Below are 57,671 nucleotides of genomic sequence, written 5' to 3' on the forward strand. Positions count from 1 at the left end.
ACCCTTGGCGCACTCTCCGTGCCGAGCACCGCGACCGAGGGTGAGCTGCCCGGGGAGGCGGCCGCGGTCGCCGCGTTCCGCAAGGCCGCGGAAGCACGTACGGCCGAGCCGGCGCCCGGCCCGTCCACCGGCCGTGACCCGTCCGGTGACGTCGGCCTGGTCCGCATCGGCCGCCCGGAGCGCTCCGCCGGCCGCCGTGCGCGCTTCCGGCCGAGCCGTCCGGTACGCCTCGGGCTGGCCGCCGCGCTGCTGTTCGGCTCGGCCGGCGGCGCCGCCGCGCTGGCCGCGACCGGGGTGATCCCGGGACCGTTCGACGACTCGGAACCCGGCCCCGCCGTCACGGTCCCGGCCGCCGTCACCCCCGACCGTGCCGAGGGCTCCACCACCCCGGACGGCGCCGCCACCGGCGGCCCCGGCACCTCCCCGACCGGCGCCGGTGCGACCGGCGGCCCCGGCGGTGGTACGGGCCGGAAGGGCTCCTCCGCCGGCCCGGTTCCCGGCGTCACCGGGCCGTCCGGCGCCGGCGTGAGCGGCCGGCAGGGCGTGACCGCCGCCTGCCGCGATCTCCGGGACGGCAAGAACCTCGGTGCCGGCCGCACCCGCAAACTGGAGGAGGCGGCGGGCGGCGCCGACCGGGTGCCGGCGTACTGCCAGGACGTCCTGCGGTCCGCGGGCGAGAGCACCGGCTCCCCGAACGGCCAGGACACCGGGAACGCCACCGGGAACGGCGGCGGCCAGGGCAACGGCAACGCGGGCGGCAACGGCAACGGTGGCGGCCAGGGGGAGCAGGGCGACCAGAACGGCGGCGGTGACGACAACGGCCCCATACGTGAGGGCCACGGCGTCCGCCGGCAGGACGTGACCGCCGTGACGCCCTCCCCGGCATCGTTCGCCCCGCCCGCGAGCCCCTCCGCCCAGGCCCCCTCCGCACCGGGGGCGCCCGGCACCGGCGTCCCGTCGCCGGAACCGACGTACAGCGCCCTCTGACCCTTCCGGCCCGCTGCCCGCCGGTTCCGACCGCGCCCCCGCCGCGGTGATACCCCCCACCGTATAAGTCCCTGACCTGCGGGGACGTGTCTTCGAGCGGATTCCCCAGATTTTTTTCCGGCAGGGTGTGACGTTTTCCGCCCCGCCCACGCAGTACTGAGTGAGCCGACTGGTCATCGGCCCTCGCACAGAGCCGGGGTTCCCCCCGTACCTACGGCTCGTGCACATGGCGCGGGCGGGACACGTTCCCCCGGTCCCGCCCGCGCCCCACACCGTCCCGCTGCCGCCGCTCATGTCTCTCCCACCCCGCGCCGGCCCCCGCCCCTGGTTCCGATGCCCGCCCCGGCGTGACCGGGTCCGGATCCCGGGGCATGGTGGTGGGGTGGCACGGTGGTGAGCGGCCCCGGCCGAGGGCACCGCACGGAGGGAGCCGGACGATGGCGACGACGGCACACGCATCGGAGTCGGGACTGCCCGTCGAGCCGGTGTACGGCCCACGGGCCCTCGCGGACTGGGACCCGGCGGCGAAACTGGGCGAGCCGGGCGCGTACCCCTACACCCGGGGCGTCTACCCGACGATGTACACGGGCCGCCCCTGGACGATGCGCCAGTACGCCGGGTTCGGCACCGCCGCGGAGTCCAACGCCCGCTACCGGCAGCTGATCGCGAACGGCACGACCGGCCTGTCCGTGGCCTTCGACCTGCCCACCCAGATGGGCCACGACTCCGACGCCCCGATCGCGCACGGCGAGGTCGGCAAGGTGGGCGTGGCGATCGACTCGCTCGACGACATGCTGGTGCTGTTCGGCGGCATCCCGCTGGACCGCGTCTCCACGTCGATGACGATCAACGCCCCCGCCGCCCTGCTGCTCCTGCTCTACCAACTGGCCGCCGAGGAGCAGGGCGTGAGCGCCGGCCGGCTCACCGGCACCGTCCAGAACGACGTGCTCAAGGAGTACATCGCGCGCGGGACGTACATCTTCCCGCCCCAGCCGTCGCTGCGCCTGACGGCCGACATCTTCCGGTACTGCGGCGCGGAGATGCCGCGCTGGAACACCATCTCCATCTCCGGTTACCACATGGCGGAGGCGGGTGCCTCCCCGGCGCAGGAGATCGCCTTCACCCTCGCCGACGGCATCGAGTACGTCCGTACGGCGCTCGCCGCCGGGATGGACGTGGACGACCTCGCGCCACGGCTGTCGTTCTTCTTCGTCGCCCGTACGACGCTGCTCGAAGAGGTCGCCAAGTTCCGGGCCGCGCGGCGCATCTGGGCGCGGGTGATGCGGGAGGAGTTCGGCGCGAAGGACCCCAGGTCGTGGATGCTGCGCTTCCACACCCAGACGGCGGGCGTCCAGCTGACGGCGCAGCAGCCGGAGGTGAACCTGGTCCGGGTGGCCGTACAGGCGCTGGCCGCCGTGCTGGGCGGCACCCAGTCGCTGCACACCAACTCCTTCGACGAGGCGATCGCGCTGCCCACCGACAAGAGCGCCCGCCTCGCCCTGCGCACCCAGCAGGTCCTCGCCCACGAGACGGACGTGACGGCGACGGTGGACCCGTTCGCGGGGTCGTACGCGGTGGAGTCCCTGACGGACGGTGTGGAGGCGGCCGCGCTGGAACTGATGGGCAGGGTCGAGGACATGGGCGGCGCGGTCGCCGCGATCGAACGCGGCTTCCAGAAGGCCGAGATCGAGCGCAGCGCGTACCGGGTCGCCCAGCAGACGGACTCCGGGGAGCGGGTCGTCGTCGGCGTCAACCGCTTCCGTCTCGACGAGGAGGAGCCCTACGAGCCGCTGCGCGTCGACCCGGCCATCGAGACCCGGCAGGCCGAACGCCTCGCCGCGCTGCGCGCCCGCCGTGACGCCGCCGCGGTCCGCTCCGCCCTGGGCGCCCTGCGCAAGGCGGCCGAGGGCCGGGACAACGTCCTGTACCCCATGAAGGAGGCGCTGCGCGCCCGCGCGACGGTCGGCGAGGTGTGCGGCGCGCTCCGCGAGGTGTGGGGATCGTACGAACCGGGCGACGCCTTCTGAGCGGGGCGACGCCGTCCGGACCGGGTCGGTCGTGCGCTGTCGGCCGGTCGGTGGAATTCGATACGGAATGTCGTACCCCCGTGCGACACTCCTTGCCATGTTCGGTGTCGTCGATCTCCCCACCTATCTGGCAGGGCTCGTCCTGATCGTGCTCCTGCCGGGGCCCAACTCGCTCTACGTCCTGTCCGTGGCCGCCCGCCGCGGGGTGCGCGCGGGATACACCGCCGCGGCCGGGGTCTGGTGCGGGGACACCGTGCTGATGACGCTGTCCGCCGCCGGGGTGGCCTCGCTGCTCAAGGCCAACGCCGTGCTGTTCGGGATCGTCAAGTACGCGGGAGCCGGGTATCTGACCTGGCTGGCGGTGGGCATGCTGCGGGCCGCCTGGGGGATGTGGCGGGCGCGGCGGGAGCAGCGGGCCGCCGCCGGGGACGAGCCGGCCGCGGCGGCTCCGGCCCAGGAGCGGCCCTTCCGCAGGGCGCTGGTCGTCAGCCTCTTCAACCCCAAGGCGATCCTGTTCTTCATCGCCTTCTTCGTGCAGTTCGTCGACCCGGCCTACGCCTACCCGGCGCTGTCCTTCGTCGTCCTCGGCGCCTTCGCCCAGCTGGCCAGCTTCCTCTACCTCAGCGCCCTGATATTCGGGGGCACCCGCCTCGCCGCCGCGTTCCGCCGCCGCAGACGCCTCGCGGCGACGGCCACCTCGGCGGCGGGCGCGCTGTTCCTCGGCTTCGCGGTGAAACTGTCCCTGGCCAGCACATAAGCTCGGAAGATCGCTTGGTCAAGTAAGCCTTCTCTGCCGCTACCGGGCGTGACGCGGAGCTCCCGGCGCCTGCCCTGTTACGGGTCATACCGGCACAGTCCGCGGGGTGCCGATCTTCGCCGTGGAGAGAAAGAAGGCGTGCGTTGCGCGCCGGTTCGGCGGCTGTTCACCCCTGCCGGTCCGAAAAGATGTTCACGGAACACCTGCTCGATCCGTGAGGATCTTGTCGTCCGACAAGACGGCGGGGCGACAGCCCCGCGGGCGAAAGGTCTCCTGGCATGAGCAAGAAGTCCTGGGCCGCAGTGCTGACGGGTGCGACGGTCGTCGCGACTCTCTCGATGGGGGCGGGAACGGCGTCGGCCGCCGCGGACGCCTCCTACATCTGGCAGAACGGCAAGAGCGGCAGGTGTCTGTCCATCGGGAGCGGCGGCAGCACGGCCGACGGTGCCAATGCCGTCATCTACGACTGCAACGGAGGGGCCGAGCAGTACTGGACCTACTACACGTCGGGTGAGCTCGTGAACGCCAAGAGCGGCAAGTGCCTCTCTCTCGCGAGCGGCGGTGGCACGGCCAACGGCACCGAGGCCATCCAGTGGACCTGCAACGGAGGGGCCGAGCAGGCCTGGAGCTACTCCGGCGCCGGGGAGTTCGTCAACCTCAAGTCCGGCACGTGCCTGTCCACCGACGGCGGCGGCGGAACGGCGAACAACACCAAGGTCATCATCTGGAGCTGCAACGGCGGCTTGGAGCAGAACTGGTACTGAGCACACCGGCACCGACGGGCCGGTGAGAGCGCGGGGGTGGCGGGGCCGGGACCGGCCGCCGGCGCCCCCGCGCGGGCGTGGACGCCACCCTTGGCCGTTCCGTCACCCCTCGTTCATCTGGCGGCCGGGGGAGGTTCGATTTCAGGCGTCGAACGTCTTTTACCGTCACGGGACCCGTCCTTGAGAGAGCCCAGGTGTTCGCGTGACCAACCGCCCCCCGAAACTGTCCGTGATCGTCCCTTGTTTCAACATTGAGGCATACATATCGGACACCGTGACGAGTCTTGTCAACAACACCCGGGACGACTTCGAGTTCGTCTTCGTCGAGGACCGGTCGACCAAGGACAAGACGTACGAGGCGCTGCTGGAACTGACCAGGCGGCTGAAGAACGGCCGGGTGATCCGGCACGAGCAGAACGGCGGTCTGGCCACCGCGCGCAACACCGGGATCGATGCCGCGGAGGGTACCTACCTCACCTTCCTCGACGGTGACGACTGGCTCGCCCCCGGCTATCTCGCCGATCTGGTCGGCTGCATCGAGCGGTTCGACGTGGACTTCGTACGGACCGACCACGTCCAGGTCACCGGCGTCGAGCGCAGCCTCCAGCGGGCCCCGGAGGGCCGCAGGCACACCCCGCTCGACCCGCGCAGCTCGATCCTCCCGGTCGACGACACGACGATGGTCGACTACCCGTACGCCTGGGCGGGCGTCTACCACCGGCGGCTCCTCGACCGCGGGATGCTGCGCTTCCACGACGGACTGCGCACCGCGGAGGACCGCCCCTGGATCTGGGACCTGCACCGCCGGGCGGAGTCCTATGTGACCGCCAGCCTGCGCGGGGTCTTCTACCGCCGGGGTGTGGCCAGCTCGCTGACCCAGATCGGCGACGTCCGTCAGCTGGACTTCTTCCGCTCCTTCGACCTCGTGCTCAAGGAACTCGCCACCGACCCCGAGGCCGGCACCCTGCGCAAGAAGGCACTGCGCAACTACTGCGTCGTCATAGCCCACCAGCTCCTGGACCGCGGCCGCTTCGAGCGCAGTGTCGCGGGGCGGCTGCGGCAGCTCGCCGCGGAGGCGCTCGGGCGGATGACCGAGGAAGAACTCAACGAGGCGCTCATCGGCATGGGCGAGGAACGCGTCCACACCCTGCGGCGCATCCGCGGCGGAATGAAGGGAGTCGCGGCATGAGCGGCACCACCGGTACGACCCAGATCTTCTTCTCGGCCACCCAGTACGCGGCCGCCACCGTCACCGCCGCCCTGCGCGCCGGTCTCTTCGGTCCCCGCTCCGAGCACCGCCGCATCCTGGTCGTCAGCAACACCGCCGCCGTACCCGAGGTCGGCACCCCGCTGGACCGGATGCCCGGCTTCGAGAAGCTGCGCCCGGAGTTCGACGAGGTGCGCTCCTGGAACGAGTTCATCTCCCCGCACCACCCGGCCGGCTGGTCCCCCAGGGCCCAGGACGCGCTGCTGTGGGAGAAGGCCGTACGGCTCGCCTGGGATCTCGGCGACGACGAGATCGAGATCGCCTGCGAGTCCATCCAGGCCAATCCCTCCCGCGCGGTCGCGGAGATCTTCGCCGACAGCCCGATCCACGTCTACGCGGACGGCCTCATGAGCTACGGCCCGACCCGCAACCGCATCCCGCACGGGATGAGCAGCCGTATCGCGCGCGTCCTGCACCTCGATCTGATACCCGGGCTGCGCCCGATGCTCCTGTCCGAGTACGGCGTCCCGTCCGAACCCGTCCCGAAAGACGCCATCGTCGAGGTCCTCGCGCAGATCGGTGCGGAGGGCGCGGGCATCGTCGCCGACCGGACACCCGGCGAGAACCGCCCCACCGCCGTGCTCCTCGGCCAGTACCTCTCCGCGATCGACTTGATCACCCAGGAAGAGGAGGAGGCGCTGCATGTCCGTATGCTGCGCGCCGCCGCCCGGGCCGGGCACCGCAGCGTGCTGTTCAAGGCCCACCCCAGCGCGCCCCCCGTCTACGGCAGGACGCTGACGCAGGCGGCGGAGGAACTGGGGGTGCGGCTGACCGTCCTGAGCGAACCCGTGCTCGCGGAGACCGTGTTCGCCGTCCTGAAGCCGGACCTGGTCATCGGCTGCTTCTCCACCGCCCTGATGACCGCCGCCGCGTTCTACGGCATCCCCGTCGCCCGGGTCGGCACGGACCTGCTCCTCGATCGCATCACACCGTACGAGAACAGCAACCGCGTGCCCCTCACGATCATCGACGCGGCCCTCCCCGACGCGGAGCACGGCAGCGTCGGTACGCCGCTCGAACTCGACGCCCTGGCCGACCGGCTGGCACCGCTGATCCGTACCGTCGGCTACTGCATGCAGTCCCGCAAGCACCCCGGACTGCACCACGAGGCGAGCGCCTGGCTCACCGCCCATCTCCACCGGCATCCGCACTACTTCAAGCGGCGCCGGCTGACCACGCTGCGGCTGCCCGGCGGCAGCACGGTCCGTGCCGAGGCACTGCGCCGCAACCCGACGGTCCGCCGGGTCGTCCGCCGTATCCGCGCCGCCCAGTCCTGACCGGCCGGCGCATCCCGGACCGGCCGCCCCCGCCGCACCGTCGGATCCGCCGCACCGTCGGATCCGTCGGGGCGGCCGGTCCCGTCATTTCGCCGGCCGGGCCGCCGGCAGGACCAGCGCACGCTTGAGCCGGGGCCCGAACGGCTTCTCCACGAAGCGGTGCATCAGCCAGGCCAGGGCCAGCAGACCCGTCACGGACAGCGCCAGCGTCGGGTAGGCGCCGAGACCGAACCCGCGGTGCAGCACCCGGATGGCGAACCAGCCCAGGTGCTCGTGGATCAGGTAGAACGGATACGTCAGCGCGCCCGCGATCGTCAGCCAGCGCCAGTTCGCCCAGCGGGTCCAGCCCAGCGCCACCACCGCCACGCTCGCGAAGGACAGGAAGACGATCGCCTGGATGACATGCGGGTCGCGGTGGAAGTCGCCCTGCATCCCCGGGTGCCACAGCGCGGTCACCGAGTAGCGCTGCCCCAGCAGGAACGACATGCCCACGATCCCCCACAGCAGCAGATCGCTGCCGTGGCGGTGGATCAGGTACAGGGCGAGACCGCCGATGAAGTACGGCGCGTGATCGCGCATCACCACTTCGTCGGTGATCGGAAGACCGGCGACCCGGGCGAGGGGACCCGCCAGCGTCCACAGGATGCAGAAGATCACCACACGGCGGTAGGTGACGCCCCGCCAGATGACGAAGAGGGCGAAGAGCACGTAGAAGCGCATCTCCACCCACAGTGTCCAGCACACCCCGAGCACCCGGGGCGAGCCCATGGGCTGCTGGAGCATCGTGAAGTTCAGCAGGAACTCGTCGGAGCGCAGCGGGTGCACGACCACCGGCAGCAGAAGGGAGGCGGCGCCCACGATCAGCAGCGCCGCCCAGTACGCCGGGTACAGGCGCGCGACGCGGGAGCGGAAGAAGTCGCCCAGTGACCGGCCCCAGCTGCTCATGCAGATCACGAAGCCGCTGATCACGAAGAAGAACTGGACGCCGAGGCAGCCGTAGGTCGCCGCTCGGGACAGCGTGGGGAAGACCTGGCTGGGGGACTGGTGCCAGGACGCGCCGATCTCGCCGTTCTTTCCGGCGAAGTGGTAGAGGCAGACCATCAGGGCCGCCAGCAGCCGCAGCCCGTCCAGGGTGCGCAGCCGGTCCGCCGCGCGCGGGCGGGGGGCGGAACCTCCCGGGAGCGCCGTGCGCCCCTTGGCCCCCGGGGCCCGGTCCGTGGGTGCCAGGGTCAGGTCAGCCGCATTCATCGAGGCTCTTTCTGGGCGTGTGTGCAGGGGAGGTGCGGAAGAGGCGACGCTACGGACCGCCGGCAGATCACAGGGAATCCGGCACCGACCCACAGGTGTCGCGCATATGGCGCATGGATGAACAAGCGACCGAGGGCCGGGCGTCATGGGGGGAAACACCGCACGCCCCCGTTCCGCCAGGGAACGGGGGCGTGAACAGCGGGGGCCGTCAGCGCCGGGACAGCGCCCTGGCGCGGCGTGCGAGCCGGCGCACGGTGGCGTTGCGCGGGATGAACGCCAGCTGCGCGGGCACGGCACCGGGCAGGGCCAGCGAGGTCAGCCGGCGGCGCTTGAAGTACCGCCAGGTGGCGTGGTTGAGATGCCGTGCGAGATAGCGCTCGGCGTCGCCGCGCAGATGCGGGTAGATCCTGGACTGCATGGCGAAGCCGACCGCCTTGAGCAGCTCGGCGAGTTCCTCCACCCGCTGCGGGGTCGGCATCGACCAGCCCGTCACCGCGTCCCGGTCGGCCAGGTCGGGCAGCAGCGCGTCGACGATGGTGACCGGGACGCGGTTGCTGTTCTGGTACGGGGTGAGACGGGCCAGCAGGCCGTGCGTCCCGGTGGTGGCGACGGGGATGCCGTACAGACCCGCCGCCGTGAACAGGGCGGTGGAGAAACAGCCGACGACCAGGGCGGGCCGCAGCCGCTGGAACGCCACCTCGGCGAGCACCGGCCGCTCCAGCAGGGTCAGTTCGACACCGAGCCGCGCCGCCTCGTCCTCCAGCGCCCGTGACCAGCGGGCGGGCGCCACCGGATGCGGTTTGAACACCAGGCGCCGGTGTCCGAGCGCCGCGGTGCCCCGCACCATACGCAGATGCAGTTCCTCCTCCTCGGCGTCGCTGAGGATGTCCAGCGCCGAGAGGTACTGACCTAGCAGCAGCGCGGGCCGCTCCGTACCGTCGGCCGTGCCCGTGCCGTCGGCTGTGCCCGTGCCGTCGGCTGTGCCGGAGCCGGAGCCGTCGGCTGTGCCGCTGCCCGGCAACTCGGCTTCTGCTTCGGCGAGTTCGCCGAGCACCTTGCGGAACGCCTCGGCCGGCACCAGCTCCGGCGCCACGCCGAACTCGGTGAGCAGCAGGGGGGTGAGCCCGGGGACCAGATCGAGGTGCAGCAGCCGGTCGATACGGGTACCGACCAGCGGATCGATCTTGTCGCGGGTGGGGCCATAGCTTATGAGGCCGTCCGCGTAGACGTCGACGGGTGCGCCGGTGAACATCTGACACAGCGCCAGCGCCGGATTGACCTGGACGGACTCCACGGTGAGCCGGATCGCGTCGTCACCGAGGTTCCACAGCAGCCGCAGATACCGCTCCCACATCGGGACGTCGTCGCCGCGGGGGCTCCAGCCGCTCGGGTGGAAGGGGCTGATGGTGTCGTTCCAGGACAGCACCCCGTCGAAGCGCTCGGCGACGCGGCCGAAACCGGGCATCGTGTCGAGGGACGGTGACGTCTCGGGGCTTGCCGCGTTGTTGGTGACGAGCAGCAGCCGCCGGTCGGCCGGCGCGAAGAGACCGGCGTCGAGCGCGGCGCACAGTGTCGCGGCGCCGTAGAGGGTGGACGCGCAGAAGACGTGGGTGGTGCGGGGCATCAGGCGACCGCCGTCCTGGCGTTCACCGGCCTGCGCTTGAGACGGCGCAGCCGGCTCGCCCGCTGGGGGTCCATCGAGTCCATGACCTCTGCCAGCACGTCCTGCGGCAGTCGTTTCAGGGCGGCCGCGCTGAATGCGCGCAATTGTCGGGCCACGGCGGGTTCGAACCTCTCGATCGATCCGAGGTGGTGGGCCATGATGGCACAGTAGGTGCGCACTGCTTTCGGCAGCAGCCTGTCGGCTTCGGGGTCCTGCGCCGTTTCGTCGATGACCTGGTCGAAGGCGCGAATGAAATCGAGCTGCCGCACATCGCCGATCTGGGTGAGCGACGAGCTGACGCCGCGCCGGTAGTACACGCCGAGCAGGCCCACCGCGGCGAAGGAATCCGCCTCCCGGTGCAGTTTCCAGATCCACGGCCGGTCCTCCGCCGTGCGCAGTCCGTGGGTGAAATGCAGCAGCCCGCGCTCGATCAGCCTGCGGTGGTAGACACCGGCCCAGGCGTACGGGTAGTCCACCGAGGTGGACCGGTCGGCGGGCAGGATCGAGTCCCGCGGCCTGAGCACCACTCCCCGGCGGCCCTGCGGCACCCGGTTGACGGTGCGGGCCCTGGCGGTGCACTGCACATGGTCGGTGCGCACGAAGTCGCAGCCCAAGTCCTCGATGGCGGCAAGGAGTCTGGGGTAGTAGCCGGGGGCGAGCCAGTCGTCCCCGTCGAGGAACGTCAGATACTCGCCGCGGGCCCGGTCGATGCCGGAGTTGCGCGCGGTCGCCAGTCCTCCGTTCCGCTCGTGCCGGACGAGCACGGCGCCGGGCAGCTCGCGCTCGGCCCGCGCGAGGATTTCCGGCGTCTCATCGTGCGAACAGTCGTCGACGAGAATGAATTCGAAGTCCTCACGTGTGTTCGCGCGCAGGCTCTTCAGCGTGTCTGGCGCATATTGCTGGACGTTGTAGAAGGGCACGATGACGGAGAGCTTGACCACGTGACAGACGCTAGAGGGCGGCCCGGGATCCGTGCTGACCGATGGGTGGATACCGGGTGAACCACACGTGTCGAAGCTGTGAACCAGATTTCTTTCCTGTGTTCCCCGGGCCCGATTCGCCGTACGGCGATGTGTTGTTAACCTTTTGTTGAGTTCGGGTTGGGCCCGACCTAGAAATTGCTTCCTACGGTCTTCGACGTGCCAGCAAGTGCAACGAGGACCCAACGGACAGCCGTACTCGCCGATTCCGACACCCGGTGGAAATGGGGCGCGCTCACAGCGAAGCGTGTCGTTCCCGCCGATTCGGACATGCGGCTCGACGGCTATCTGCTCCGCGGACGCGCCACACCGACCGCCCGTCAGCTCCAGGAGGTCGGCGTCCACGCGGACTCGCTCCGCGAGGTCACCGCCGTCGAATTCCTGCGGACGATGAGCGAGGAGACGTACGACGTCGTCGTCCTCTCCCTGGTCGGCGGGGGAGTGCAGGCCATGCTGCACGGGCTGCGGCACACCTGGGCGAGCGCCGCCGAACGGCCCGTCGTCGTCACCGGGTACGTCGGCGTCGTCTACGAGAAGCTCGCCGACGGACTGCTGCTGCGCCACGGCGCCGACCTCGTGCTCGCCAACTCCCGCCAGGACGCGGAGCGTTTCCGCGCCGTGTACGAGGGGGTCGGCGCCGACGCGTCCGCGGTGACCGAGGTCGCCCTGCCGTTCCTCGGCGGCGCTCCCTACGTTGGCCCGAACGACCCCTTCACGGTGGTGTTCGCCGCCCAGCCCTCCGTACCGGAGAGCCGCAAGGACCGCACCTACCTGCTGGAGCGGCTGATCCGCCACGCCCGCACCCACCCCGACCGCGAGGTGCTGCTCAAACTGCGCTCCAAGCCGGGCGAACACACCACCCACATCGAGGAACTGCCCTACCAGAAACTGGTGCAGAACCTCGACGCACCCGCCAACTTCCGCCTGGTCTACGGGCACATGGGCGAGGTCCTCGACCGCACCGACCTCCTGGTGACCGTCAGCTCCACCGCCGCCCTCGAGTCGCTGCACCGCCGGATCCCCACCGCCGTGCTCACCGACCTCGGGGTGCGTGAGGGGCTCGGCAACCACCACTTCATCGGCTCGGGCTGCCTCACCTCCTGGGACCGCCTCGACGCGGGACACCTGCCCGAACCCGACCCGGAGTGGGTCGCCCGGCAGGGCGTCGCCGCCGACGGCGAGTACGCCACCGTCTACGACACGGCGCGCGAGCGGATCACCAAACTGCTCGCCCGCCCCGGCGGACTGCCGCCCCTGAACCCCTACTACACCCCCGCGACCGCGCCCGGATACCTGCCGGGCATCCTCGCCCGCCACCACCTCGGCCCCGACGGCGCCCCGCTGCCCGGCGCGCCCGCCGCCGACCGGCAGCCGGGACCGGTCCGCCAGATCGTCCGCCGCGCGGCCCGCGGTGCCTACCGGCACGGCGTCCAGCGCGTCGCGCCGGTGATCCGGCGGATGGGCGAGCTGTGACAGCCGTGCTCCCCCGGCGGGGAGACGACGGAACCGAAGGAGCAGAGCCGATGTCCGACTCCCGTGCCGGCCAAGGCGCTTCGCAGCGCCGGGTGCTCGCCGTGATCCCCGCCCGCGGCGGATCCAAGGGCGTGCCCCTGAAGAACATCGCCCCGGTCGGCGGCGTACCGCTGGTCGCCCGCGCGGTCCGCGAGTGCCTCGCCGCCCGGCATGTCACCGACGTCGTGGTCTCCACCGACGACCAGGCCATCGCCGCCGCCGCCCGGCACGCGGGCGCCGAGGTCGTGATACGCCCCGCCGCCATCGCCGGCGACACCGCCACCTCCGAGTCGGCCGTCCTGCACGCCATGGACGCCCACGAGGAGCGGCACGGGGCCACCGTGGACGTCGTCCTGCTCGTCCAGGCCACCAGCCCCTTCCTGGTCCGCGAGGAGATCGACGGCGTCGCCGCCGCGGTCGCGGAGCAGGGCGCCGACACCGCCGTCACCGTGGCCCCCTTCCACGGCTTCGTCTGGCGCGACGCCGCCGACACCCCGGCGAGCGTCGACCCGCAGGCCGTCACCGCCGTGGGCGAGGCGGTCGCCGCCGCCAACTCCGCGGTGATCGAGGGCGGTTACGGCGTCAACCACGACAAGTCCTCCCGCCCGCGCCGCCAGGACCGCCCCCAGGACCTCCTGGAGACCGGCGCCGCCTACGCCATGGACGCGGCCGGCTTCCGCAAGCACCTGCACCGCTTCTTCGGCCGTACGGAACTCGTCCGCACCGACCCCGCCCGGGTCCTGGAGATCGACGACCCGCACGACCTCGCCCGCGCCCGCGCCCTCGCCCCGCTCTTCGACGCCGGCCGGCCCGATTCCCTCCCGACCGCCGACGACATCGACGCGGTCGTCCTCGACTTCGACGGCACCCAGACCGACGACCGGGTGCTGATCGACTCCGACGGACGGGAGTTCGTCTCCGTGCACCGCGGGGACGGCCTCGGCATCGCCGCCCTGCGCCGCAGCGGCCTGACGATGCTGATCCTGTCCACGGAACAGAACCCGGTGGTCGCCGCCCGGGCCCGGAAACTCAGGATCCCGGTCCTGCACGGCATCGACCGCAAGGACCTCGCGCTCAAGCAGTGGTGCGAGGAGCAGGGCATCGCGCCCGAGCGCGTGCTCTACGTCGGCAACGACGTCAACGACCTCCCGTGCTTCGCCCTCGTGGGCTGGCCCGTGGCGGTCGCGAACGCCCACGACGTCGTCCGCAGCGCCGCCCGCGCGGTCACCACCGTGCCCGGCGGCGACGGCGCGATCCGGGAGATCGCGGGCTGGCTCCTCGGCCCGTCCCTCGACGCTCCCCGCACGTCCGCCCCTTCCGAGAACCCCGCCCAGCCCACCCAGTGAGGACCCTCTTTTCATGAGCACCAACTCCCGTCTGCGCACCTTCGGTTCCCGCGAGGTCGGCCCCGGCAGGCCCGTCTACGTCTGCGGCGAGATCGGCATCAACCACAACGGCGACCTGGAGAACGCGTTCAAGCTCATCGACGTGGCCGCCGAAGCCGGCTGCGACGCCGTCAAGTTCCAGAAGCGCACCCCGGAGATCTGCACCCCCCGCGACCAGTGGGACATCGAGCGGGACACCCCGTGGGGCCGCATGACCTACATCGACTACCGCCACCGCGTGGAGTTCGGCGAGGACGAGTACCACCGGATCGACGAGCACTGCAAGGAGCGGGGCATCGACTGGTTCGCCTCCCCGTGGGACACCGAGGCCGTCGCCTTCCTGGAGAAGTTCGACGTCCCCGCCCACAAGGTGGCCTCCGCCTCCCTCACCGACGACGAGCTGCTGCGCGCCCTGCGCGCCACCGGCCGCTCCGTCATCCTCTCCACCGGCATGTCCACCCCGAAGCAGATCCGGCACGCCGTCGAGGTCCTCGGCTCCGACAACATCCTGATGTGCCACGCCACCTCCACCTACCCGGCGAAGGCCGAGGAGCTCAACCTCCGCGCGATCAACACGCTGGAGAAGGAGTTCCCGAACGTCCCGATCGGCTACTCCGGCCACGAGACCGGCCTCCAGACCACCCTTGCCGCGGTCGCGCTCGGCGCGGTCTTCGTCGAGCGTCACATCACCCTCGACCGCGCCATGTGGGGCTCCGACCAGGCCGCCTCCGTGGAACCGCAGGGCCTGCAGCGCCTGGTGCGCGACATCCGCACCATCGAGGCGTCCCTGGGCGACGGCGTCAAGAAGGTCTACGACTCCGAGCTCGGCCCCATGAAGAAGCTGCGCCGCGTCACCGGCGTGGTCGCCGAGGCGGAGATCGCCGCAGCGGCGGGCGAGCCGGTCTCGGTTTGAGACCGGACCACTCCGGATTACGGGACGGTCTGACGAGGATGAGCACCCGCGCCGGCACCACGGCCGGCAGCACGGCCGGTTTCACCCCGCACACTCTCGCCTTCGTCGAGAGCCCGGTACAGCTCCTGAACGTGCTGGAATGGGCCCACGCGCACGCCATGGGGACCGCGGGGGCCGCGGAGACCGCGGAAAGCACGGGTGCCGCAGTGCCGCCCGGCACGTCCGGTGCGCCCGGCACGTCCTCCGGCACCTCTGGTGCGTCCGGGGAGTCCTGTGCGTCCCGTGTGTCCCGTGCGCCGGAGGACGGCTCGGGAACGGGCGGGGCGGCAGAGGCGCCCGGGGTGCCTGAGGCAGGCCGGGTGTCTGGTGCCGCCGAGACTTCCGGTGCGGGGCTCACCCTCGTCGTCCTGTCCCCCACCGACCCCATGACCCGGGGCCAGCTGCGCCGGATGGCCGAGCTGGCCCGGGACGAGGGGTACGAGGTCCGCTGGGAGGAGGCGCGGGGCGGTCCCGCCGCCCCCTTCCACACCGTCGGTGGTCTGACGCCGCTGCTGAGGCGGGTCGGCCGGGTGGTGATGGGGGACCCGTTCTCCCGCTACGTCCAGCTGCTGCTCACCATCACGCGGGCGCGTGAGCTGGTGGTCGTCGACGACGGCACCGCCACGATGGAGTTCGTCGCACAGCTCGCCCGGGGCGAACGCCTGGTGCGCTGGCACCGCAAGGGCGGCCGCCCCGGCCCCCGCGACCTGCTGTTCGCCCCGGTGTCGTCCTCGGCGCGGCGCCGGCTGACGCCCGGCCGGCGGCGCCGGGTGGAGATCTTCTCCTCCATGCCCATCGACAGCGTCCCGGCGGGTGTGACCGTCACCGCGAACGACTTCGCCTGGACCCGCGCCCGGTTCGGCCCGCCCCGCATCACCAAGGGCGCCGACATGGTGGGCACCTCCCTGGTGGAGACCGGCGTCGTCGACGGCGACCGCTATCTCGACGCCGTACGGGGCCTGGCCAGGGCGCACGGCGCGACCCGCTACTTCGCGCACCGGCGGGAGAGCGCCGAGAAGCTGCACCGGCTGGCGGTCGAGACCGGCCTCGAGGTCGTCCGCCCCGATCTCCCGCTGGAGCTCATCGCCCGGCGCGGGCCGATCGGCAGGACGGTCCTCAGCTTCCCGTCGACCGTCGTGCACACCCTGCCGCTGGCGCTCGCCGGAACCGGCGTACGGGTCGCGGTGTGCGACATCGACCCCGCCTGGCTGACGGAGAACGCCTCGCCCCGGGCCCATGGCTTCCTCTCGGACGTCACGGGAACCGCCCGGGACGTGCACCGGCTCCCGGCGGTGGCCACGGCGTAGGAACCCCGGCCCCCGGAGGGGCTCTTCGGCGATCAGCGTCCGCGGGCGAGCACGAAGCCCCGCGGGCGCTTCTCGTCGCCCCAGGGCTCCCGGTGTACCCGGGCCAGGACGTGGAACCCGGTGTCCGCGAGCAGAGCGCCGATGGTCTCGGGGGTGCGCCAGTGGTAGTCGAGCGAGATGGCGTGGCCGTAGCGCTCGTCGAGGTGGACATGGCGTTCGCCGGAGTCCTCGGGCACCGTCTGGAAGGCCAGCAGCACATACCCGCCCGGGACCAGGACGCGGTGGAACTCCGCGAACGCCGACGGCAGATGGCGGTCGGGGACGTGGATGGTCGAGTAGAGGGCGAGGACGCCGCCGAGCGTCCCGTCCGGCAGGTCGAGGGCGGTCATCGAACCCACGTGGAACCGCAGCTCCGGATGCGCCTCGCGGGCCGTCGCCACCATCTGCGGCGAGACGTCCACGCCGAACACCGGGAGACCGAGACCGGCCAGGCGGGCGGTGACGTACCCGGGGCCGCTGCCGATGTCGGCGACGGGGGCGTCGGAGTGCTCCCGCACCAGCTCCGCGAAGGTGCCGAGGAGGGCGCGTTCGAGGTGGGCGGTCGGTCCGGCGGTGCTGTCGGGATGCTCGGCGGTGTAGTCGCGCGCGATGGTGTCGTAGGCGGCGCGGGTGGTGTCGAGGAACCGGGGATCTTCGGCGGAGGATGCCTGTCCGGCGGGGGTCGCGGCGGTCCGGGGCCCGGTGACCGCCGAGGCCGCGTCCCGCGCCGCCACGGGGGCCGTACCCGGAGCCGCCCCGGGCGTCCCGGTGGTGTCGGGCGCCGTCCTGAGGGTGCCCGCGGTCCCGGGCACCCCTGCTGTTCCGGCCGTGCCGGTCGTGCGCGCCGTGCCCGCTCTCCCGGCCGCGCCGTCGGTGCCGCCGCCGAGGGGCTCGGCCGTCCCGGGGGCCCCGGCCTGCGCGGCGGGCGTCGTGGCCGACGAGCCCGTGACGGTCGCTGTGGCCCGCGCGGCGGCCGTGATGCCGACGGAGGCGGCGGAGGCCGTGTCGCCGGCGGTGGTGGCCGGGTCGGCGGCGGGGGCCGCGTCGGTGGTGGCGGTCGTGTCGGGCACGTTCGTCGCGTGGGTCACGGGCCCGCACGCTACCCGGACGGCCGAACCGCCGTCCGCGGTTTTGCCGCACCGCGCCCGCAGCCGCCCCCGCCCCTCCCCGGCGTGGCGCGATCCCGGCTGGTGGACGGCTCGAGCGGGCCTTCAGTGCCGCGTGGTATCCCAGGAGAACGACGGAGCAGAAGTACAGAAGAGCAGCACAGAGCGACGAAGAGCAGCGAAGAGCACAGCGAGACGGGTGCCGGAGTGTGGCGGAAGTCACTCACCGTGGATTCCATGATCGACTCGGCCTGGGAGGCGCGAGTTTACCCATCTCATCCGGCAGCCATGCCTGGGACGGCCAGTTTTTCTTCCCCTGAGGGGCTGAAGTTTTGCTGATCACGGGTCAGCCGGCCGCCTTGGCGTCCTACCCTTCAGAGGGTGAACCAATTGATGTCCCGAGAGTCCGAGGCCGAATCGCCCGGGGACGCAGCGCCCCTCCCCGGCATCCTGAGCGAAGAACTGTTCGCCGAGCTCGTCGCGTTCCGGCGCGACCTGCACATGCATCCCGAACTCGGCAACCAGGAGTTCCGCACGACGGCCGTCATCAAGGCGCGCCTCGAGAAGGCGGGCCTCCGCCCGCGCGTACTCGGCATCGGCACCGGTCTCGTCTGTGACATCGGAGACATCGGGGACACCGGGGCGGACGGGAGCGCCGCGTCCGGCACCCCCGTCCTGGCCCTGCGGGCGGACATCGACGCGCTGCCGATCCCCGACGCGAAGAGCGAGTGCCCCTACCGCTCCACCGTGCCCGACCGGGCCCACGCCTGCGGCCACGACGTGCACACCACGGTCGTCCTGGGCGCCGGTCTGGTGCTCGCGCGGCTGCACCGCGAGGGACGGCTGCCGCGGCCGGTGCGCCTGGTGTTCCAGCCCGCCGAGGAGGTGCTGCCCGGCGGTGCCGTGGACGCCATCGCGGCCGGCGTGCTGGAAGGGGTGGGCGGCATCCTCGCGGTGCACTGCGACCCCCGCGTCGACGCCGGGCGGATCGGTCTGCGGCAGGGCCCCATCACCTCCGCCTGCGACCGCCTGGAGGTCGCGCTCGACGGACCCGGCGGCCACACCGCCCGCCCGCACCTCACCACCGACCTGGTCACTGCCGCCGCCCGGGTGGTCACCGACGTGCCCGCCGTGGTCGGCCGCCGCGTCGACACCCGCGCCGGTCTCGCCGTCACCTGGGGCCGTATCGAGTCCGGCCACGCGCCCAACGTCATCCCGCAGCACGCCGAACTGTCCGGAACCGTACGGTGCCTGGACATCGAGGCGTGGCGCACGGCGCCGGACATCGTGGTCGCCGCCATCGACGAGGTGGCCAACCTGCACGGCGCCAAGTCCGAGATCAACTACGTCCGCGGGGTGCCGCCGGTGGTCAACGCCCCCGGTATGACCGAGCTGCTCCGGGACGCCCAGACCCTGCGGCGCGGCGCGGCCACCGTGGAGGACACCGAGCAGAGCCTCGGCGGCGAGGACTTCTCCTGGTACCTGGAGCAGGTCCCCGGCGCCCTCGCCCGCCTCGGCGTCCGCACCCCGGGCGAGCGCACCGTCCGCGACCTCCACCAGGGCGACTTCGACGCCGACGAATCGGCGATCACGGTCGGCGTGGAGCTCTTCACGGCGGCGGCGCTGATGTACGCGGCGGACGCCTGACACCGGTGCGTCGGCAGGGGACGCGGAGGTGCCCGATCCGCACCTCCGTGTCCCCTTGTGTCATCCCCTCGTAACCGGGTTGCGCCGCCTGTAACCGGAGGTCGGCACGAATCGGTAACGGCCGGGCGGAACCCCGTTCCCCTCCCCTTCTACGCGCGTTACTGTGCGCCGAAATCGCCTTCAGCGGCGGCCAGTTGGGGACGCGGTCCGGTGACGGTGCCGTGGGGACGAAGGGGTACTTGCTGTGCGTCTGATCTCTCGGAGGAACTCTCGCAGGACGGGGTTCTCCCGCGCCGCGGTGACCGTGGCCGTCGTCGCCCTCGCGGCCGCCGGATGCGGCAAGTCCAGCAGCGAGTCCGCACCCGCCCCGTCCAAGGACGGCAAGTACGCCGGCAAGGGCATAGGCCTGGCCTACGACATCGGCGGCAAGGGTGACCAGTCCTTCAACGACGCCGCCTACCAGGGCTTCCAGAAGGCCGAGAAGGAGTTCAAGATCGGCGGCCGGGACGTCGAGCCGCAGGACAACGAGTCCGACGCCGACAAGATCCAGCGCCTGGAGACCCTGGCCAAGTCGGGCTACAACCCGATCATCGGCGTCGGCTACTCCTACGCCCCCGCCGTCAAGGCCGTCGCGGCGAAGTACCCGAAGATCACCTTCGGCATGATCGACGACTCCACGATCAAGGCGGACAACGTCGCCGACATGGTCTTCGCGGCCGAGCAGTCGTCGTACCTCGCCGGTGTCGCCGCCGCCTCCGCCACCAAGAAGGACCACATCGGCTTCATCGGCGGCGTGGACATCCCCCTCATCCACACCTTCGAGGCGGGCTTCGACCAGGGCGCCAAGTCGGTCGACCCGAAGATCAAGATCGAGTCGCAGTATCTGACCCAGACCGCGGCCGAGGGCGGCTTCGCCAGCCCCGACAAGGGCAAGGCCGCCGCCCAGGGCCAGCTGGACGCCGGCGCCGACGTGATCTACCACGCGGCGGGCCTCTCCGGCCAGGGTGTCATCCAGGCCGCCGCGGCCGCCAAGGCGTGGGCGATCGGTGTCGACTCCGACCAGTACCAGCAGTCCGCGCTGGCCGCTTACAAGGACCACATTCTCGGTTCCGCCCTGAAGAACGTCGGCGGCGCGGTCTACGACCTCGTCAAGTCCGTCGTCGACGGCAAGCCGGAGAGCGGACTCGTCGAGGGCACCCTCAAGACGGGCGGCGTGGGCTTCGCCGACACCAACCCGAAGTACCAGGCCATGAAGGACGTGGTGGCCGCGGTCGAGAAGGCCAAGCAGGACATCATCACCGGCAAGGTCACGGTCGCCGCCAAGTAGGACACGCCCGACGGGCGACGCCCGGCCGACCGCCACGACGGCGCCGACCACGAGGCGGCGGCCGGCCGACGGACAGGACGGCGTCGCCGGTGAGGTCGCGGTCGCCGATGCGCGGGACCTCGCGGACGGCGAGGTCACAGCCGTCGGCCCGGGGGAGGAGGCTCCGCCCGGGCCGGTCGGGCAGGGTTCTCCCCGCCGTGCCCCTTGCCTCGCGCGAGGGGCACGGCGCGTTCCGTACTCTGGGAGTCGCTGCGGCCACAGCTCGGTAACGGACCGGACAGATGGGTTTTTCCCGCTCGTCTACGCGCGTTACGCTGCGGCGGAATCAGCGCCTGGTAAGGGCGCATGCACAAAGGAGCAACTTCCATGCACCGGGTGTCCCGAATCGCGGTTGCGGGCATCGCAACCGCCGCCCTTGCCGTCACCGTTTCCGCATGTGGCAGCTCGTCCAGCGAGTCCACCGGCGGAAGCGGGAAGTCCAAGGGCATTGGTCTCGCGTACGACGTCGGCGGCAGGGGCGACCAGTCGTTCAACGACTCCGCCTATGCCGGTTTCCAGAAGGCGGAGAAGGACTTCGGCGTCAGCGGCCGTGATGTCGAGCCGCAGGACAACGAGTCCGACGCCGACAAGGTGCAGCGTCTGGAGACGCTCGCCAAGTCCGGCTACAACCCGGTGATCGGCGTGGGCTTCGCCTACGCGCCGGCCGTCAAGGAAGCCGCGGCGAAGTTCCCCAAGGTCACCTTCGGCATCATCGACGACAACACCATCAAGGCCGGCAACGTCGCCGACATGGTGTTCCACGAGGAGCAGTCCTCCTACCTCGCGGGTGTCGCCGCCGCCCTCACCACCAAGACCAACACGGTCGGCTTCATCGGCGGTGTGGACGTCCCGCTGATCCACAAGTTCCAGGCCGGCTTCGAGCAGGGCGTCAAGGACACCAAGAAGAACGTCACCGTCAAGTCGCAGTACCTGACCCAGACCGCGGCCGAGGGCGGCTTCTCCAGCCCCGACAAGGGCGAGACCGCCGCCGAGGGCATGATCGGCGACAAGGCGGACGTGGTCTACGCGGCCGCGGGCCTTTCCGGCCAGGGCGTCATCAAGGCCGCCGCCGCGCACAAGGTGTGGGCGATCGGCGTCGACTCCGACCAGTACAACCAGGCGGCGCTGGCGAAGTACAAGAGCTCCATCCTCACCTCGGCCCTGAAGAACGTCGAGGGCGCGGTGTACGACCTCGCCAAGTCCGTCATCAAGGACAAGAAGCCGCTGAGCGGTGAGGTCCGCGGCTCGCTGGAGAACGGCGGCGTCGGTCTGGCCGACTCCAACCCGACCTTCAAGAACAACGCGGAGCTGCAGGCCGCGCTGACGAAGGCCGAGGCCGGCATCAAGAGCGGTTCCATCACCGTCAAGTCCTCCTGACCTCCGCACCGGAGCACAGGGCGGCACGCTCGGCACAAGGTCACGGGGCGGCCGGAGGCCCATCCGGTCCGCCCCCGGCCGGAACGGCGCTGTGGCAGCGGCGTCATGGAGACGGAACGGGGTGTGGGGAGGATTCTCTCCCCGCGCCCCGTCTGCGCGGCAGAATGCTCGGGACGGATCGAGACTGAAAACGATCGATCCGGACCGGGTTTATTTAAAGCAGGGGCGCTACGCGCGTAGAGTGGCCCCTTTCCCCAGGAGAGTGCGCCATCGACGCGTCCAGCAGCCCTCCGCTCACCGCCGGATCGACCGTCGCGGTGGAGCTGACGGGAATCACCAAGAGGTTCCCGGGTGTCGTCGCCAACAGCGACATCCACCTCTCTGTCCGAAAAGGCACCGTGCACGCCCTGGTCGGTGAGAACGGCGCCGGCAAGTCGACCCTGATGAAGATCCTCTACGGCATGCAGAAGCCGGACGAGGGCACCATCGCCGTGGACGGCCAGGAGGTCGTCTTCCACAGCCCCGCCGACGCCATCGCCCGCGGCATCGGCATGGTGCACCAGCACTTCATGCTGGCCGACAACCTCACCGTCCTCGAGAACGTCGTCCTCGGCAGCGAGAAGCTCCACGGCATCGGCGCCGGCGCCCGCAGGAAGATCAAGGAGATCTCCGACCGCTACGGCCTCGGCGTCCGGCCCGACCTGCTGGTCGAGCACCTCGGGGTCGCCGCCCGGCAGCGCGTCGAGATCCTCAAGGTCCTCTTCCGCGGCGCCCGCACCCTCATCCTCGACGAGCCGACCGCGGTGCTGGTCCCGCAGGAGGTCGACGCCCTCTTCGACAACCTGCGCGAGCTGAAGGCCGAGGGCCTCGCCGTCATCTTCATCTCCCACAAGCTGGGCGAGGTGCTGTCGGTCGCCGACGACATCACCGTCATCCGGCGCGGCACCACCGTCGGCACCGCCGTACCCGCCGAGACCACCCCGCGCCAGCTCGCCGAGATGATGGTCGGCAGCGAGCTGCCGACCCCGGAGACCGCCGAGTCGACCGTCACCGACCGGGCCGTCGTCGAGGTCAGGAACCTCACCGTGTACGCCGCGGGCGCCTCCCTCGGCGAAGCGGCGGAGCCCGAGCTCGCCACCACGCGGGGCGGCAGCACCACCGCGGGCAGCGTCCTCACCGAGACCGCCCTCACCGAGACCGTCGTCGTCACCGACGGCCCCAAGCGGGTCCTGGACGACGTGACCTTCACCATCCACGCCGGTGAGGTCATGGGCATCGCCGGCGTCGAGGGCAACGGCCAGACCGAACTCGTCGAGGCGCTGATCGGCCTCAAGGGCGCCGACTCCGGGCAGATCCTCTTCCAGGGCGAGGAGATCACCTCCTGGGCCACCCGCAAGCGCCGCGAGAAGGGCATCGCCTACATCCCCGAGGACCGCCACCGGCACGGCCTGCTGCTGGAGTCCCCGCTCTGGGAGAACCGCATCCTCGGCCATGTCACCGAGCGCCCCAACGCCAAGGGTTTCTGGCTCGACCCGAAGGGAGCCCAGGACGACACCCGGCGCATCGTCGAGGAGTACGACGTACGCACCCCCGGCATCGACGTCACCGCGGGCTCCCTGTCCGGCGGCAACCAGCAGAAGCTGATCGTCGGCCGCGAGATGAGCCACGACCCGAAGTTCCTGATCGCCTCCCACCCCACCCGCGGTGTGGACGTCGGCGCCCAGGCCGCCATCTGGGACCACATCCGCGCCGCCCGCCGCGAGGGCCTGGCGGTGCTGCTGATCTCCGCCGACCTCGACGAGCTGATCGGCCTGTCGGACACCCTGCGCGTCATCTTCGACGGCAGGCTCGTGGCCGACGCCGACCCGGCCACCGTCACCCCCGAGGAGCTCGGCTCCGCCATGACCGGCGCCGCGACCGGCCACCTGGAGCACACCGAAGACGGCGCCGAAGCAGGCGACGAAGCCGCCACCGAGGACGAGGACCGATGAAGAAGTTCGACAAGGAGCGGGTGCTCCTCGCGGTGGCCGGACCGGTCATCGCGATGGTCCTGGCGATCGCGCTCACCTCGATCGTGCTGCTGGCCTCCGACCGCAGCCCCATCGAGCCGTACCGGCTGATGCTCCAGCAGCTGTCGTACTCCGACGTCCAGGTGCTGATCATCAACCAGGCGTCGCTGTACTACATCGCCGCCATCGCGGTCGCCCTCGGCTTCCGCATGAACCTGTTCAACATCGGCGTCGACGGCCAGTACCGCCTCGCCGCCGTGATGACCGCCGTGGTCGGCGCCAACGTCAGCCTGCCCGCCGCGCTCCAGGTGCCGCTGCTCCTGCTGGTCGCCATGCTCACCGGCGCCTTCTGGGCCGGTATCGCGGGCGTCCTGAAGGTCACCCGGGGCGTCAGCGAGGTCGTCGCGACCATCATGCTGAACGCCATCGCCACCAGCGTCATCGGCTACGTCACCCTCGCCGACGTGTGGGGCGTACGGGTCGGCGACAACATGACCACCGGCACCATGCACAAGTCCGGCTGGATCCCCGGCATCAGCATGGGCTCCGGCGCGGGCGAGATCTACGGCCTGGTCTTCCTCGCGGTGCTGCTCGGCGTCCTGTACTGGGTCGTCCTCAACCGCACCCGCTTCGGCTTCGACCTGCGCGCCACCGGCGCCTCCGAGACCGCCGCCGCGGCCTCCGGCGTCGACGCCAAACGCATGGTGCTGGTGTCCATGCTGATCTCCGGCGCGGTCGCCGGCCTCGCCGGCCTGCCGCTGCTGCTCGGCGACACCCACACCTACAGCCTGAGCTTCCCGGCCGGCCTCGGCTTCACCGCCATCGGCATCGCCCTGCTCGGCCGCAACAACCCCGGCGGCATCGCCCTGGCCGCGCTGCTGTGGGCCTTCCTCGAGAAGGCGTCCCCGGCCCTCGACTTCGCGTCTCCGACCCCGTACGAGAAGGAGATCGCCACGATCATGGAGGGCCTGATCGTGTTCGCGGTCGTCATCTCCTACGAGGCCGTACGGCAGTGGGGCCTGCGCCGCCAGCAGAGCCGCGTCGGCGCCGAACTCGCCGCGGCCGCCCAGAACAACTCCCAGACGAAGGAGGTGGCGGCCTGATGTCCACCGCGACCGTGGCCGAGCCCAAGGCCCAGCAGCCCGCCCGGGGCAGCCGCCGGCTCTCGCTCCCCGTGCTCCTGCTGGTCATCGCGGGCGTACTGGTCCTGACCTCGATCGTCCGCCTGATCACCGGCGCGGACGGCATCACCTCCACCGGACAGATGTCCACCGCGCTGCGGCTGGCCGTGCCCATCGGCCTCGCCGGCCTCGGCGGCCTGTGGTCCGAGCGTTCCGGCGTCGTCAACATCGGCCTCGAGGGCATGATGATCCTCGGCACCTGGTTCGGCGCCTGGGCCGGCTACCAGTGGGGCCCGTGGACCGGCGTCGTCTTCGGCATCGTCGGCGGTGCGCTGGGCGCGCTGCTGCACGCCGTCGCCACCGTCACGTTCAACGTCAACCACATCGTCTCCGGTGTGGCGCTGAACATCCTCGCCCTCGGCACCACCCGCTACCTGTCGAAGTTCACCTTCGCCGACGCCCCGCAGGGCTCCGCCAAGCAGTCCCCGCCGATCGACTCGCTGGGCACCTTCGACATCCCCGGCCTGTCGACCTGGCTGACCGACCTCAACGACAAGCACTGGTTCCTGATCTCCGACCTCGCCGGCCTGATCGGCGGTCTGGTCACCGACCTGTCGCCGCTCACCGTCATCGCCGTCGCCCTGGTACCCGCCACCTGGTGGGTGCTGTGGCGGACCTCCTTCGGCCTGAGGCTGCGCTCCTGCGGCGAGAACCCGGTCGCCGCGGAGTCCCTCGGCGTCAACGTCTACAAGTACAAGTACATCGCCGTGGTGATCTCCGGCGGCTTCGCGGGCCTCGGCGGCGCGTTCCTGTCGATCGTCGCGTCCAACGTCTACCTCGACGGCCAGACCGCGGGCCGCGGCTACATCGGCCTCGCCGCGATGATCTTCGGCAACTGGATGCCGGGCGGCCTCGCCCTCGGCGCGGGCCTGTTCGGCTACACCGACAGCCTCAACCTGCGCGGCGGCACGGTCAACGTGCACGCGCTGATCCTGCTGCTGGCCATCCTGCTGGTGTTCGGCGCGGCCTACCTCGCGTGGCGCAAGAAGTACGTCCCCGCCGTGACGACCGCCGTGGTCGCCGTCGGCATGTTCCTCTGGTACTCGTTCACCAACGAGGTCCCGCGCCAGGTCGTCTCCGCCACCCCGTACCTCGTCACCCTGCTGGTGCTGTCGCTGTCCGCGCAGTCCCTCAGGATGCCGAAGGCGGACGGCCTGCCGTACCGGAAGGGACAGGGCAAGTGACCGCCGCGGCCGGCGCCGACCGGGACGGCCGGGACGGCCGGGAGGGCTGGGACGCCCTGCGCGCCGTGGCCCGCGAGGCCATGTCCCACGCCTACGCGCCGTACTCCGGCTATCCGGTCGGGGCCGCCGCACTGGTCGACGACGGCCGCACGGTCTCCGGCTGCAACGTCGAGAACGCCTCCTACGGCCTCGGCCTGTGCGCCGAGTGCGGGCTCGTCTCGGAGCTTCAGCGCACCGGCGGCGGCCGGCTGACGCACTTCACCTGCGTCGACGGCGACGGCCGCAGCCTCGTACCGTGCGGGCGCTGCCGCCAGCTGCTCTACGAGTTCGGCGGCCCCGGCCTGCTGCTCGACACGCCGGCGGGCATCCTCCCGCTCTCCGAGATGCTGCCCCAGGCCTTCGGCCCGGACCACCTCACCAAGTGACCCCCGTGACTCCCGCGCGGCCCCTCCGAGACACCCCGCCCCGGAGGGGCCGCACCCTTCGCACCCCCCAAAGGACCCCCCTCATGGCCATGGACGCCATCTCCGTCATCCGCACCAAGCGGGACCGCGGTGAGCTGACCGACGCGCAGATCGACTGGGTCATCGACGCCTACACCCGCGGCGAGGTCGCCGACGAGCAGATGTCCGCGCTCGCCATGGCCGTCCTGCTCAACGGCATGAACCGCCGCGAGATCGCCCGCTGGACGGCGGCCATGATCGCCTCCGGCGAGCGCATGGACTTCGCGTCCCTGTCCCGCCCCACGGCCGACAAGCACTCCACGGGCGGTGTCGGCGACAAGATCACCCTCCCGCTCGCCCCGCTCGTCGCGGCCTGCGGCGCGGCCGTCCCCCAGCTGTCCGGCCGCGGCCTCGGCCACACCGGCGGCACGCTGGACAAGCTGGAGTCGATCCCCGGCTGGCGCGCCCTGCTCTCCAACGAGGAGATGCTGCACGTCCTCGACACCACCGGCGCGGTGATCTGCGCGGCCGGCGACGGCCTCGCCCCCGCCGACAAGAAGCTCTACGCGCTGCGCGACGTCACCGGCACCGTCGAGGCGATCCCGCTGATCGCGTCGTCCATCATGTCGAAGAAGATCGCCGAGGGCACCGGCTCCCTGGTCCTCGACGTGAAGACCGGCACCGGCGCCTTCATGAAGACGATCGAGGACGCCCGTGAGCTGGCCGCCACGATGGTCGGCCTCGGCACCGACCACGGCGTACGGACGGTCGCCCTGCTCACCGACATGTCCACGCCCCTCGGCCTCACCGCCGGAAACGCCCTGGAGGTCCGCGAGTCCGTCGAGGTCCTCGCGGGCGGCGGCCCGGCCGACGTCGTCGAACTCACCCTCGCCCTGGCCCGCGAGATGCTCGACGCGGCCGGTCTGAAGGACGCCGACCCGGCGAAGGCGCTGGCCGACGGCTCGGCGATGGACGTCTGGCGCCGCATGATCGCCGCCCAGGGCGGCGACCCCGACGCCGGGCTCCCCGTGGCCCGTGAACAGCACGTCGTCACCGCCCCCGCCTCCGGCGTCCTCACCCGCCTCGACGCCTACGGCATCGGCGTCGCCGCCTGGCGCCTCGGCGCGGGCCGCGCCCGCAAGGAGGACCCGGTGCAGGCGGGCGCCGGCGTCGAACTCCACGCCAAGCCCGGCGACCCGGTGACCGCCGGTCAGCCCCTCCTCACCCTCCACACCGACACCCCGGACCGCTTCGCCTACGCCCTCGCGTCCATCGAGGGCTCCTACGACATCGCGGCCCCGGGAACGGCGTTCACCGCGTCGCCGGTGGTGCTGGAGAGAATCGCCTGATCAACCCCCTGACCAGGGGAAAACTCTTTCGGGTGAACGGGATCGGTGGACCTCCGCCGATTCCGTTCGGCATGCTGGGATCGGTGACGCACCGATTGGAGACCGCCATGAGCGCACTCACCGTGAGCCAGGACCCCGAGCAGAGCTGGGACGACCTCGTCCGGTTCTGGGAGGAGATGGAATGGCCCGAGGGCAGCAAGGTGGAGATCATCGAGGGGATCATCACCGTGTCACCTGCGCCCGCCTACCGCCACAACCTGATCGCGGCCCGCATCCAGCGCCGTCTGTACTCCGTCATCCCCCAGGACTGGGAGATCTTCCAGACCCTGGCCATCGCCGTACCGTCCCGCCTCGGCATGCTGATCCCGGACCTGGTGGTGGCCCCGGCGCATGAGGACTCCGAGGCGGAAACCCACATTCCGGCAGCCCTGGCCGAACTGGTCGTCGAGGTCACCTCCAAGTCCAACGCCCGCCACGACCGCGTCAGCAAGCCTGCGGCCTACGCCAGTGCGGGTGTCCCGCTGTACCTCCTGGTCGATCGCTGGGCCCCCGACGGCCCCACCGCGATCCTCTACGGTGACCCGCAGGGCGACGTCTACCGCCCCCTCGTCACCGCCAAGTTCGGTGAGCCGATCAAACTCCCGGCCCCCTTCGACCTGGTCATCGACACGAGCGAGTTCCCAGCCGCATAGCACCGCCGGCCACCCCCGATGAGTAGTGCCTCCTCCTGCGGTCTACCGCAGGTGGATGCCAGGACACCCGCTGTGCTCGTGCTGCGACGGCACCTCGCCGTGGACGAGGGGGCCGGGCTCTGTGACGAGGTGCGGGCACTGCTCGCACGCGGCGGCACCGGGGTCGTCATGGTGGAGGCCGCCGGACTCGGGCAGGCCCGGCTGCGGCACGTCGACGTGCTGGCGCGCATGGAGCTGGCCGCTCGGCGGGGCGGGGGGCGGATACGGCTCCGGAACCCCGGTGGGGACCTACGCGCGCTGCTCGGTCTCGTCGGGCTGCGGATCGAGGTGGAGGGGGAGGCCGAACAGGGGGAACCAGCGCGCGGTGTCCAGGAAGAAGTGGAACCCGGTGAGCCGGCCCCCTGATATCTCCAGCACCTGGATCGACCACGGCGCGAAGCCGCCCTCCTCCGGGTCCGGCTTGTACTGGGCGAAGCCCGGCAGACCGTTCACCTCGACCGGCAGCAGGCGTGAGCCCGCGCAGGCGGAGCCCAGGGTGGTCATGAAGCCCGTGATGTCGGCGTGCCCGGTCAGCCACAGGTCGAACGGCGGCATCGTCATCACCGCGTCCTCGTGCAGCAGCGCCGTCAGCGCGGTCATGTCGTAGCCCTCGAAGGCCGCCACATAGCGCTCCAGGAGCTTCTGCTGCTCCTCGTCGAGAGGGTCGGAGACGGCGGCGAGCTCCGCCCGGTCCGAGCGCTCGGAGAGCGTCGCACGGGCCCGCTGGAGCGCGCTGTTGACCGACGCGACCGACGTGCCCAGCAGCTCGGCGACCTCGCTCGCCCGCCACGCCAGCACCTCCCGCAGGATCAGCACCGCCCGCTGCTTCGGCGGCAGCGTCTGCAACGCCGCCATGAACGCCAGCCGCACCGACTCCTTGGCGACCGCCGCCTCCGCCGGGTCCTCCCGCGCCGGAAGCATCCGGGCGTCCGGCATCGGCTCCAGCCAGGTGCTGTCCGGACGCGGCGCGAGGGCGGCCCGCGCCAGCGGGGTGGACTCGCCGAGGTCCACCGGCCGCGCCCGCTTGCTGCCCGCCGTGAGCATGTCCAGGCAGACGTTGGTCGCGATCCGGTACAGCCAGGACCGCAGACTGGAGCGGCCCTCGAACCTGTCGTAGCCCTTCCACGCGCGGATCAGGGTGTCCTGCACCGCGTCCTCCGCCTCGAAGGCGGAACCGAGCATCCGGTAGCAGTACCCGGTCAGCTCGGTCCGGTGCTTCTCCAGCGCGGCCTCCAGGCCGTTGTCCGTCCCCGTCGTCGTGCTCGTCGTCGCGGTGCCGTCGCCCATCGTCCACTCACCCCGTGCACCCGTTCCCTGCGGCGCCTGTGCGCGCCCGTCCCAGCCCTTCGGAAGCTACCCCAGCCCACTGACAATGGCCTGCGCAGCCGGAGAAGACACAGGTCAGGGACGGTAGGCCAGAGGTGCCACACGAAGACGCCGCCCCGCCGGTGAGGGCGGGGCGGCGGGAGAGAGGCGTCGCGGGGCTGCCGGAGCGTCAGCGGGCGGCTGCCGTCGCCGGTACCGGCCGGGGCCGGGCGGCCAGGCGGGCGGCCCGGGTGCCGAGGGCGGTGATGGCCACCACGCCCAGCACCGCGAAGACGCCCATGCCCACCGTGCCGGACCAGCCCGACGCGTGGAACGCGATCGCGCCCACCGTGCTGCCGGCGCTGGAACCGATGTAGTACGACGACGTGTACAGCGCCGAGGCCTGCGCGCGGCCCGTCTTGGCCGTCTTGCCGACCGCCGCGTTCGCCACCGCGTGACCCCCGAAGAAGCCCGCCGTGATCAGGACCAGGCCCAGCAGGATGAGGGGGAGCGGACCGGCGAGGGACACCAGCAGACCGGTGGCGGTCGTACCGGCCATCAGGTACAGCGTCCCCCGGCGGCCCAGCCGCCCCACCAGACGGCCGGACGCCGACGCCGACGCCGTACCGACCAGGTACACCAGGAAGATCGAGCCCACGAACCCCTGCGGCAGGGAGTACGGCGCCGCGGTCAGCCGGTAGCCGATCACCGTGTAGACGCCGCCGAAGACCGTCATGAACAGCGCGCCGATCACGTACAGGCGGCGCAGCAGCGGGTTGGAGAGGTGCTCGCGGACCGAGCGCGCCAGGACGCGCGGCCGCAGCGAGCCCGCCGTGAAGTGCTGCGGCTCCGGCAGCAGCAGCCGGAAGGCCACCGCGCACGCCACCGCGACCACCCCGATCACACCGACACCGGCCCGCCAGCCCCACAGCTGCGCGACCCAGCCGGTGATGACCCGGCCGCTCATCCCGCCGACACTGTTGCCCGCGATGAACAGGCCGATCGCGGAGAGCAGCGCCTTGGGCCGGACCTCCTCCGCGAGGTACGCCGTCGCCGAGGCCGGAAGCCCGGCCAGCGCCGCGCCCTGGACGACCCGCAGCGCCACCAGCGTGCCCAGCGAGGGCGCGAACGGCACCAGCAGACCGACCGCCACCGCGACCGACATCGCGGCCGTCATCACCGTACGGCGGCCGAAGCGCTCGGACAGCGCGCTCATGGGGAGCACGAACAGCGCCAGGCCGCCCGTGGCGCCCGCGACGGTCCAGCTCGCGTCACCCGGCGCGACCGCGAACTCCTTGGAGATCAGCGGCAGCAGCGCCTGTGTGGAGTAGAGGAGCGCGAAGGTCGCGACACCCGCGAGGAAGAGCGCGAGACTCATCCGGCGGTAGCCGGGGCCACCGGGGGCCATACGGGAATCGGTGGTGCCGGGGGCGGTGGTGTCGGAGGCAGGGACGGCCGGGTCCGGGTCCGCGTCCACGTGGGTGGGCGCCCCGGTTCGGGCGGAGGACATGTCTCGAAGCTATGTACGCACCGTGTCATCCGTCCAATGCACGAATTCGCGATAATCGTTCCCATGGCGCATCAGCACAGCCCACAGCCTCGGCTGTCACCGGGTAGTAACGTACGAGACACCTCAAACAGGGCCGGTCGGCCCGCTACGGTGGGCCACTCCGGTACGGCCGACCGGCCCGGTGAGACCGACCGGCCGGAGTCGGTGGACCTGGTGCGGGTGCTCGCCCCGCGGCTCGCCCACTTCGCCGCCGTCGCCCGCACGGAGCACGTCACCCGTGCCGCGCAGGAGACCGGCGTCCCGCAGTCGACGCTGTCCCGGGCGATGGTCCGCCTGGAACAGGACCTGGGCGTCGACCTGTTCGCCCGCCGTGGCCGCACGGTGTCCCTCACCCCCGCCGGCCGTACGTTCCTCACCTCCGTCGAACGTGCCCTCGGCGAGATCGGCCGCGCCGCCGAGGAGGTCCGCGCGGACGCCGACCCGGCCGGCGGCAAGGTCGCGTTCGGCTTTCTGCACACCATGGGGGCCGAGACCGTGCCGGGCCTGCTGCACACCTTCCGCGCCGAGCACCCCCGCGTCCGCTTCACCCTCGTCCAGACCTACGGCGAGGCCATGATCGAGGGGCTGCGCGCGGGCGACCTCGACCTGTGCCTGACCTCTCCGGTCCCGGAGGCCCCCGACCTGTTCACCCGCCGCCTGGACGAGCAGAAACTGCGGCTGGTCGTCCCCGTGGACCACCGGCTCGCGGGCCGCCGCCGGATCCGGCTCGCCGAGGCCGCCGACGAGATCTTCGTGACCCTGGAACCCCGCTACGGGCTGCGCCGCATCACCGACGGCCTCTGCGCGGAGGCGGGGTTCCGGCCGCGGGTGGCCTTCGAGGGGGAGGAGGCGGAGACCCTGCGGGGCCTGGTGGCGGCGGGGCTCGGCGTGGCGCTGCTGCCGCCGCCTCCGGTGCCGCGGCCGGGGGTGGTGGAGCTCACGGTCACGGCACCGCGCGCGGTACGGGAGATCGGGGTGGCCTGGCTGGAGGGCCAGCCGGACACCGGGCCGGTGGCGGCGTTCAAGAGGTTCCTGCTGTCGAAGCGCGGCAGCCTGCTGCCCGACTGACGGACGCCGGACCGCCGGCCCACGCCGGACGGGCTGACGACGGACGGGCCGACGACGGACGGGCCGACGACGGACCGGCCCACGACGGACCGGCCCACGACGGACCGGCCCACGACGGACCGGCCCACGACGGACCGGCCCACGACGGACCGGCCCACGACGGACCGGACGACCCCGTCACCGGACGATCAGCGGTACAGCTTCTCCCCGAACCCCACCGCCAGCGGCATCCTCAGTCCCAGCGGCGGCGGCGCGGCGAGCGCGTCCTGCACCGGGCGGGACAGAGATCGGCCGAAGAGCGCCCCCATGACGAAGTCCGTGGCGAGGGAGACCACTTCGGCCCGGTACTGGTTCAACCCGTGTCCGTCGGAGTGCACTTCGAACCGGCACACCTCACGGTTCGCCTTCTTCGTCCGCTCCGCGAGCCGGAACGACAGCTCGGGATCGGTCCGTTCGTCGTTCGTGCCGTGCACGATCAGCACACGGCGCCCCACGAGCTGCCGCACCGGCTCCGGCGGCGCCGCCATGTCGTCCTCGGGCAGCCAAGGAGCCATCGCCACCACGGAGTTCACCGCGTCATGGCCACCCGCCCGCAGCGCGGCCCGGCCGCCCATGCCGAAGCCGACCAGACAGACCGGGACGTCGCCGTACCTGCGGAGCACCTCGTCGGCGGCCCACTCCGCGTCACGGGCGAGATGGGCCTCGCCGCCGTTCCAGCCCCGGTACCGGTAGTGCACGACATGGGTGGCCAGCCCCTCGTCGCGCCCCGCCCGGGCCAGCCGGCGCCCCAGCGCCCGTACCAATGAGACCGCCGTCACGGGAGCCGGTCTGCGCACGGAGGCCTCGTCACCGCCGGGCAGCAGCAGCACCACACCGCTCACCGCCGTCGGATCGTGACCGAGCGCCCTCCCCAGCCGGGCCGTCCGGACCGGCATCGCTTGCTGTGCCATGGCAGAACAGTGTCAGAAGCAGCGGTGTACGCCACCCTTCGCGGCGATCACCGTTACATATCGGCCGAGGTGTACAGGAGCATTCTACGCGCGTAGGAGTTAGAGTGCGGAGATGACGAGCCAGACTGCCAGGACGCCGAACACCCCGACGCCGGAACAGATCCGGCGGGCCCCGAAGGTTCTGCTGCACGACCACCTCGACGGCGGGCTGCGTCCCGGCACCGTCGTCGAACTCGCCCGCGCCGCCGGATACTCCCAACTCCCCGAGACCGACCCGGAGAAGCTGGGCATCTGGTTCCACGAGGCCGCCGACTCCGGCTCGCTGGAGCGGTACCTGGAGACCTTCTCCCACACCGTCGCCGTGATGCAGACCCGGGACGCCCTGGTCCGGGTGGCCCGTGAGTGCGCGGAGGACCTCGCCGGGGACGGTGTCGTCTACGCCGAGGTGCGCTACGCCCCCGAGCAGCACCTCGCCGGCGGGCTGACCCTGGAGGAGGTCGTCGAGGCCGTCAACGAGGGCTTCCGGGAAGGCGAGTCGCTGGCCCGCGCCGCCGGGCACCGGATCCGCGTCGGCGCCCTGCTCACCGCGATGCGGCACGCCGCCCGGTCGCTGGAGATCGCCGAACTCGCCAACCGTTACCGCGACTCGGGCGTCGTGGGCTTCGACATCGCGGGCGCGGAGGCCGGCCACCCGCCGACCCGGCACCTCGACGCCTTCGAGTATCTGAAGCGCGAGAACAACCACTTCACCATCCACGCCGGTGAGGCGTTCGGACTGCCGTCCATCTGGCAGGCCCTCCAGTGGTGCGGCGCCGACCGGCTCGGGCACGGGGTGCGCATCATCGACGACATCGAGGTCGCCGAGGACGGCTCGGTGCGGCTCGGACGCCTGGCGTCGTACGTCCGGGACAAGCGGATCCCGCTGGAGCTGTGCCCGAGCTCCAACCTCCAGACCGGCGCGGCCACGTCGTACGCCGACCACCCCATCGGGCTGCTGCGCAAGCTGTACTTCCGTGCCACGGTGAACACCGACAACCGGCTGATGTCCCACACCAGCATGAGCAACGAGTTCGAGCACCTCGTCGGCGCGTTCGGCTACACGCTCGACGACATGCAGTGGTTCTCCGTCAATGCGATGAAATCAGCATTCATTCCTTTCGACGAAAGGCTTGCCATGATCAATGACGTGATCAAGCCCGGGTACGCCGAACTGAAATCCGAATGGCTGTTCCGTTCGACCGCTCCCACCAGTGGTTATGCGGGCGAGGAAGGCTGATCGGGATGCACCGGCGGAATGCGGCGTTCACCGTTTCGCCGCATTTCGTTGTTTGCGGACGACGGTCCTCCCTGTTTACGGTCGAGAACCGCTCGTATCCCCGTGACCCGTATCCCCGTGATCGGTCATGATCAGCCAAGGACGCACATTTCGATGAATTCGAAGAAGCACTCCGCCGTCAAGGCCCTCGGTGTCGCCGCCCTCGGTGCCGCCTTCGCCGCCGCCGGCGCGGGCGCCGCGAACGCCGCACCGGCGGTGGGCGTACCGGACCCCGGCCAGGCCGTCAGCACCGCCAGGACGCTCCCGGCGGCGAACCTCGCCCAGATGGTGCCGGGCGCGGGCAACGCGGTGGCGCAGGGGCAGACCGCGGTCGCCGCGTCGCTCAGCGCCCTCCAGCCGATGCTCCAGCAGCTGCTGACGCAGGGCGGCGCCGGGCCCACGGCACCGGTCGCCGCGCTGCTCGGCGGTCTGCCGACGCAGGGACTCCCCACGCACGGGCTGCCCGTGAACGGCCTCCCCCTGACCTGAGCCCCCGGCTCCGCCACACCGTTCCCACCGCATGGCGTCGGGGGCGCGCCCCGGACCGGAGCGCGCCCCCGACGGCCGCTTCCCGCGCGGCACGGCGCGGTGGACGGTGGCGCATCACCACGTGCGGGTCCTGTCCTCCGACGGGAACAGGATCCACAGCGCGATGTAGAGCAGGAACTGCGGACCCGGCAGCAGACAGGACAGGACGAAGAGGACCCGCATCGTCGTCGCGGAGGTGCCGAAGCGCCGTGCCAGCGCGGCACACACTCCGCCGATCATGCGGCCTTCGGTGGGGCGGGCGAGGGCGGTCATGTCCGGCTCCTTCATGAGCGTCGGTGGGAGGCTGCCCGGTCGGCCGCCCCCTCTGACCTCAACGCTAGGCTCCGCGCCCGCCGGAGACCTCGCCCCACGGTGCGATCCCGACCCTGGGAATCGTCGGGGTGCGACCCTGAGGAACGGCCTCCTCGGCGGGCGGCCGCGCCTCCGCGCGCCGTACCCGCTCACGCTCCCGCCGGCGCCGCAGCCGGGAACGGGCGGCCGGTACGACGGCGAGGTGGACCAGGGCCACTCCCACGGTGTTGAGCAGCAGGGCGTCGACGTCCGTGACCCGCCCGGGCACGCCGGTCTGGAGCAGGGCGATGCCGAGCGAGAGCAGGGTGCCCGCGGCGACGGTCCGGACCAGGGAGGTGAGGGGGGAGACGTCGAGCCGCCCGTGCACCAGCGGGATCAGCACGCCCAGCGGGGCGAGCAGCCCGAGCCCCTCACCGATCAGCCGGGCGGCGTCGGGCCAGCCCAGGGCCAGGTCGGCGCGGACGGTGGCGAAGGGTCTCAGATTGGCGGGCGTCACCCACGGGACGTCCAGGGGCCGCAGCGAGACCCAGGCGACGAAGGCGAGGTACGCGACGAGGAGGACACCCCCCGTCACACGCATACGGATCGCGGTACTGCCGCCGATGGAGCCTTGACGCTGCACGCACCCCAAGACGCACCGTCCGGCACGATCGGTTCCGCCGCCACCACCCCGTGTCAAACCTCCCGACCGTCCCGAACACCCGCGCGGCCCCGGTGCCCCGGAGGGCGGGGCAGGGACATCCCGGCGCCGAGCAGCCCCTTCACGCCCACCACCACACCCCCGAAGCACCACGCCACCGGGCCGGTGCACACCGCACCGGTGGCCGCGCCCTCCGGGCCGCGCCGGCTGTCCCCGCTCGGGAGCGCCGCGCGTCCGGAACCCGGCCGCCGTCCGCTCCGAGACGCAGTGACGGCGCTCACGGGCCTCACGGGCCCGGCCGTGGCGAACGCCCCGGGGAAGGCCGTTGCACCCTCCAGGGCGAGGTGCGGTGCGCCGGGCGCCGGGCCGCACCGCCGGACGCCCCGGCTCCGGCCGCCGCAATCCCCCTGCCCGCCGCACGCTCCTGACCCCGGTCACGAGCCGCCCCGCTCCGCCGGCCGCCGGCCGGACGTGCCGGATCAGTCGGCCGTGACCTCCGTCGACGGTGGCGTCGTCGTTCCCGGGGCGGAGCGGACGTCGTCCGTGCAGGCGTAGCGGCGCAGCGGGCCGGTGCCGGGGCCGCCGAGGACCACCGAGCCGTCGCCCTCGGCCGCCGCCGAGTCGGAGAGCGTGCACACGATCTGGGCGAGGGCGTACGAGGTGAGGTCGCCCGGGGCGGTGCTCAGCCGCAGGGTGTCCTCGGGGTCGTGGCCCTGCGGCCCGGCCACGGTCATACCGCCGCGCACGTCGGTGGTGTATCCGGCCGCCCGTTCGCTCGTGGACGGCGACTGCGCGAGCTGGTCCAGCAGCCCCTGGGCGACGATCACCCGTCGTTCCGCGTCCGCGGAGCCGTCCGGTACCCGTACCGTCCGGTCGACGGCGACCAGGGACGAGCCGCACAGCAGGAACGCCTGCACCGGCACCCCGTGCGACGTCTGCGTGGTGAGGTCCGGCTCGGACAGCGAGCAGGGCACCCGGGACGGGGCGGGCCCGAAGTCCGTGGGCACCTGGGTGGCGCGTATCCCGCAGCCGGTGAGTCCGGTGAGCGCCAGCGCGGCCGTACCGAGCGCGCCGAGGGCCCGCAGCTTGCGTATGTTCATCATGGTCCGTCCGTCACACGTCCTTCTCGGACGGTCCGCCGTCCCCCGGTCCGTCCGGTCCGTCCGGCTCGTCCGCCGGATCCGACGTGTCGTTGGGCAGCCGCAGGGTGAACACCGCTCCGCCGCCGGGGGAGTTGGCGGCGGTGATCGAGCCGCCGTGGATGTGGGCGTTCTCCATGGCGATGGACAGGCCGAGGCCGCTGCCCTCCGAACGCGGCCGGGACGCGCTCGCCTTGTAGAAGCGGTCGAAGACGTGCGGCAGGACGTCCTCGGGGATGCCGGGTCCGTGGTCGCGCACCGCGATGACGATGTCGCCGTCCTCCTCGCGCACCGACACCCGCACCGGCGAGCCGCCGTGCTTGAGGGCGTTGCCGATGAGGTTGGCGAGGATGACGTCCAGCCGGCGCGGGTCGAGCCGGGCGTGCAGCCCGCGCTCCGCGTCGAGTTCGACGGCGTCGAGCCAGGCGCGGGCGTCGATGCAGGCGGTGATCTGGTCGGCGAGTTCGACGTCGTCCAGCACCAGACGGGCCGTACCGGCGTCGAAGCGGGTGACCTCCATCAGGTTCTCGACGAGGTCGTTCAGCCGCCGGGTCTCGCTGACCACCAGCCGTACGGCGGGCTCGATCATCGGGTCGATGCTGCCCGCCTCGGAGTCCAGCTCCTCCTCCAGCACCTCCGTCACGGCGGTGATGGCGGTGAGCGGGGTGCGCAGCTCGTGCGACATGTCGGCGACGAAGCGGCGCGAGGCGTTGTCCCGGGCGGCCATCTCCTCGACCCGCTGCTCCAGTGCCTCGGCCGCGTTGTTGAACGTGCGGGACAGATCGGCGAGTTCGTCGGTGCCGGACACCCGCAGACGGGTGTCGAGCCGGCCCTCGCCGAGCCGCCGGGCGGCGACCCCGAGGCGGTGCACCGGCTTCAGTACGGTCGTGGCGGCGGCCTGGGCGAGCAGCGCGGAGCCGATGAGGGCGAGGGCGGTGGCGATACCGAGCGACCAGGCCAGGGAGTTGAGGTCCTTGGCCTCCGGCTCCAGGGACTTCACCATGTAACCGGTCGGCCCGCCGCCGATCACCCGCGTCCCGGCGACCAGGTAGGGGTTGCCGTGCTCGACGACCCGCTGCCAGTAGAGGTGGTAGGGCGAGGAGTTGGAGGCCGTCACCTGCTGCGTCCGGTTGACCGCCGTGCGCAGCGCGCCGGGCACGTCCTCCAGCGAGAAGCCGTTCAGCCCGCCGGAGTTGCCGTAGACGACCGCGCCGCCGGACTCCCGGGCCACGAGCAGCACGCTGAAGCGCTGGCTGCTGCTGGCCATCTGCCCCGCCGTGTGCTGGAGTTCGTCCTGCGTGGGACGTGCGGGCAGCGCACCGGCCCGGTTCTGCATCTCCTGCTGGAAGTCGCGCAGCACGGCGTCCTGGGCGCGGGTCAGCACCGCCTCGCGGTTGAGCCAGTACGCGATGCCGGACGCGGACACCGCGGCGGTCAGCGCGACCAGCCCGAAGACGACGACCAGCCGCAGCCGCAGACTGGTGAACCGCAGCCTGGAGAAGACCCCCCTGCGCCCCGCCGCCAGACGGCGGAGCCCCCGTCGCGCGTCGGTCACTGAGGCGCGTCCAGGCGGTAGCCGACCCCGCGGACGGTACGGATGAGGCTGGGCGACGACGGCACGTCCTCCACCTTGGCGCGCAGCCGCTGCACACACGCGTCGACGAGCCGGGAGTCGCCGAGGTAGTCGTGCTCCCACACCAGCCGCAGCAACTGCTGCCGCGACAGTGCCTGTCCGGGCCGCCGGCTGAGCTCCAGCAGCAGCCGCAGCTCGGTCGGGGTGAGCTGGAGGTCCTCGCCGTTCTTCGTCACCGTCATGGCGGCGCGGTCGATCACGACGTTGCCGAACGTCGCCGAGTCGCTGGCCTCCCGCTCGCCGCGCCGCAGCACCGCACGGATCCGCGCGTCCAGCACCCGGCCCTGCACGGGCTTGACGACGTAGTCGTCGGCGCCGGACTCCAGGCCCACGACCACGTCGATGTCGTCGCTGCGCGCGGTGAGCAGGATGATTGGCAGCTGGTCCGTGCGCCGGATGCGGCGGCACACCTCGAATCCGTCGATGCCGGGCAGCATCACATCGAGGACGATCAGATCGGGCCGCTGCTCGCGCAGCAGCTTCAGACCGTCCTCACCGGTGGCAGCGGTGGCCACCCGGTGTCCCTGGCGGGTGAGAGAGAGCTCCAGGGCCGTGCGGATGGCGTCGTCGTCCTCGATCAGCAACAGGGAAGGCACGGGGCTCATTCTGGCCCATGGAGGGCCTGCCGTACGACCCGCGAGGCCGACCCCCTCGTACCGCCACCACCCGTGCACCCTGCGTGACTCCCCTGCGAGGACACGGGCCCCGGGGCCCTGTGACAGGTCTGTGACAGTCGGCGGACACGGCCATGAAGGTCCGGCGGCAAGCTTTTCGGCACAGGCAAGGCAGTTCGGCCGAACGGGCCGGACGGACCGAACACCGGAAGTCCACCACGGGGGGCGCGAGATGAACACGCTGCACAGCACCAGCACCAGCGCAGTCGTCACGCGTCTGCACGACATGCCCCGGGGTGGCGAGAAGTCCGGTGCCGCTGGGGGTCCCTCCCTCGGGGGAGGGCGGGGGTGCGCTCGCGGCACCGGGCGTCAGCACACCGCGTACATGGCGGTGGTTGACGCACGCACGGGGGAGAACAACGGGGGAAGCGCGTACGGGGAGGCAACGGAGGAGCGTCGCTCGCTGACGGAGGCGGAGTTCACCGCCTACGTCCAGGAGCGCCGCGCCTCCCTGTACGCCACCGCCTACCACCTGACCGGCGACCGTTTCGAGGCCGAGGACCTGTTGCAGAGCGCGCTGTTCTCGACGTACCGGGCCTGGGAGCGGATCACCGACAAGGCGGCGGTCGGCGGCTATCTGCGCCGCACCATGACGAACCTGCACATCAGCGCGTGGCGCCGCCGCAAGCTGAACGAATACCCGACCGAGGAACTGCCGGAGACGGCCGGTGACACGGACGCGATGCGCGGCACCGAACTGCGCACGGTCCTGTGGCAGGCGCTCGCCCGGCTCCCCGAACTCCAGCGCACCATGCTGGTCCTGCGGTACTACGAGGGCCGCACGGACCCGGAGATCTCGGAGATCCTCGGCATCAGCGTCGGCACGGTGAAGTCGAGCATCTGGCGGTCGCTCCGCCGGCTGCGTGAGGACGAGGTCCTCAGCTTCGGCCGTGACGAGGAACACGCCTTCGGGGAACTGGTCGCGTAGCGGCCGGCTGCCCGGAGGTCACGGGGGGCGACGGGGGCAGGTACGGGGGCACGGGGGTGCTCACGGGGGAGCGAGGGTCCGAGGCCACGGGGGAAACGGGGGACCGAGGACCACGACCACGGGGGGAACGGGGGAAAAGCGGGGGACAACGGGGAAACAGCGGCGGGACTGGAAGGCCGGGGGGTCCATCCAGTCCCGCTTCTTCGCGTCTTCGTACCTTCGTGGTGTCTTCGTGTCTTCGTGCGGCGGGTCGGGCCCGGGAGTCAGTCGTCGACGCCGACCACGGCCTCGGCGTCGATGCCGGCGCCGAGGCCGGCACGCGGCGCGACGGCGGCGGTCGCGAGCCGTGCCAGGGCCTCGTCGCGGTCGCAGGCGTAGGCGCCGAGCGCGGTCTGGCGGGCGATGATCGACCGTTCGGCCCGCATGAGCCGCCATCCCCGCCGCAGCAGGAAGGGCACGGACTTCCGGCCCTCCTTCAGGTCCCGCAGGAACCGCCGCCGGAAGGTCTGCACGGGTCCCCGGCTGAGACACAGCGCGTCGGCGAGCAGGCCGAGTTCACGGCAGCGCCCCACGATCTCGGCGGCGAAGATGCCCTCGGCGATGAACAGCGGCGTACGCCCGATGTCGACGACCTCCTCGCCGGTCCGGGCGCTCAGCGAGATGTCGTACACCGGTACCGCGGTCCGCCCCGTGCGGCACAGCTCACCGACGGCGGCGACGGCGGCGTCCGCGTCCCATGACAGCGGGTGGTCCCAGTCGATGTCGGAGCTCCCGGCCACCTGGGGCAGCGTGGGGTCGTCGGCTTCCTTGTAGAAGTCGTCGAGCCGCAGTACCGGAAGACCGGAGCGGGCGGAGAGGAGGGACTTGCCGGAGCCGGAGGGCCCGCAGAGCAGTACGACACGCGCCGGTATGAACGGTAGGGAACTCACGGAATAACAGTCTGAGGCATACACCCGTCTCCGCACGACCCTGCCGCCCCCGTTCCCGGCGTGCTTCGCGCCACGTCACATGACGTGACGACATTTCACGCGATCGGGTGGCCGGCCTTTGAAGCAGGCCGGGAAAGTGCACTACGCTGCGTGTCCAGCCGATCACATCGCGCACCGAAGGCGGTCCAGCCCATGGCACGACACACGTCCTCCCGGAAGCCGGGGACGACGGCCCGGCGAGCCCTGATCGCCCTGGCGACGGCGGGCGCGGCCCTGGGTGCCGGGGCGGCGACGGCCTCGGCGGCCCCGCTCCCCCTGGTGGACGGCGCGGACGTCCCGACCGCCGCCAGTTCCCTGACCGGCTCGCTCCCCTACCTCGTCGCCCCCCTGACCGGCCTGAAGCTGAACCCCCTGGCCGGTACCGGCACCGACCCCCTGGACAACGGGATCGCCACCCAGATCGCCGACTTCCGCCCCCTGGACTCCCGGGCCCTGACCCGGCCGCTCGCGGAGGCGGAGTCACTCGGGGGCATCCCGGTGGTGGGGCAGGTGCTGGGGGTACTGGGAGGCTGAACGGTTCATTCCCGAGGTGCCGGTGAACCGGAAGCGGGCTCCGGCGTCCGCCGCTCCCGCGGTCGGCGACCAAGGAGGGCTCGCCCCTGCGACCCGGCCTCTTCGAGACACGAGGACCCGTCCCCGGCGGAACGACGAAAACCGCCGCCCGGTCCGGTCCCGGCCCCCGACGGAACCGCGTCGGCTCCCCGACCGTGGCGCTTGCGGAGGATCTCGCGGGGCCGGGTGTCCGCCGGGCCGCGTTCGAGGACGTTGCCGCGGGCCGCGTTCCGGGCCGCTCAGCCCACCGCCAGCAGGATCGCCAGCAGTACCGCGCCCGCCGTCACCGGTGCCAGGACCTCGTAGGCCCACCGCACGGTGACCTCGCCCTGGGCCGACTCCGCGGTCTCCCGGCGTTCCAGCAGCTCGCGGAGGTCGTCGATGATCTGGTCGGACTCCGCCCGGGTCGGGCCCTCGGCGGCCGTACCGCCGTAGGCCCCGAACGCGCCGCCGCCCCCGAACGCTCCGAACCCGCCCAGCCCCCCGCGCGGCCTGTGGCCCCTGGCGATGTCCGCGGCCTCCGCCGCCGCCCGTTCCGCCCGGCGCGACGCCCGTTTGCGGCCCCGCAGCGACACGGGCACCGCCCACAGCTGGAACGTGGCGCCCTCCTTGGTGACGGCCTCGTTCGTGTAGCCGGAGCGCAGCGACGCCAGCTGTCCCCACGGCAGGGTCGCCGTCCGGAACGGGTTGCGCACCCGCAGCGTGTCGTCGCCCGCGAAGACGGCCGGGCGCAGGGTGAACGCGATGACCAGCGGTACGACCAGGATCAGCCCGGCCAGCGCGAGCCACGGGGTGCGGCCGTGCCCCTGGAAGAGCGCGTCGACGCCGAGCCACAGCACCAGCGCGAGCACCAGGACCCCGCCGGCCATGCCCCACGGCGACCGGTAGGCGCGGTCCTTGTACGCGGGCGTGGGGGGCTTCGGCGCGGGTGACTGGTCGTCCGGGGTCGTCATGGTCCCGATTCTGCCCGACGGCGGTACCCGTTCCGGCAGCGGCGCAGGTCGGCAGGGCGGTGCCGCCGGGCTCCCGGCGGCCGTCCGGAGCCCGCCCCGGGGGTATACAAGCCGCTACGCGCGTAGATATGCTCGTCTGGTGACCATGCCCACTACTGCACCAGATGCACCCCCCGCATCCGACGCGCCCCGCACGCCCGCGGTGCCCGCCGCGCTCGCCGACGTCACGGCGTCCGACGGCACACTGCGCCGCTTCCTCCACGGGCTGCCCGGCGTCGACGCGGTCGGCCTGGAGGCGCGCGCCGCCTCCCTCGGCACCCGCTCGATCAAGACCACCGCGAAGGCGTACGCCATCGACCTCGCCATCTCGATGGTCGACCTGACGACGCTGGAAGGCGCGGACACCCCGGGCAAGGTCCGGGCGCTCGGCGCCAAGGCGGTCCACCCGGACCCGACGGACCGGGAGACGCCCTCCACGGCGGCCGTGTGCGTCTACCCCGACATGGTGGCCGTGGCGAAGCGGGCCGTCGCGGGTTCCGCGGTCAAGGTCGCCTCGGTCGCCACCGCGTTCCCGGCCGGGCGGGCCGCGCTCGAGGTCAAGCTGGCCGACGTGCGGGAGGCGGTGGCGGCGGGCGCGGACGAGATCGACATGGTCATCGACCGGGGGGCGTTCCTCGCCGGTCACTACATGAAGGTCCACGACGAGATCGCCGCCGTGAAGGAGACCTGCGGGTCGTCCGCGCGGCTGAAGGTGATCTTCGAGACGGGTGAGCTGTCGACGTACGACAACATCCGGCGGGCGAGCTGGCTCGGCATGCTGGCGGGCGCCGACTTCATCAAGACGTCGACCGGCAAGGTCGCGGTGAACGCGACGCCCGCGAACACGCTGCTGATGCTGGAGGCCGTGCGGGACTTCCGCGCGCAGACGGGGGTGCAGGTGGGGGTGAAGCCGGCCGGCGGCATCCGCAGCACCAAGGACGCCGTCAAGTTCCTCGTGCTGGTCAACGAGACCGCGGGCGAGGACTGGCTGGACAACCACTGGTTCCGCTTCGGTGCCTCCTCGCTGCTCAACGATCTGCTGATGCAGCGTCAGAAGCTGGCCACCGGCCGCTACTCCGGCCCCGACTACGTGACGGTGGACTGATCCCCCATGGCCTTTGAATACGCACCCGCGCCCGAGTCCCGCTCCGTCGTCGACATCGCCGCGTCCTACGGCCTCTTCATCGACGGCGAGTTCGCCGAGGCGGCCGACGGCAAGGTCTTCAAGACCGTGAGCCCCGGCACCGAGGAGGTGCTGTCCGAGGTCGCCCAGGCGGGCGAGGCGGACGTCGACCGCGCCGTGCGGGCGGCCCGCCGGGCATTCACCGGCTGGTCGGCGCTGCCGGGCTCCGAGCGCGCGAAGTACCTGTTCCGCATCGCGCGGATCGTCCAGGAGCGCAGCCGCGAACTGGCCGTGCTGGAGACGCTGGACAACGGCAAGCCGATCAGGGAGACGCGCGACGTCGATCTCCCGCTGGTCGCCGCGCACTTCTTCTACCACGCCGGCTGGGCGGACAAGCTGGAGCACGCGGGCTTCGGCGCCGACCCGCGCCCGCGCGGTGTGGCCGCCCAGGTCATCCCCTGGAACTTCCCGCTCCTGATGCTGGCGTGGAAGATCGCCCCGGCCCTCGCGACCGGCAACACGGTGGTCCTCAAGCCCGCCGAGACGACCCCCCTCTCCGCCCTCTTCTTCGCGGACATCTGCCGCCAGGCGGGCCTGCCGAAGGGTGTCGTCAACATCCTTCCCGGCTACGGCGACGCGGGCGCCGCGCTGATCGGGCACGCGGACGTCGACACGGTCGCGTTCACCGGTTCCACGGGCGTCGGCAGGACGATCGCCCGGTCGGTGGCGGGCACGGGCAAGAAGCTGCTGCTCGAACTGGGCGGCAAGGGCGCGAACATCGTGTTCGACGACGCGCCGGTCGACCAGGCGGTCGAGGGCATCGTCAACGGCATCTTCTTCAACCAGGGCCAGGTGTGCTGCGCGGGCAGCCGGCTGCTGGTGCAGGAGTCGATCGAGGAGGAGCTGCTGGCCGCCCTCAAGCGCCGCCTGTCCACCCTCCGCCTCGGCGACCCGCTCGACAAGAACACCGACATCGGCGCGATCAACTCGGCGGCCCAGCTGGCCCGTATCGCCGCGATGGTGGAGCGGGGCGAGGCGGAGGGCGCGGAACGCTGGTCGGCGCCCTGCGAACTCCCCTCCGCCGGATACTGGTTCGCCCCGACGCTCTTCACGAACGTCACGCAGGCGCACACCGTCGCGCACGACGAGATCTTCGGCCCGGTGCTGTCGGTCCTCACCTTCCGCACCCCGGACGAGGCGGTCGCCAAGGCCAACAACACGCCGTACGGCCTGTCGGCGGGCGTCTGGACGGAGAAGGGCTCCCGCATCCTGGCGGTGGCGAACAAGCTCCGCGCGGGCGTGATCTGGTCCAACACGTTCAACAAGTTCGACCCGGCGTCGCCCTTCGGCGGTTACAAGGAGTCGGGCTACGGCCGCGAGGGCGGCCGCCACGGCCTGGAGGCGTACCTCGATGTCTGACAAGACCGAGAAGGCGGAGAAGACCGGGACGACCGGGAAGCTCGAACCGGTGGAGCGGCTGTCCGTCTTCAAGACCTACAAGCTGTACGTCGGCGGGAAGTTCCCGCGTTCCGAGAGCGGCCGGGTGTACGAGGTGACGGACACGAAGGGCAACTGGCTGGCGAACGCGCCTCTTTCGTCCCGTAAGGACGCCCGGGACGCGGTCGTCGCGGCCCGCAAGGCGTTCGGCGGCTGGTCCGGCGCCACGGCGTACAACCGGGGCCAGATCCTCTACCGCGTCGCCGAGATGCTGGAGGGCCGCCGGGAGCAGTTCGTCCGCGAAGTGCGTGATGCGGAGGGCCTGTCGAAGTCCGAGGCTGCGGCCCAGGTCGACGCGGCGATCGACCGCTGGGTCTGGTACGCGGGCTGGACGGACAAGATCACGCAGATCCTCGGCGCCGCGAACCCGGTGGCGGGCCCGTACTTCAACCTCTCCACCCCGGAACCGACCGGCGTGGTGGCGGTCCTGGCCCCTCAGAACTCCTCGTTCCTGGGCCTGGTCTCCGTCGTCGCCCCGGTGATCGCCACCGGCAGCACGGCCGTCGTGATCGCGAGCGAGAGGTCCCCGCTCCCCGCCCTCTCCCTGGGCGAGGTCCTGGCCACCTCCGACCTCCCCTCCGGAGTGGTCAACCTCCTCTCCGGCCGCACCGCCGAACTGGCCACCCCCCTGGCCGCCCACCAGGACGTCAACGCGATCGACGTGACCGGCGCGGACGAGTCCCTGGCGACGGAACTGGAGATCGCGGCGGCGGACAACCTGAAGCGGGTCTTCCGTCCACAGCCTGTGGACAACTGGTCCCCGGTTCCCGACCTGGCCCGCCTGAAGGCGTTCCTGGAGACCAAGACGGTCTGGCACCCCACAGGCTCCCTGGGCGCCTCGGGCTCGTCGTACTGACCCGCCCACAACCGCACGAGAGCCGCGGCCCCCTCCCTCCGCGCCCGGAGGGGGCCGCGGCTCCCGCCTCCTCACAACAGCCCTTGCCGACCAAGGACGTTGAGCCACGACGGCCCATCACGGGCCGGCCGTCCTTCACGACGGCGCCGACCACCGCACTGTCGCCCGGCACGCGTCGGACCTGATCGAGCACAACGTCCACGACGTCGTCCGAGACGTCGCGTCCCGGCCCGCAGACCCGCCGGTCGCGAAAAAATTCCCGCGACGTCCACAGCCCGGGGGCTCATCGGCGGGAGCGGGAGCCGGAGTGAGCGCCGGAGTGAGCGCTTTCTCCGATGTGGCCTACGCGTTGCCAAGGGGCTACTTCGGGATGAAGCGTGGTGGGGGCGGTCAGGTTTGTCCGGTCGCGGGCGCCGGGTCGTCAGTAGATTACTGCTGCCGTCTCCAACGTCGTACCTGCGGTTTTTACTCTTCTAAGGGGCGGCGGGGGTGGGGACATGGACCGGTTAGGCGGGGCGGCGAGACCTGTCGCGGCGATGGGCATGAGATGCCAGGTGGACATCGACGGGCAGGGGAGGTTCGGCTGGCGGCTCGTCGCGCCCAACGGGCGGTCCGTCGCCGTGTCGCTGACCTTGTACGACACCCATGCCCGGTGCCGTGCCGCGTTCCTGCGGCTGTGTGCGCACCATGCCGAGACGGGCGGCGGCGTGCAGCACAGCAGTGACGGCGGCGGCTGGGTGTGGGCCGTGTGGGACGCCTCGGGCCGGCATCAGGCGGGTGCCGCGCGCACGTACGAGCGGCACGCGACGTGCCGGGCCTCCTATGACCGGTTCCGTGCGCTGCTTCCCGAACTGGGTTCCGCCGGGCCGGAACTGTGGGGCGATTAGCCCGCAAGCAGCAGCAACTCCAGCTCGGGTGAGCCGAGTTGTGGGTGAGGTGTGCGCTCGGTGCGGTGCCGGAAGTCGTCCGTAGGGCACCCCTCGTTCACGCTTCGGGATGTGCACGTCAACGTCGGGCCCGCAGCGTCGGTCAGGTGTTCACCTCCACGAGACGGACCCTGGCCGCGCAGGGCGGCGACCCGGCCGACGACGTGCCCAGACGGCTGTACGCGGACCCCGGGATCCCGGACCGTGTCTTCCGTGCCGTCGCCCGCGGCGGCGGCGGGCTCGTGCTCGCCGTCATGCTGCTGGTCGGCGGCTTTCTGCTGGTCAGGGCCTGGCAGGCGCTGGACCGGGCGGGCTGGTCGTTTTTGACCACGGCCGGCTGGGAGCCCGACGCCGGGCACTTCGGGATCGCCGCGGTCCTGGTCGGCACCGTGCTCATCGCGCTGGTCGCGGTCGGTGTCGCCGTGCCGCTGGCGACCGGCGCCGCCCTCTACATCTCCGAGTACGCGCCGCCCCGGCTGCGGCGGACGCTGATCAGCGTCGTCGACCTCATGGCCGCCGTGCCGTCCGTGGTCTACGGGCTGTGGGGGGTGTTCTTCCTGGAGGGCAAGGTGCTGCCCACCGCCCGCTTCATCGCCGCCTACTTCGGCTGGATCCCCCTCTTCCGCGTCGACGGCGCCGACCCGCACGACCCGCTCGCGCCCGAGACCGTCTACACCTCGTCCACCTTCATCGCCGGCCTCGTCGTCGCCATGATGGTCGCGCCGATCATCTGCTCGATCATGCGCGAGGTCTTCTCCCAAGCACCGGCCGGGGAACGGGAGGGCGCCTACGCGCTCGGCGCCACCCGCTGGGGCATGATCCGCAGCGTCGTCCTGCCCTTCGGCAAGGGCGGCATGATCGGCGGGACCATGCTCGGCCTCGGCCGCGCGCTCGGCGAGACCATCGCCGTCTACATGGTCATCTCGCAGGTCTTCACCGTGCAGTGGCACGTCCTCCAGTCCGGCACCAGCTCCGTCTCCTCCCTCATCGCCCTGCGCTACGGCGAGGCCACCGAGTTCGGCATGTCCGCGCTGATGGCAGCCGGGTTCGCCCTGTTCGTGATGACCCTCGTCGTCAACTTCGCCGCCTCCTCCATCGTCGCCCGCAGCCGTTCCGGCGCGGCCAGCGAGGCATGAGGGCGTCCCCTCCCATGACCCCGATCCCGTCAGCTCCGCCTACGGCGCCCCGCCGCGCCCCGAGGAGACAGCGCGCATGACCCTCGCGCCCCGGTTCCCCGACGCCTCACCGGCCGCTCCAGCCCCGGCCGACCCCGCGCCGCCGCGCACCGCGCTGCCCCTCCGGCGCCCCGCCGGGCCAGGCGGGGAACGGCGGCGCGCCCTGCGGCAACTGCGCGCGAGCGATGTCCACGCCGTCGTCGGCGCCGCCCTCGCCGCGCTCGCCCTGACCTGGGTGATCTTCACCCGGCTGCTGCCCTTCGACGGCGCGGTCGGCTTCACCGTCGTGGCCTACGTGCTGTTCCTCGTGCTCTACGCCCTGGTCGTCTCCCTCGACGAGGACGGACCGGCGGTCGCCGACCGGATCGCGGCGGCCGTGGTCGCCTCGCTCGGTCTGCTGATGGTCGCGGTGCTGGTGTTCGTCGTGGTGTTCGCGCTGTGGGAGGGCCGCAAGGCACTCCCGCACCTGAACTTCTTCACCCAGGACATGCGGCTGGCCGGACCGCTGGAGCCGCTGAGCGCCGGCGGCATCCTGCACGCGATCACCGGCACCCTCATACAGATCACCATCGCGCTCGTCGTCACCGTGCCCGCCGGAATGGTCTGCGCGGTCTTCCTCAACGAGGTCCCCGGCCGCTTCGCCCGCTTCGTGCGGACCGTCGTCGAGGCGATGACCGCGCTGCCGTCCATCGTGGCGGGCCTGTTCATCTACGCGACCGTCATCCTCGGCCTCGGCGCCGACCGCTCCGGCTTCGCCGCCGCGCTCGCCCTGTCGGTGATGATGCTGCCGATCATCATCCGTGCCGCCGACGTCGTCATCCGGCTGGTGCCCGGCATCCTGCGCGAGGCGTCGTACGCCATGGGCACCTCCCGCTGGCGCACCGTCTGGCACGTGGTGCTGCCCACCGCCCGCTCCGGGCTGACCACCGCGGTCATCCTCGGCACCGCGCGCGGCATCGGCGAGACCTCGCCGGTCCTGCTCACCGCGGGCTTCACCGCCGAGCTGAACGCCGACCCGACCTCCGGCCCGATGGTCTCCCTGCCGCTGGCCACCTTCGAGTTCGTCAAGTCGCCCGAACCCGCCATGATCGCCCGCGGTTTCGGTACCGCGGCCACGCTGATGGGGCTGGTGCTGCTGCTGTTCGTCGCCGCCCGGATCGTCGGCGGACGTGGGCCCGGCCATCTGACCCGACGTCAGGAACACCGCCGGGTGACCGCCTCGCACCGGGACGCCCGGCGCTTCGCCGCCCGGGCCAGCCGCCGGCCCGCCGACCGGCCCGCCCCGTCCCGGCCCACCGCCCCGCCCCCGCAGCCGCCCTCCGCCTGACCCGCCCCCACGCTCGACACCCGTACGTATACAAGGAGTTCCCCGTGAGACCCGCAACCGCCTTCCGCCTGGGGGCGACGGTCCTGGCGCTGCTCACCGCGCTGCTCGCCGTCCATCCGCCCGCCGCCCGCGCGGTGTCGTACACGAAGATCACCGGCTCCGGGTCGACCTGGAGCTCCAACGCGCTCGACCAGTGGCGCCGCAACATCTCCGCGAACATCGGACTGACCGTCAACTTCACCGCCAACGGCTCCTCACAGGGCCGCGAGCAGTTCAAGAACGGCGTCGTCGACTTCGCGGTCTCCGAGATCCCCTACGGCCTCACCGAGCAGGGCGTCACCGACGCGCCGCCGTCCCGCGGCTACGCCTACATGCCGATCGTGGCCGGCGGCACGGCGTTCATGTACAACCTCAAGATCAGCGGCAAGCAGGTCACCAATCTGCGGCTGTCCGGCGACTCCCTCGCCAAGATCTTCACCGGCAGGGTGACCATGTGGAACGCGGCGGAGATCCGCGCCGACAACCCCGGTCTCACCCTCCCGGCCCGCCGTATCGTCCCGGTGGTGCGCTCCGACGGCTCGGGCACGACCGCGCAGTTCACCACCTGGCTCGCCAAGGAGCAGGGCGCGCTGTGGAAGGACTACTGCAACCGCACCGGGCGCGGCAGCGCCTGCGGCATGACCTCCTACTACCCGGTGCTCGGCGGGTCCTCGATGATCGCCAAGTCCGGCTCGCTGGGCGTGTCCGGCTTCGTACGGCAGCCGCAGGCCGAGGGCGCGATCACCTACGTCGAGTACTCCTACGCCATCAAGACCGGCTTCCCGGTGGCCAAGATGCTCAACAGGTCCGGCTACTACGTGGAGCCCACCGCCTCCAGCGTCGCCGTCGCCCTGACCGGCGCGCAGATCAACCAGGACAAGAACTCGTCGAGCTATCTGACCCAGATCCTCGACGGCGTCTACGGCAACGGCGACCGCCGGACCTACCCGCTCTCCAGCTACAGCTACATGATCCTGCCGACCTCCGTCGGCGGCGACAAGAACCCGATGACCACCGCCAAGGGCCTCTCCCTCGGCACGTTCGCCCGCTACTTCCTGTGCGACGGCCAGCAACAGGCCGAGGAACTCGGCTACTCACCGCTGCCGAAGAACCTGGTGCAGGCCGGGTTCGACCAGATCAAACGGGTCCCGGGCGCGCCCACCGCCGCGATCGACATCAACAACTGCCGCAATCCCACCTTCTCCGGCGGCGTCAACACCCTCATCAAGAACGCTCCTTATCCCAAGTCCTGCGACAAGCAGGGCTCCACGCAGTGCTCCGACGGCACCGCGGGCGCGCAGCAGAACACCCCGGTCAAGCCGGCGGCCCAGGGCGGCTCGTCCTCCACCTCGTCGTCCGGCGGCGGTTCGGGCGGTGCGGGGAGCAACGGAGGCTCGGGCAGCGGCACATCGGCCGGCTCGTCGGGCACGTCCGGGTCCTCGGGCGGCACCGGCGGCACCGGTGACGGCACACCGGGCGCACAGGACTCCGGCGGCGGTACGGGTGGCCAGAGCATCGACCCGGACACCGGTGAGGCCGTCGGGGACGGCAGCGGCAGCGGGGACACCTCCGTCGCCGCGAACCCGGTGAACGTCGGCTACGGCTCCTCGTTCGGACTGCGCGGCGCCCTCATGGCGCTGTCCGCCCTGCTGCTGCTCGGTGTGGTCGTCGGGCCGCCGCTCGCCGCCCGCGCCCTGGCGGCCCGCACCCGGCGCCGGGACGGTGCGGCATGAGGACCACCGGCAGAGACGTACCGCGCAGATCCCCGCGGGGATCCCGCACCCCGGGCCTCCGCACCACCGGCCCCGGGGCCGCACGCCTCCGTACCTCCCGCACCCCCCGCGCCCGCCTCGTGGCCGGTGTCGGCGCCCTGCTCGCCGCGGTGATCGTCGGCCTCTTCCCCCTGCCCCAGGAGGCCCGCGCGGCCACCGCCGACGACTCCGCGGTCACCGAGACCGGCACCAAGGGCCCCTACGACGACTTCTCGAAGCTCAAGGTCACCGTCCACCAGACGAAGAACCTGCGCGGCCAGGGCGTGAAGGTCACCTGGACCGGCGGCGCGCCCGGCGACGTCGCGGGCGGCCGGCACCTCGACTTCCTCCAGATCATGCAGTGCTGGGGCGACGACGCGACCGCCGGACCCGACCGCGACCAGTGCGAGTTCGGCACCGAGGCCGGGGCGACCACCTTCCAGGAGGGCCTGCGCACCCTCCCCAAGGGCTCCGACCCGCTGGAGACCCGGTACACCGACGACAGCGGCGGCACCAACCCGTTCGTGCCGTTCAGGCCCGTGGAGGGCGACCCGACCACCACACCGTACGACCACACGTACTTCGGGCCCGAGGACACCAACTCCGTGTCCTGGGCGCCGGACGACACCGCCGGCGGCGGCGAGGCGGCCTTCGAGGTGAAGTCCTCGCGCGAGTCGCCCCACCTCGGCTGCGGCGCCCGCACCACCGCGGGCGGTGCCGTACAGCCCTGCTGGCTGGTGGTGATCCCGCGCGGCACGCACGACCCCGACGGCAGCGCCCCCACCGACGGCGCCCTGCGCACCTCGGCGCTCAGCCAGTCCAACTGGAACGGGCGGCTGGTGTTCCGGCTGGACTTCCTGCCCGTCGGCGACAACTGCACGGCGGACAAGACCGAACGCCGGGTGATCGGCTCCGAGATGGTCACCGACGCCATCACCTCGTGGCAGTCCGTGCTGTGCGAGGGCGGCGGCAGCCGCTTCACCTTCACCCAGAGCGGCGAGGAGCACGCCCGCGAACAGATCACCCGGCCCACCGGGTCCTCCCCGGGCCTGGCGTTCACCGTGGACCCCGTGCGGCCGCCGGACGGCGCCGCGCCCGTGGTGCACGCGCCCGTGGTGCTCGGCGGCCTCGCCGTGGGTTTCTTCTGGGAGATCAAGGGACTCGGCGGCAAGATGACCGGCCTGAGACTGAACCCCCGACTGCTCGCCAAGATGCTCACCGAGTCCTACGTCCGTGACGTACGGCTGATCAACTCCGCCGGTATGACGGTCCCCGACCACCTCAAGGGAAATCCGCAGTCCATCACCGTGGACCCGGAATTCCTGGCGCTCAATCCGCAGTTCAAGGGCGCCGCCGTCTCCGACGCACCGCTGCCCGTCATGGTGACCTCGGACAATTCCGATGTGAACCGCGTGGTGTGGAACTATCTCCAGTCCGACACCGACGCCAGGAATTTCCTGAACGGTGTCGCGGACCCCTGGGGCGCCAAGGTGAACCCCTATTTCAAGGAACTGAACCTGGCGACCGACACCACCCGCACCGACTTCCCCAAGACCGATCCCACCACCACCGAGCTGACCGGCTCCTACGGCAGCCTCTCCTACGACGTCATCGACCTCGGGCCGTACGTCCAGGACATGCACGCCGGCGCGCTCAGGACCCGACGTGGCAACACCGGCGGCGTCTTCCAGATCAGCGGCGACAACCCGCCCGCGCTGGTCGGCGAGACCCTCGGCGCCGGACAGCGCAAGGCGTACTCGATCACCGACGCCGCCTCCGCCGACCGCTACCAGCTCGATGTCGCCGCCCTGAAGAACGCGGACGGCGAGTACGTGAAACCCACCGCCGCCGCGCTTCTCGAGGCCGCCGCCCAGATGCCCGACTCCGCCGTCGCCGGCGTCAAGGCACCCGCGCCCGGCAAGGCCAAGGACGGCGCCTACCCGCTGACCGTCCCCGTCTACGCCGCCGCCTCCCTCGACCAGCCGAAGGACGCCCGCCAGGACTACGCCCGCCTCATCCGCTACGCGGCCGGCGCCGGACAGACCCAGGGCACCGACCGGGGCGAACTCCCGGTCGGCTACGCCCCGCTGCCCGCCGCCTGGCGCACCCGTGCCGAGCAGGTGGCCGACACCCTGGAACGCGGCACCACCGCCTCCACCGGCCCCGGCGACACCGCGGGCTCCGGCAGCGGAGGCTCCTCCTCCGGCGGCGGGACCGGCGGCGCGGCGGCCGGGGACGGCGGCAGCGGCGGTGCCGGTGCCGGTGCGGGCGGCTTTGGCGGCGGCACCGGGGGCGCGACCCCGGCGGCCCACCCCGGCGCCCCCGGCTCCGCCCACCCCTCCACCACCCCGGCCGGCCCGGCCCGGGTGAACACCGCCTCCGCCGGCGGTGTCACACCCGCGGAGGTGCTCGGCGTACTGCGCTGGGTGCTGCTCGGGGTACTGCTCGCGGGCGGCGCGGCGGCGCTGGCGGGGCCGGTGATGCTGCGGTTCTCGGCACGTCCGCGCGGCACCACCGGTTCGCCGGCAGGCGCGGGGGACACCGGATGAGCTGACCGGCGGGCGCAATTCCCCGGAGCCGTGCCCAGCGAAATGGCTCCGGGGAGAACCGCTACCCGCCGGGGAATTCCCTAGGTGTCCCCTTGGAAATGTTCTCTTAACGTGATGGGCGGCGGAATGTGGTGGCCGGGAGCGGCCGCCGTACGGAATTGTCTTCCACGGCCGGCCGAATTCCGCGCCCCCCTTTCCCGGAGCGCGGCCCGTTATTCCCCGGAGGAGAAATCGTGAACGTCAAGTCCCGTGCACGCCTCGGTGCCGTGATCAGCGTCGCCGCCCTCGCCGTCGGTGCCCTGGCCGCACCGGCCGTCGCGGACCCGGCGGACGGCAGCCACCGGCTGCTCGCCGGCGTCGGCTCCGACACCACCCAGGACGTCGTGAACGGCCTGAGCGAGTCGGTCGACGGCGGCGGCACCATCGCCTCCTACAACGCCACCGGCAGCGCGACGATCCAGACGCGCGACACCGGCTGTGTCATCAACCGCCCCGACGGCTCCTCCGCGGGCATCGACGCCCTGCGCAACGCCGTCGACAACAACACCGGCTGCCTGGACTTCGCGCGTTCCTCGCGCGGCCCGGCCGACACCACCACCAACGACCTGACGTGGATCCCGTTCGCCAAGGACGCGGTGACCGTCGCCGTCCGCTCGGACAGCGCGCTGAACAGCAACCTGGACCTCACCACGGCCCAGCTCGCCGCCGTCTACAAGTGCCAGACCACCACCCTCGACGGCGTCACCCTGGCGCCGCTGCTGCCCCAGGCCAACTCCGGCACCCGCACCTTCTTCCTCGCCCAGATCGGCGTCGCCGCCAGCGAGGTCGGCTCCTGCGTCGGCACCATGCAGGAGCACAACGGCGTCGAGCTGACCGCCGCCGGCAACATCGCGCCGTACTCCGTCGCGCAGTACATCGCGCAGACCGGCGGCGTGGTCACCGACCGGCACGGCGCCACCGTCCTCGGCAAGGTCAACGGCGTCGCCCCCGTCAACGCGGACGGCACGCTGAACGTCTCCTTCCCCTACGCCCGTGACGTCTACGACGTCGTCCCGACCGCCAAGCTGACCGACGCCGTCATCGCGCCGACCTTCGTCGGTGCCTCCTCCGGCGTCTGCTCCGACACCGCCACCATCGAGCTCTACGGCTTCGGCGCGATCTCCAACTGCGGCGCCACGACCCTCAAGGGCGAGCGCTGACCGCCGTACCCGCCACCGCACACCGGCCGGGCACCCCACGGGTGCCCGGCCCCGCGGCGTACCCGCATCCATCCCCGTTCCTCCGCTCCGCGGACCTCTGCCGTCCGGGGAGCCCGACCACGATCCCTGGGGGGACCGCCACATGAACCACCCGGTGCACCAGCCCGCTCACCACCCCGCGCACCACCCGACGAACCGCGCGGCACCGCTGAGATCACCCGTGTCCCTGCTGATGTGCTGCGCCCTGCTGCTGGGCGCCCTCGCGGGCGTGCTCGCGTTCGCGGGCCGGGCCAGCGCCTTCACCTCCACGGGCAAGTTCACGCTCACCCCGGCCACCGGGAAGATCGCCGACGCCCCGCTGGCCGTCACCTCCGCCACCACCGACGGACCCTGCCCGGCGAGCAGCAACGCCACCGCGATGTACCTGTGGCTGCTCAAGCCCGGCAGCACCACGGCCGCCCTCCAGCTGGCCAAGACCTCGGCCGGGGACACCATCTCCACCACGGCGCCGTTCACCGTCCCGCTCACGGGCAGCACCGGCAACCCGTCGCTGGAGACCCGGCTGCGCGCCTACGTCCCCGACGGCTCCCTCGACGGCAAGTACACCCTCGCCCTGGCCTGCGGCGGCGGTACGGCGGCCACCGCGTTCCTGACCACCATCCAGGTCAGCGGCGACACCTGGTCCCTGGTCCAGGCCCAGCCGACCAGCCTCGACCTCACCGGCACCGCCACCACGACCGGCGGCTCCCTGACCCTCACCGCCACCCTGACCCCGTCCGCCGCGGCGGGTTCGGTCAGCTTCTCCTCCGCGGCGACCGCGGACGGTGAGCGCACCCCGCTCGGCGCGGTGGACGTCTCCGGCGGCCGGGCGGTACTGACCACCACGGCACCGGCGACCGCGGGCGCCTACTACTACTTCGCCGCCTTCACCCCCGCCGACGCCGAGGCCTACGGCACCAGCCAGGACACCCTGGGCCTGCAGATCACCGCGCCGAGCAGCCCCAGCCCCAGCCCGACCCCCTCGGACTCGGTCACCCCGAGCGGCTCCGCGAGCCCCACCGACTCCGCGTCGCCCACCGACAGCGCCTCGCCGACCGACTCCGCCGACCCGGACCTCACGGTGACCGACGAGGACGGCAACACCCTCGGCGCCGACCCCGATCTGACGCCGGGTCAGAAGGTGCTGGTCACCGCGCGCGGCTACGCGGCCGACGCCACCGTCAAGGTCACCCTCGCCGACAGCGACGCCACGTTCGACGACGCGACCGCCGACTCCGACGGCACCGTCACCGACTACGCCTTCACCGTGCCGGACGCCCTCACCGGCGGCGCCCATGTGCTCACCCTCGCCGAGGACTCCACCGGCGGCCACAGCGTCGACTTCGCGTTCACCGTCGGCGGCTCGAGCCTTTCCCCGAACCCCAGTTCGGGCGACAGCGCGGGCACGGGCGGCGGCGACAGCGGCTCCGGCGGCTCGGGCAGCGGCGGCGGCAGCGGCTCCGGCGGCGGGGGCGGCTCGATGGCCTCCACCGGCGTCCAGGTCGGCGTCCTCGGCCTCGGCGGCCTCGCCCTGGTGTGCGCGGGCGCGGCCCTCGTCCTCCACGTCCGCCGCAAGGGCCTGCTGACCTTCGCCGACCTGTTCGGCGGCGAGGGACGGCACCTGTGACGCCGTAGCCCCCTGCGGCCGCGGGCCGCGCCACGGCCCGGGGCGGGTACCGCGCCCGCCCCGGTGCCGCAGCCGTCACCCCCTCTTCCCCTCCCGAGGAGCGCACCCACCGTGTCCGTGCTCGCCCCGCCGCCCCCGGCACCGCCGGCGGCCGCCGTACCCCCCGCCCCGCCGTCCGCCCGGCCACGGCCGCCCGCGCGGCCCGGACTCGCCCTCGGCGGCGCGGTGGTGTGCGTCCTGGCCGCCGTCCTGCTCGGCTTCGCCGCGAACCTCACCCTCGTCGGCCATCTCCAGCAGGCCCGCGACCAGCGCGTGCGGTACGCCGAGCTGCGCCGGCAACTCGCCCTGGGCACCGCCCCCGTGGGCCAGCGCACCTACGACGGCAAGCCGCTCGCCCCCGGCGCCCCGGTCGCTCTGCTGCACATCCCCGC

At 72.1% G+C, this 57,671-nt stretch carries 50 protein-coding genes (2 of these 50 running past the window's edge); 35 read left to right on the top strand and 15 right to left on the bottom strand.

Annotation, left to right across the window (positions count from 1 at the left end):
- From ABZ862_RS04515 to ABZ862_RS04540, 6 genes are all read left to right on the top strand, one after another.
- Positions 1–987, top strand: partial view of a hypothetical protein gene (locus ABZ862_RS04515; protein WP_360952081.1) — the 3' portion only. The gene continues 126 nt to the left of window position 1, outside the view; 987 of the gene's 1,113 nt are visible here — the last part of the coding sequence; the start codon falls outside the window, past its left edge; the stop codon is at positions 985–987.
- A 437-nt stretch (positions 988–1,424) separates the two neighbouring features.
- Positions 1,425–3,014 (top strand): methylmalonyl-CoA mutase family protein, encoded by a 1,590-nt coding sequence (locus ABZ862_RS04520; RefSeq protein ID WP_360952084.1) that lies wholly within the window; start codon positions 1,425–1,427, stop codon positions 3,012–3,014.
- Positions 3,015–3,111: 97 nt separating this feature from the next.
- A complete protein-coding gene (leuE, locus tag ABZ862_RS04525) occupies positions 3,112–3,771 on the top strand; it encodes a leucine efflux protein LeuE (protein ID WP_360952087.1) in 660 nt (219 codons plus the stop codon).
- A gap of 278 nt (positions 3,772–4,049) precedes the next feature.
- Positions 4,050–4,535, top strand: coding sequence for an RICIN domain-containing protein (locus ABZ862_RS04530; protein ID WP_360952090.1), 486 nt, complete (start codon positions 4,050–4,052; stop codon positions 4,533–4,535).
- Between the two features lie 202 nt (positions 4,536–4,737).
- Complete coding sequence (locus ABZ862_RS04535) at positions 4,738–5,724, top strand: glycosyltransferase family 2 protein (protein WP_360952093.1); 987 nt, start codon at positions 4,738–4,740, stop codon at positions 5,722–5,724.
- Positions 5,721–7,079 carry a polysialyltransferase family glycosyltransferase gene (locus ABZ862_RS04540; RefSeq protein WP_360952096.1) on the top strand — a complete coding sequence of 453 codons (1,359 nt, stop codon included), beginning with the start codon at positions 5,721–5,723 and terminating at the stop codon, positions 7,077–7,079. Before ABZ862_RS04535 ends, ABZ862_RS04540 begins: the two co-directional genes overlap by 4 nt.
- 84 nt (positions 7,080–7,163) lie before the next feature.
- Here ABZ862_RS04540 and ABZ862_RS04545 read toward each other — a convergent pair whose 3' ends face one another.
- The 3 genes from ABZ862_RS04545 to ABZ862_RS04555 all read right to left on the bottom strand — a co-directional run bounded on the left by ABZ862_RS04545 (position 7,164) and on the right by ABZ862_RS04555 (position 10,931).
- Positions 7,164–8,327, bottom strand: coding sequence for an acyltransferase (locus tag ABZ862_RS04545; protein ID WP_360952099.1), 1,164 nt, complete (start codon positions 8,325–8,327; stop codon positions 7,164–7,166).
- A 208-nt stretch (positions 8,328–8,535) separates the two neighbouring features.
- Entirely contained in the window at positions 8,536–9,951 is a 1,416-nt protein-coding gene (locus ABZ862_RS04550; protein ID WP_360952102.1) for a polysialyltransferase family glycosyltransferase, read from the bottom strand.
- Positions 9,951–10,931, bottom strand: a complete 981-nt coding sequence (locus ABZ862_RS04555) for a glycosyltransferase family 2 protein (RefSeq protein WP_360952105.1) — start codon at positions 10,929–10,931, stop codon at positions 9,951–9,953. Before ABZ862_RS04555 ends, ABZ862_RS04550 begins: the two co-directional genes overlap by 1 nt.
- 198 nt (positions 10,932–11,129) lie before the next feature.
- On the opposite strand from ABZ862_RS04555, the gene ABZ862_RS04560 reads away from it, so the two are divergent.
- From ABZ862_RS04560 to ABZ862_RS04575, 4 genes are read left to right on the top strand one after another with little or no spacing between them, the layout of a single operon-like run.
- A complete protein-coding gene (locus tag ABZ862_RS04560; protein WP_360952108.1) occupies positions 11,130–12,443 on the top strand; it encodes a DUF6716 putative glycosyltransferase in 1,314 nt (437 codons plus the stop codon).
- Between the two features lie 50 nt (positions 12,444–12,493).
- Complete coding sequence (locus ABZ862_RS04565; RefSeq protein ID WP_360952111.1) at positions 12,494–13,828, top strand: N-acylneuraminate cytidylyltransferase; 1,335 nt, start codon at positions 12,494–12,496, stop codon at positions 13,826–13,828.
- A 13-nt stretch (positions 13,829–13,841) separates the two neighbouring features.
- The gene (locus ABZ862_RS04570; RefSeq protein ID WP_360952114.1) at positions 13,842–14,780 is read left to right on the top strand and encodes an N-acetylneuraminate synthase family protein; all 939 of its coding nucleotides are present in this window, start codon (positions 13,842–13,844) and stop codon (positions 14,778–14,780) included.
- Positions 14,781–14,818: 38 nt separating this feature from the next.
- Positions 14,819–16,126 carry a hypothetical protein gene (locus ABZ862_RS04575; RefSeq protein ID WP_360952117.1) on the top strand — a complete coding sequence of 436 codons (1,308 nt, stop codon included), beginning with the start codon at positions 14,819–14,821 and terminating at the stop codon, positions 16,124–16,126.
- Positions 16,127–16,158: 32 nt separating this feature from the next.
- On the opposite strand, the gene ABZ862_RS04580 is transcribed toward ABZ862_RS04575, so the two are convergent.
- Positions 16,159–17,253 carry a class I SAM-dependent methyltransferase gene (locus tag ABZ862_RS04580; protein ID WP_360952119.1) on the bottom strand — a complete coding sequence of 365 codons (1,095 nt, stop codon included), beginning with the start codon at positions 17,251–17,253 and terminating at the stop codon, positions 16,159–16,161.
- 411 nt (positions 17,254–17,664) lie between these two features.
- Here ABZ862_RS04580 and ABZ862_RS04585 point away from each other — a divergent pair, with 411 nt between their 5' ends.
- The 9 genes from ABZ862_RS04585 to ABZ862_RS04625 all read left to right on the top strand — a co-directional run bounded on the left by ABZ862_RS04585 (position 17,665) and on the right by ABZ862_RS04625 (position 28,519).
- Complete coding sequence (locus ABZ862_RS04585) at positions 17,665–18,918, top strand: amidohydrolase (protein WP_360953071.1); 1,254 nt, start codon at positions 17,665–17,667, stop codon at positions 18,916–18,918.
- 298 nt (positions 18,919–19,216) lie between these two features.
- Positions 19,217–20,245, top strand: a complete 1,029-nt coding sequence (locus ABZ862_RS04590) for a BMP family ABC transporter substrate-binding protein (protein ID WP_360953074.1) — start codon at positions 19,217–19,219, stop codon at positions 20,243–20,245.
- A gap of 366 nt (positions 20,246–20,611) precedes the next feature.
- Entirely contained in the window at positions 20,612–21,661 is a 1,050-nt protein-coding gene (locus tag ABZ862_RS04595) for a BMP family ABC transporter substrate-binding protein (protein WP_360952121.1), read from the top strand.
- A 317-nt stretch (positions 21,662–21,978) separates the two neighbouring features.
- Positions 21,979–23,652, top strand: coding sequence for an ABC transporter ATP-binding protein (locus ABZ862_RS04600; RefSeq protein WP_360952124.1), 1,674 nt, complete (start codon positions 21,979–21,981; stop codon positions 23,650–23,652).
- A complete protein-coding gene (locus ABZ862_RS04605) occupies positions 23,649–24,773 on the top strand; it encodes an ABC transporter permease (RefSeq protein WP_360952127.1) in 1,125 nt (374 codons plus the stop codon). The genes ABZ862_RS04600 and ABZ862_RS04605 overlap by 4 nt, the downstream gene beginning before the upstream one ends.
- Complete coding sequence (locus ABZ862_RS04610; protein ID WP_360952130.1) at positions 24,773–26,035, top strand: ABC transporter permease; 1,263 nt, start codon at positions 24,773–24,775, stop codon at positions 26,033–26,035. The genes ABZ862_RS04605 and ABZ862_RS04610 overlap by 1 nt, the downstream gene beginning before the upstream one ends.
- Positions 26,032–26,460 carry a cytidine deaminase gene (locus tag ABZ862_RS04615; protein WP_360952133.1) on the top strand — a complete coding sequence of 143 codons (429 nt, stop codon included), beginning with the start codon at positions 26,032–26,034 and terminating at the stop codon, positions 26,458–26,460. The genes ABZ862_RS04610 and ABZ862_RS04615 overlap by 4 nt, the downstream gene beginning before the upstream one ends.
- 83 nt (positions 26,461–26,543) lie before the next feature.
- The gene (locus tag ABZ862_RS04620) at positions 26,544–27,827 is read left to right on the top strand and encodes a thymidine phosphorylase (protein ID WP_360952136.1); all 1,284 of its coding nucleotides are present in this window, start codon (positions 26,544–26,546) and stop codon (positions 27,825–27,827) included.
- Between the two features lie 107 nt (positions 27,828–27,934).
- On the top strand, positions 27,935–28,519 hold the full coding sequence (locus tag ABZ862_RS04625) for a Uma2 family endonuclease (protein ID WP_360952139.1): 585 nt from the start codon (positions 27,935–27,937) through the stop codon (positions 28,517–28,519).
- A 42-nt stretch (positions 28,520–28,561) separates the two neighbouring features.
- Here the strand turns inward: ABZ862_RS04625 and ABZ862_RS04630 are convergent, their stop codons facing one another.
- From ABZ862_RS04630 to ABZ862_RS04640, 3 genes are all read right to left on the bottom strand, one after another.
- Positions 28,562–28,729: a hypothetical protein gene (locus ABZ862_RS04630; protein WP_360952141.1), complete on the bottom strand. Its 168-nt coding sequence runs from the start codon at positions 28,727–28,729 to the stop codon at positions 28,562–28,564.
- Between the two features lie 78 nt (positions 28,730–28,807).
- Complete coding sequence (locus ABZ862_RS04635; protein WP_360952144.1) at positions 28,808–29,845, bottom strand: sigma-70 family RNA polymerase sigma factor; 1,038 nt, start codon at positions 29,843–29,845, stop codon at positions 28,808–28,810.
- Positions 29,846–30,053: 208 nt separating this feature from the next.
- On the bottom strand, positions 30,054–31,373 hold the full coding sequence (locus tag ABZ862_RS04640) for an MFS transporter (protein ID WP_360952147.1): 1,320 nt from the start codon (positions 31,371–31,373) through the stop codon (positions 30,054–30,056).
- A gap of 63 nt (positions 31,374–31,436) precedes the next feature.
- Here ABZ862_RS04640 and ABZ862_RS04645 point away from each other — a divergent pair, with 63 nt between their 5' ends.
- Positions 31,437–32,480 carry a LysR family transcriptional regulator gene (locus tag ABZ862_RS04645; RefSeq protein WP_360952150.1) on the top strand — a complete coding sequence of 348 codons (1,044 nt, stop codon included), beginning with the start codon at positions 31,437–31,439 and terminating at the stop codon, positions 32,478–32,480.
- A 188-nt stretch (positions 32,481–32,668) separates the two neighbouring features.
- On the opposite strand, the gene ABZ862_RS04650 is transcribed toward ABZ862_RS04645, so the two are convergent.
- On the bottom strand, positions 32,669–33,430 hold the full coding sequence (locus tag ABZ862_RS04650; protein ID WP_360952153.1) for a dienelactone hydrolase family protein: 762 nt from the start codon (positions 33,428–33,430) through the stop codon (positions 32,669–32,671).
- Positions 33,431–33,542: 112 nt separating this feature from the next.
- Here ABZ862_RS04650 and ABZ862_RS04655 point away from each other — a divergent pair, with 112 nt between their 5' ends.
- Together ABZ862_RS04655 and ABZ862_RS04660 are read left to right on the top strand one after the other, a co-directional pair.
- Positions 33,543–34,706, top strand: coding sequence for an adenosine deaminase (locus ABZ862_RS04655; protein ID WP_360952156.1), 1,164 nt, complete (start codon positions 33,543–33,545; stop codon positions 34,704–34,706).
- Between the two features lie 153 nt (positions 34,707–34,859).
- Positions 34,860–35,234: an ATP-binding protein gene (locus ABZ862_RS04660; RefSeq protein WP_360952159.1), complete on the top strand. Its 375-nt coding sequence runs from the start codon at positions 34,860–34,862 to the stop codon at positions 35,232–35,234.
- Positions 35,235–35,348: 114 nt separating this feature from the next.
- Here the strand turns inward: ABZ862_RS04660 and ABZ862_RS04665 are convergent, their stop codons facing one another.
- The 5 genes from ABZ862_RS04665 to afsQ1 all read right to left on the bottom strand — a co-directional run bounded on the left by ABZ862_RS04665 (position 35,349) and on the right by afsQ1 (position 39,593).
- Complete coding sequence (locus tag ABZ862_RS04665; RefSeq protein WP_360952162.1) at positions 35,349–35,546, bottom strand: PspC domain-containing protein; 198 nt, start codon at positions 35,544–35,546, stop codon at positions 35,349–35,351.
- 64 nt (positions 35,547–35,610) lie between these two features.
- Positions 35,611–36,207, bottom strand: a complete 597-nt coding sequence (locus ABZ862_RS04670) for a VanZ family protein (protein WP_360952165.1) — start codon at positions 36,205–36,207, stop codon at positions 35,611–35,613.
- 497 nt (positions 36,208–36,704) lie between these two features.
- Positions 36,705–37,325: a hypothetical protein gene (locus tag ABZ862_RS04675; RefSeq protein ID WP_360953077.1), complete on the bottom strand. Its 621-nt coding sequence runs from the start codon at positions 37,323–37,325 to the stop codon at positions 36,705–36,707.
- A gap of 13 nt (positions 37,326–37,338) precedes the next feature.
- Positions 37,339–38,919 carry a HAMP domain-containing sensor histidine kinase gene (locus ABZ862_RS04680; protein WP_360952168.1) on the bottom strand — a complete coding sequence of 527 codons (1,581 nt, stop codon included), beginning with the start codon at positions 38,917–38,919 and terminating at the stop codon, positions 37,339–37,341.
- Complete coding sequence (afsQ1, locus tag ABZ862_RS04685; RefSeq protein WP_360952171.1) at positions 38,916–39,593, bottom strand: two-component system response regulator AfsQ1; 678 nt, start codon at positions 39,591–39,593, stop codon at positions 38,916–38,918. Before afsQ1 ends, ABZ862_RS04680 begins: the two co-directional genes overlap by 4 nt.
- Before the next feature lie 250 nt (positions 39,594–39,843).
- On the opposite strand from afsQ1, the gene ABZ862_RS04690 reads away from it, so the two are divergent.
- A complete protein-coding gene (locus ABZ862_RS04690; protein ID WP_360952174.1) occupies positions 39,844–40,599 on the top strand; it encodes a SigE family RNA polymerase sigma factor in 756 nt (251 codons plus the stop codon).
- Between the two features lie 263 nt (positions 40,600–40,862).
- Here ABZ862_RS04690 and ABZ862_RS04695 read toward each other — a convergent pair whose 3' ends face one another.
- Complete coding sequence (locus ABZ862_RS04695) at positions 40,863–41,528, bottom strand: uridine kinase (RefSeq protein ID WP_360952177.1); 666 nt, start codon at positions 41,526–41,528, stop codon at positions 40,863–40,865.
- 192 nt (positions 41,529–41,720) lie between these two features.
- Here ABZ862_RS04695 and ABZ862_RS04700 point away from each other — a divergent pair, with 192 nt between their 5' ends.
- Entirely contained in the window at positions 41,721–42,101 is a 381-nt protein-coding gene (locus ABZ862_RS04700; RefSeq protein WP_360952180.1) for a hypothetical protein, read from the top strand.
- A gap of 278 nt (positions 42,102–42,379) precedes the next feature.
- On the opposite strand, the gene ABZ862_RS04705 is transcribed toward ABZ862_RS04700, so the two are convergent.
- Positions 42,380–43,093 (bottom strand): PH domain-containing protein, encoded by a 714-nt coding sequence (locus tag ABZ862_RS04705; RefSeq protein ID WP_360952183.1) that lies wholly within the window; start codon positions 43,091–43,093, stop codon positions 42,380–42,382.
- A 145-nt stretch (positions 43,094–43,238) separates the two neighbouring features.
- Between ABZ862_RS04705 and deoC the strand changes: the two genes are divergently transcribed.
- From deoC to ABZ862_RS04760, 11 genes are all read left to right on the top strand, one after another.
- Positions 43,239–44,237 (top strand): deoxyribose-phosphate aldolase, encoded by a 999-nt coding sequence (gene deoC / locus ABZ862_RS04710; RefSeq protein ID WP_360953080.1) that lies wholly within the window; start codon positions 43,239–43,241, stop codon positions 44,235–44,237.
- Positions 44,238–44,243: 6 nt separating this feature from the next.
- A complete protein-coding gene (locus ABZ862_RS04715; RefSeq protein WP_360952186.1) occupies positions 44,244–45,674 on the top strand; it encodes an aldehyde dehydrogenase family protein in 1,431 nt (476 codons plus the stop codon).
- On the top strand, positions 45,667–46,608 hold the full coding sequence (locus tag ABZ862_RS04720) for an aldehyde dehydrogenase family protein (protein WP_360952189.1): 942 nt from the start codon (positions 45,667–45,669) through the stop codon (positions 46,606–46,608). The genes ABZ862_RS04715 and ABZ862_RS04720 overlap by 8 nt, the downstream gene beginning before the upstream one ends.
- Positions 46,609–47,150: 542 nt before the next feature.
- Positions 47,151–47,495, top strand: coding sequence for a hypothetical protein (locus ABZ862_RS04725; protein ID WP_360952192.1), 345 nt, complete (start codon positions 47,151–47,153; stop codon positions 47,493–47,495).
- A gap of 146 nt (positions 47,496–47,641) precedes the next feature.
- Positions 47,642–48,670: a phosphate ABC transporter permease subunit PstC gene (gene pstC / locus ABZ862_RS04730; RefSeq protein WP_360952195.1), complete on the top strand. Its 1,029-nt coding sequence runs from the start codon at positions 47,642–47,644 to the stop codon at positions 48,668–48,670.
- Positions 48,671–48,746: 76 nt separating this feature from the next.
- Positions 48,747–50,036, top strand: a complete 1,290-nt coding sequence (gene pstA, locus ABZ862_RS04735) for a phosphate ABC transporter permease PstA (RefSeq protein ID WP_360952198.1) — start codon at positions 48,747–48,749, stop codon at positions 50,034–50,036.
- Positions 50,037–50,080: 44 nt separating this feature from the next.
- Entirely contained in the window at positions 50,081–51,808 is a 1,728-nt protein-coding gene (gene pstS, locus ABZ862_RS04740; protein ID WP_360952201.1) for a phosphate ABC transporter substrate-binding protein PstS, read from the top strand.
- Positions 51,805–54,375, top strand: coding sequence for a hypothetical protein (locus tag ABZ862_RS04745; protein WP_360952204.1), 2,571 nt, complete (start codon positions 51,805–51,807; stop codon positions 54,373–54,375). Before pstS ends, ABZ862_RS04745 begins: the two co-directional genes overlap by 4 nt.
- Before the next feature lie 233 nt (positions 54,376–54,608).
- The gene (locus tag ABZ862_RS04750; protein ID WP_360952207.1) at positions 54,609–55,574 is read left to right on the top strand and encodes a hypothetical protein; all 966 of its coding nucleotides are present in this window, start codon (positions 54,609–54,611) and stop codon (positions 55,572–55,574) included.
- Positions 55,575–55,716: 142 nt separating this feature from the next.
- Positions 55,717–57,240, top strand: coding sequence for a hypothetical protein (locus ABZ862_RS04755; RefSeq protein ID WP_360952210.1), 1,524 nt, complete (start codon positions 55,717–55,719; stop codon positions 57,238–57,240).
- 111 nt (positions 57,241–57,351) lie between these two features.
- Positions 57,352–57,671: the 5' end (the start) of a class E sortase gene (locus ABZ862_RS04760; RefSeq protein ID WP_360952213.1), read on the top strand. 613 nt of this gene lie beyond the right edge of the window; the window shows 320 of its 933 coding nt (coding positions 1–320); it begins with the start codon at positions 57,352–57,354; the stop codon falls past the right edge of the window.

This window comes from Streptomyces sp. NPDC047000 (assembly GCF_040644295.1).
Classification (GTDB): Bacteria; Actinomycetota; Actinomycetes; order Streptomycetales; family Streptomycetaceae; genus Streptomyces.

Excerpts from the sequence above, each read along its gene's own strand:
- ABZ862_RS04520 (WP_360952084.1), top strand. The coding sequence starts at position 1,425 with ATGGCGACGACGGCACACGCATCGGAGTCGGGACTGCCCGTCGAGCCG.
- leuE (WP_360952087.1), top strand. The coding sequence starts at position 3,112 with ATGTTCGGTGTCGTCGATCTCCCCACCTATCTGGCAGGGCTCGTCCTG.
- ABZ862_RS04530 (WP_360952090.1), top strand. The coding sequence starts at position 4,050 with ATGAGCAAGAAGTCCTGGGCCGCAGTGCTGACGGGTGCGACGGTCGTC.
- ABZ862_RS04540 (WP_360952096.1), top strand. The coding sequence starts at position 5,721 with ATGAGCGGCACCACCGGTACGACCCAGATCTTCTTCTCGGCCACCCAG.
- ABZ862_RS04545 (WP_360952099.1), bottom strand. The coding sequence starts at position 8,327 with ATGAATGCGGCTGACCTGACCCTGGCACCCACGGACCGGGCCCCGGGG.
- ABZ862_RS04550 (WP_360952102.1), bottom strand. The coding sequence starts at position 9,951 with ATGCCCCGCACCACCCACGTCTTCTGCGCGTCCACCCTCTACGGCGCC.
- ABZ862_RS04565 (WP_360952111.1), top strand. The coding sequence starts at position 12,494 with ATGTCCGACTCCCGTGCCGGCCAAGGCGCTTCGCAGCGCCGGGTGCTC.
- ABZ862_RS04570 (WP_360952114.1), top strand. The coding sequence starts at position 13,842 with ATGAGCACCAACTCCCGTCTGCGCACCTTCGGTTCCCGCGAGGTCGGC.
- ABZ862_RS04575 (WP_360952117.1), top strand. The coding sequence starts at position 14,819 with ATGAGCACCCGCGCCGGCACCACGGCCGGCAGCACGGCCGGTTTCACC.
- ABZ862_RS04585 (WP_360953071.1), top strand. The coding sequence starts at position 17,665 with ATGTCCCGAGAGTCCGAGGCCGAATCGCCCGGGGACGCAGCGCCCCTC.
- ABZ862_RS04595 (WP_360952121.1), top strand. The coding sequence starts at position 20,612 with ATGCACCGGGTGTCCCGAATCGCGGTTGCGGGCATCGCAACCGCCGCC.
- ABZ862_RS04605 (WP_360952127.1), top strand. The coding sequence starts at position 23,649 with ATGAAGAAGTTCGACAAGGAGCGGGTGCTCCTCGCGGTGGCCGGACCG.
- ABZ862_RS04610 (WP_360952130.1), top strand. The coding sequence starts at position 24,773 with ATGTCCACCGCGACCGTGGCCGAGCCCAAGGCCCAGCAGCCCGCCCGG.
- ABZ862_RS04620 (WP_360952136.1), top strand. The coding sequence starts at position 26,544 with ATGGCCATGGACGCCATCTCCGTCATCCGCACCAAGCGGGACCGCGGT.
- ABZ862_RS04625 (WP_360952139.1), top strand. The coding sequence starts at position 27,935 with ATGAGCGCACTCACCGTGAGCCAGGACCCCGAGCAGAGCTGGGACGAC.
- ABZ862_RS04635 (WP_360952144.1), bottom strand. The coding sequence starts at position 29,845 with ATGGGCGACGGCACCGCGACGACGAGCACGACGACGGGGACGGACAAC.
- ABZ862_RS04640 (WP_360952147.1), bottom strand. The coding sequence starts at position 31,373 with ATGTCCTCCGCCCGAACCGGGGCGCCCACCCACGTGGACGCGGACCCG.
- ABZ862_RS04645 (WP_360952150.1), top strand. The coding sequence starts at position 31,437 with ATGGCGCATCAGCACAGCCCACAGCCTCGGCTGTCACCGGGTAGTAAC.
- ABZ862_RS04650 (WP_360952153.1), bottom strand. The coding sequence starts at position 33,430 with ATGGCACAGCAAGCGATGCCGGTCCGGACGGCCCGGCTGGGGAGGGCG.
- ABZ862_RS04655 (WP_360952156.1), top strand. The coding sequence starts at position 33,543 with ATGACGAGCCAGACTGCCAGGACGCCGAACACCCCGACGCCGGAACAG.
- ABZ862_RS04660 (WP_360952159.1), top strand. The coding sequence starts at position 34,860 with ATGAATTCGAAGAAGCACTCCGCCGTCAAGGCCCTCGGTGTCGCCGCC.
- ABZ862_RS04665 (WP_360952162.1), bottom strand. The coding sequence starts at position 35,546 with ATGACCGCCCTCGCCCGCCCCACCGAAGGCCGCATGATCGGCGGAGTG.
- ABZ862_RS04675 (WP_360953077.1), bottom strand. The coding sequence starts at position 37,325 with ATGAACATACGCAAGCTGCGGGCCCTCGGCGCGCTCGGTACGGCCGCG.
- ABZ862_RS04690 (WP_360952174.1), top strand. The coding sequence starts at position 39,844 with ATGAACACGCTGCACAGCACCAGCACCAGCGCAGTCGTCACGCGTCTG.
- ABZ862_RS04700 (WP_360952180.1), top strand. The coding sequence starts at position 41,721 with ATGGCACGACACACGTCCTCCCGGAAGCCGGGGACGACGGCCCGGCGA.
- ABZ862_RS04705 (WP_360952183.1), bottom strand. The coding sequence starts at position 43,093 with ATGACGACCCCGGACGACCAGTCACCCGCGCCGAAGCCCCCCACGCCC.
- deoC (WP_360953080.1), top strand. The coding sequence starts at position 43,239 with ATGCCCACTACTGCACCAGATGCACCCCCCGCATCCGACGCGCCCCGC.
- ABZ862_RS04715 (WP_360952186.1), top strand. The coding sequence starts at position 44,244 with ATGGCCTTTGAATACGCACCCGCGCCCGAGTCCCGCTCCGTCGTCGAC.
- ABZ862_RS04720 (WP_360952189.1), top strand. The coding sequence starts at position 45,667 with ATGTCTGACAAGACCGAGAAGGCGGAGAAGACCGGGACGACCGGGAAG.
- ABZ862_RS04725 (WP_360952192.1), top strand. The coding sequence starts at position 47,151 with ATGAGATGCCAGGTGGACATCGACGGGCAGGGGAGGTTCGGCTGGCGG.
- pstA (WP_360952198.1), top strand. The coding sequence starts at position 48,747 with ATGACCCTCGCGCCCCGGTTCCCCGACGCCTCACCGGCCGCTCCAGCC.
- ABZ862_RS04745 (WP_360952204.1), top strand. The coding sequence starts at position 51,805 with ATGAGGACCACCGGCAGAGACGTACCGCGCAGATCCCCGCGGGGATCC.
- ABZ862_RS04755 (WP_360952210.1), top strand. The coding sequence starts at position 55,717 with ATGAACCACCCGGTGCACCAGCCCGCTCACCACCCCGCGCACCACCCG.